Below are 51,898 nucleotides of genomic sequence, written 5' to 3'. Positions count from 1 at the left end.
AATCGTCATATGCGTCCGACAATTCGGCCAAATGGTGCCAAGCGGAATGCAGAATTTCGTCATTGGCGTCAAGCGTCATCAACGCGTGATGTGCTCGCACCGACGCTTCCGCCAGCCTGTCGATGACCGAACCGACCGTTTCGGTGTGTAGAGTCGCACCCAGCCGATGTTGGGGCAGATTGCGCACGACCCAGTCGTCGATCGCCATGACCAATTCGATTCGGCGTCGTTTGTTCTCGACGATGGAGGTTGGGTCCGTATCCGGCCCGGTGCCGCCCCGCCCGACCAGGCGCTTCTCATGCAATACGGCCAGGTCATGGGCGAACCACAGCAGTGACCCGCCGATGACGCGGTGGCCGCGGCATGCACGCAGGAGTAGGTCCGAGGGCGGCAATAGGCCCGCCGTCAGGGGCTGCGACTCGGCGTCCGAATAACCCGGAACGTCGGGAAGGGCCACTACGACCGTATTGGATGTCTCCGAAACTGCCACGTTGCCTCGCGTTCATCGCTGACCAACACGCATTCAGGACGTTCATTACAATAAACCGAGAAATGCGTGTGTCAAGCCTCACACGGCGGTTCGTGGGGCGGAGTAGACTTCGATGCCTTGAAGCAACAACCGAGGAGCGAGATGGCGGACGGTCCGAGGTATCAACGGATCGCAGACCTCCTCCGCGAGGAGATCCGAGGCGGCAAGTGGAAGCCCGGTGATCGACTACCGAGCCACAACGAGCTGGCCGAGCAGATGCAGGTGTCGATCACGACCGCCCGCAACGCCATCCAGGTCCTCGTCGCCGAAAACCTGGTCTACACGGCTACTTCCCGCGGCACCATCGTGCGCAGCCAGGAAGTGCTGGAATCGGTTGTCACCAACCACATCCGCCCGAACCGCCCGCGGGCGGCGCACGACATCTTCGAGGAGATCGCGCGCGCCGCCGGGCGTGAGCCATCCAAGCAGTTCACCGCCCGTATGGAGCCGGCGAGCGCGGAGGTGGCGCATTGGCTGGGGATCGCGAAGGACTCGTGGGTGGTGGCGCGTACAGTCGTGCAATACCTGGACAACGAACCGTGGTCCTGGGAGGTGAGCTTCTATCCCAGAGACCTGGCCGAGGCCACCGGCATCGACTGTCCCTACGACATACCGGAGGGCACCACGCGCAGACTCGCCGACCGCGGACACGCCGAGACGGCGCACCGCGACAGCATCGTCGCCCGCCCGGCGACCTCCGAGGAGGCCGCCGTACTCGGCGTCGGCCCCGGCACCTTCCTGCTCGACCATCTGCGCATCGGCGCCAATCACGACCGCGTCACCCGAGTGACCAGGCATCGTTCCACTGCGGCACGCAATCGCCTCACCTATGAACTCGGCGACGACAGTGGCACCGAGATGATCCGCCGCGTCCTCGGCGTCCCCTCGGCACCCGCCAACTCCCACTCCTTCGGCAACTCCCTGCTACCCGGCTCACCATGACGCTTCGCATCCGCCCAGCCCGCCTCGATGATCTCGGGACCATCTGTAGGCTCCGACTCCAACGAACGGTATGGCTGGCGGCCCGCGGCAGTGATCAGTGGACCCGCGAGGGTCGCGGCCTACCCATCGAGACCTTCGCCGGTTCGGTCGCGCAAGCGATCAGCAATGGCGAAACCTGGATGGCGGAGGTCGACGGCGAACGCGCGGGAACCATCACGGTCAACGACCGCGCCGACGAAGGACTCTGGAGCCCAGGGGAATTGGCCGACGCGGTCATCGTGCACTACATGATCGTGGATCTGCGCTTCGCGGGACAGCGGGTCGGGGAAGCGCTGCTGGCCCACGCGGCACGGATCGCCCGGGACCGACATCGCGGCTGGGTTCGTCTGGATGCCTGGTCCGCCAATGCCGACCTGCACGCCTACTACCGGCGGGCCGGCTTCCACCTGGCCCGTTTCGCGGGCCCGGAGGCGACGGGCCCGTCCGGTGCGCTGTTCGAACGCCGCACCGAGAGCTGGGCGCACCGGCCGGTGCGGTCGCTGGCCGACAGCCTGTACCCCCTGCTGACCACGGCGACCCCGGACCGGGATGCCCCGGCGGCTCGGTAGCCAGCCGGGGCGCCGCCCGGTCACTCCGGCGGCAGGTCGATGATCTGCACCATGCGTTGTCCGGAGCGCGTCCACAGCACGCCGCGCCCGGGAGGCAGCTTCGAGGGCCGGATATCGCCGATGATCTTTCCCTCGTCCCGGGGGCCGCTCATGATCAGAGCGGGCACCGACATGTTCTTCATGGCCCCGAGCAGACCGCCGTAGAGAGCGCGGGATACGCCACCGGTATTGCGGGTGACGACGATGTGCAGGCCGATATCCCGTGCCTGCGGCAGCAATTCGATCAGCGGAGCGAGCGGATCCTGCATGCCGCCCGTGGAGACCATGTCGTAATCGTCGATGACGACGTAGATCTCGGGGCCGCTCCACCAACTGCGGTCCCGCAGCTGCTGCGGGGTGATGTCGGAGCCGGGGATCCGCTTGGTCATGAACCCCACCACCTCCTTGATCATGGGTCCGCAGGTCTGCGAGGACGTCGAATACCCGGCCAGCTGATCACCTTCCAGCGTGCCGAGCAGGGTGCGGCGGTAATCGATGAGGATGATCCGCGCGGTCTCGGCGGTGGAATTCTCGGCGATGCCGCGAATCAGCGTGCGCAGCAGGGTCGTCTTGCCGGACTCCACGTCCGCGAAGGCCATGAAGTGCGGATCGGAACCGAAATCCAGTGCCAACGGCTGCAGTTCGGCCTCGTCGATACCCACGACCACCCGGGTGGGGCTCTGTTCGACACCCCGGGCCTGGGCCAGTCGCAGCACCTGTTCGCGCGGCAGATGCTCCGGCAGCATCCGCACCTCCGGTGCCCGGAGTTCGCCGTAGAGCTGGGCCATCTGCTCCCGGGAGGTCGATACCCCCTCGGCGAGGGTCTGCGCGTTGGTGTCGGAGTCCAACCGCGGCAGCGCGATGAGCATGTGCAGCTGGTCGGGGGTCAGGCCGCGGCCCGGCCGGTTCTGCGGCACATTGGCGGCCACCCGCCGCCCCAGCTCCGAGTCGGAGGGGTCACCGAGTCGCAGCTCGATCCGAGTTCCGATCTGGTCCTTGATATTCGCGCGGATCTCACGCCACGCGTTCGCACCCAGGATGAGGTGGATGCCGTAGGACAGGCCCTGCTGGGCCAGCGCGGTGATCTGCCCGACAAGACTGTCGAAATCGTCGCGGATGACCATCCAGTTGTCGATGACGAGGAAGACGTCACCGAACCGGTCGGCGAGAATCGGATCGTCGGTCCGGCCCTGCGCCTTCGCGGCATCCTTGCGCCGTCGGTAGTCGGCCATGGATTCGATGCCGAGCTGGGTGAAGTTCTCCTCGCGCTGTCGCAGCAGGGTGGTCATCTCGGCGACCGTGCGACGAACCCGGTCCACGTCCATGGCCCGCGCGATCGAGCCGACGTGCGGCAACCCGTTGAGACCGACCATGCTGCCGCCGCCGAAGTCGAGGCAGTAGAACTGCACCTGTTCGGGCGTGTGGGTGGCAGCGGCGGCCATGATGATGGTGCGCAGCGTGGTGGACTTGCCGGACTGCGGACCGCCGACCACCGCCACATGGCCCTGCGCGCCGGACAGATTCACGGTCAATACGTCGCGACGCTGCTCGTAGGGCTTGTCGATGATGCCGATCGGCATCCACAGCTGGCCGTGCCGGTTGACCGGCGAACGCCAGTCCGGATCCGGCAGCAGCATGTCCACGGTGGGCGATTCCTCCAGCGGCGGCAGCCACACCTCGTGGGCGGGCCGGCCGTGACCGGTCAGCCGCTTCACCACGACCTGGAGCAGACTGTCGGGCACGCCCTCGTCGCCCGCGGGCGGGGGTGGCGGCAGCAGGTCCAGCGGATCCAACGGGTTCTCCGGTTCGGGTGCCTCCAGCACCTCGACCGGGGACGCGGTGAACACCCGCGGCGGCGCCTCGATGACGGCACGCCCGTCGGCCTGCCGGGTGGCGCGGGGCGCGACGTAGGGTCCGGACACATAGGTCGCGTTGAATCGCAGCGGGTCGGAGGCGTCGCTCTTCAGGTAGCCCGCACCGGGGACGGACGGCAGGTGGTAGGCGTCGGTGATACCCAGCACCGCACGGGATTCATTGGCGGAGAAGGTGCGCAGACCGATCCGGTAGGACAGGTGCGAGTCCAGTCCGCGCAGTTTGTTCTCTTCGAGCCGCTGTGAGGCCAACAGCAGATGGACGTGCAGCGACCGGCCCAGTCGGCCGATCATGACGAACAGATCGGCGAAATCCGGCTTCTGCGCGAGCAGTTCGGAGAACTCGTCGACCACGATGAACAGCGCGGGCAGCGGATCGAGGGCGACACCGGCGGCCCGGGCCTTCTCGTAGTCGTTGACATTGGCGAAATTGCCCGCCTCGCGCAGCAATTCCTGCCGCCGGTTCATCTCACCGGCCAGCGCGTCCCGCATACGGTCGACCAGCTCGATCTCGTCCTCGAGGTTGGTGATCACCGCCGCCACATGCGGCAGCGGGTCCAGGCCGAGGAAGGTGGCGCCACCCTTGAAGTCGACGAGCACCAGGTTGAGCTGATCCGGCGAATGCGTGGCGACCAGGGAAAGCACCAGGGTGCGCAGGAATTCGGACTTGCCGGAACCGGTCGCGCCGATGCACAGGCCGTGGGGACCCATGCCGTTCTCGGCGGATTCCTTGATGTCGATCTCGACGGGCGCCCCGTCGGGGGTGATGCCGATCGGCACCCGCAGCCGTTCGCGTCCGGCGCGTGGCCGCCACACCTTGGCGGGATCGATCTGCGCGGCATCCGGAATCTTCAGCAGCGCCATGAGACCCGGATCGGCGGTGGTGCTGGAACTGTCGCCGAGGCTGACGATCTGCGCCGCGGTGGCGAGCCGGTAGCGGGCCAGGCCGCGGGCGAAGGACTCCGCCTCGGCGAGCGACACCCGGTCCGCGGTGGCGAACTTCTCCGCGCCCACAGCGCTTTTGGCGAGGATGTCGCCACCGGTGGCGACCAATTGCAGACCGCGGCGCACGGCGAGGCCGTTCTCGGGTGCGGTGAGGTCGATGACCGTCACCGAGTCCAGGCCGGATTCGCTGACGAGGCGCTCGGTTCCGTTGACGTAGCCGTCGTCGATGACGACCACCAGATGCAGTCGCCCCTGGGTCGGCTGGGGATTGCGCATGAAGCGCCCGCGCTCGAGCAGATCGTCGGCGAGCCCGGTTTCCAGCTCGCCGAGCGATCCGTACATCATGCGCACCGCGCCCATGCCGTCGCGTTCGGTCCGGTGCTGCAGGTGCGGCAGCCACTTCGCCCACGCCCAGGTCTCCGAATCCGGGTCCGAGCAGACGATGGCGACCGCCACGTGGTCGGGGCCGTGGAACGCGCAGAGCTCCATCAGCATGGCCCGCACCAGCCCCCGGCTGTCTTCTTCCGGCCCTTCGATATTGATGGCGGGGAAGGCCCGCAGGGAGACCGCGGTGGGCAGGTGGTGCACCACGGAGTGGGTGCGCACGAACCGGCGCAGCGCCACGGTCGACACCGGCTCGAGGTCCTCCAGCGGACCGGTTTCCGGGCGGGCGAGCTTGGCGGCCAGGCGGTGGGTGCCGATGCCGACGCGAACATGGCCGAAATCGGGATCGTTGGGTCGGCGTTCCCACATCCGCCGCGTGCCGATGATGGAGAGCAGGTGGTCCGGTGCGGGGTGGCTCCACACCAGCGTCTCCAGCTGCTTGGCCGCCGTGCGCCGCACCTCGCGCCGGGTCTGGTCCAGATACCGGAAGTAGTCCTTGCGTTCCTCGTTGAGTTCGCCGGCGCTCTTGTTGCCGCTGCGCTGCCCCATCATCATGCCGGCCATCGACATGATCATCATCATGGGGAACATCATCATCATGGGGTTGGTGAGGATGGACCGCCCCATCATGGCGAACATGGCGAGCATGCCGATCACGGCGACGACCATCACCACGGGCATGAGCTTGCTCAGCAGCGGAGCCGGAACGGCCCGCGGGATCTCCGGCGGCGCGGTGAGCGCCATTTCTCCGCCCGGCGCGCGGGGTGGCGCAATGCGGGGCCTGCGCACGAAACCTTCGGTAGCCATGGGTATTTCTCCGGTCGTTACGAATCGAGGTCGGGCAGCTCGTCGTCGCGGCGGGCACGGCGGAACGGAATCGAGATGGCGAGTCCGATGGCCAGCGCGGCGAGGCAGACGATGGATCCGACGGTGGCGACGAGCCGCGGCAGCGAGTCGGGGCCCTGGGGCCGGCCGGGTTCGGGGAACGCGCGGGGCTGATCGGCGCCGACGCTCACCGGCTCGGCGGGCAGTTGCGCGGTGAGCGCGGCCAGGGGGTCGATGAGTCCGGCGCCGATGCGGTCGTCGCGGCCCGGTCCGGGTCCGTGCGCGGTGCGGGTGATGCGGTCCATGACCTGCTGCGCGGAGAGTTCCGGGAAGCGCGCCCGCACCAGCGCCGCCAATCCGGCCACGTACGGTGCCGCGAAGCTGGTGCCGTCGATGGGTTGCAGGCCGTTCTGCCCCTGCACCGCGTTCACCAGTCCGGTGCCGCCCGGCTTGCTGTCGAGTGAGACGACATTGCGGCCGATGGCGGCGGCCCCGACCCAGGGGCCGTACAGCGTGAGCGCCGAGGGGTCGCCATTGGGGTCCACCGAGCCCACCGACAAAACGTACGGACTGAACCAGGCCGGGGTGGCCACGGTCCGCACCTGACCCCAGCCGGTGCCCTCGTTCTGGTTCTCACAGCCGGAGCCGAGATTCCCGGCGGCGGCGACCACGACCACATTGCGGTCGTAGGCGTATCGGACCGCGGCCCCCAGTGGCGCGTCGGAGGTGTCGGATCCGGCCGGGACGCACGCGACCTCGGAGATATTGATGACCGTCGCCCCCATGTCCACCGCGCGCACCACGGCTCCGGCGAGGGTGAGCATATTGCCGTATCCGGACGAGTCGATGGCGCCCGGTTGCGGATTGCTGCGGCTGTCCTTGGCCCGGTAGGCGAGGCTGAGCTGGCGAATCGTGAGGATCTCCGCCTCCGGTGCGACCCCGACGAAGGCATCGTCCGGGCTGGGCCGCGCGGCGATGATGCCGGCCACCAGGGTGCCGTGCCCATCGCAGTCGACCGTGCCGTCGCTGTCGGAGACATAGTCGCCGCCGGCTTGCAGGGCGGGCAGCCGCGGATGCGGGTTCACCCCGGTATCGATGACGGCCACCTTCTGGCCCGCGCCCCGGCTGAACTGCCAGGCCGCCGGGAGGTCGAGCACCTTCTGGGCGAGCGGTTCGTCGCGAGGGGCCTCGCCGCGCAGCGTCGGTTCCGCGCAGATGGCGTGCTGTTCGGTCTCCTGTAGGGGGGCCGGGTTACCGCTGAGCGCCTGCGCTTCCCCGAGCCGACCGAGGTCGATCTCCGGCGGATTGACCGTCCGTACCGGCGCGGCCGCGGCCGGAGTGGACGGTCCCAGCAGCGCGGCACCGAGTAGCGATGCGGCGCACAGTGTCCGTGCCCAGGCCCCGGACCACCGACTCATATGTTCCGAGCCATCGAGTAGACGTCCATGATCCACAGCACCAACGGGACTATCGACACGATCAGGGCGTACTCGAACAGCTCGTTGCGCCGCCGGGTCACCGGCGTCACCTCGATGTGCGGACCGATCACGCCGAAGCCGATGGCGCCCACCGCGAAGGCGAGCAGCAGTGCGGCGGAGAGCAGCAGCCGGTCCGGATCGTCCATGGCCAGCAGCACCAGCAGTGTGGTGAAGGTGAGGCAGCCACCGGCGATCAGGATGGTGGCCTGCGCGAGGTCGGCGAACGAGCGACCGCGCAGGCACAGAATGACGGATATGACGACGGCCAGGGTGATGCCCTGCCAGCGGGCCTGGCCGAATACATCGGCCGCGCCGATCGCACCGAACCCGGCTCCCAGCGTCGCGCCGAACACGATGCCGGTCTGGAACTGATTGGCCGCGCGGGCGCGCTGCCCCAGGCCCTGCGCGGACGGCAGCACCGTGGCGCCGATCGCGCCGATGCCCTCGATATTCGGGCGGGGTTCGTGGTCGGCGGGGTCGATGGCCGCACCGGCGGTCGGCACCGGCGGCACCGGCAACCGGGCCAGCAGGGCGGCCAACCGCGGCACCATGGAGAGCAGAATCATCGACGAGATCAGGATTCCGGCGGCCAGTTTCGGCAGGTCGGTATCCCAGATCATGTGCACGGCCGCGGCGACCCCGGCGAAGACGACGAGCGTGACGACGGCGGAGACGATGGCCGCGCCGACGCCGATGAGGCGGTATCCCACGACAGCGAACAGCAGGGTGGCCGAACCACCCAGCAGTGCGTGCGGGCTGCCGATGGCTCCGGGCACCGCCAGTCCCGCTCCCCCGAAGACGAGTAGCAGCATGCAGAGCATGAGTACGGTCGCGGTGAGCTCGTCACCGTACTTGCGGGCGGCGATGACGGCGGCCACCAGCGCGGCGATGGCAGCGCCGAGCAGCATGGCGGGTGCGACGAAGGTGTCGCCGTGGCCACGCGCGACCGCGCCGAGCAGTAGTGCGAGCACGGTGGCGAGCACGCCGACCACCAGGCCGGTCCAGCGCGCGGAGGCCGCCGACCAGCCGCGGAAATCGTCGGCGGTGAGTCGGGACACCGCGTCGATGACATCATCGAACAGCGCCGGCGACTCCTTCGCCGCGACGGAACGCAGCACCAGCAATTCACCGTCGTGGATCTCGGCGTCATTGAGCGTCTGGTTGGGCGGGATCATGTCGCGGCCGAGTTTGGCCAGCGTCCAGTTCTCCACCTGTCCCGGGTTCGAGTCCTCCTTCTCGACCGGATCCGGATTGCGTGATTGGATGAGCTGCACCAGATCGCCCATGAAGGCAGCGATGGGTACGTTGGCCGGCAGACCGACGTCGAGCTGGGTGTTCCCCCCGATGACGGACACTCGGCACAATTCGGGCTCAGTGGCGCGGACGCCGCTGGTCGACTGTGCGGTCACTTCCTGAACTGCTCCTAGCTTCTCCCTCAGTTGCCCATTCAGGGCGGTTAACCATAATGTATCCGACAGTCCGCAGCAGTGCGACGGCACTGGGTTGGTGGGGATTGTGAACGAAAGTTAAACCAGGCTCAACGAATTCGGGGTTCGACCAATATGATCGACACTCGCCAGGCACAACGCGCATTCGACGCCGGGGTGCTGTCACTGGGATTGAGCATCGACGGACAGGAGTCGACCCGCGATCTCGAGTACGCGAAACTGGCCTTCCAGCGCGCCACCGAGTGGGATCCGACCATGTGTGACGCGTGGCTGGGACGGGCCGCCGCGGGCGAGGTCACCAAGGACGTTCTGTACAACCTCCACAAGACCAGCACCACCACCCTGTACCGCGAGCAGCGCCGTCTCGGTCTGCCGGCGCGGGTGTTCGCCGGACGTTTTCTCCCCGGCCTCTATATCGACTACCCGCTCGCGAGCTTCACCGAGATCTGGCTCGCGTACGCGGCGCAGCTGATCTCGGAAAAGCAGTACGACGAGGCCGAACGCATTCTCGACGACCTGGAGAAGCACCGGCGCGAACGCACGTCGGACCCGGACCGCGAACTCGACAACCGGATTGCCGCCTATGTGCGGGCGGTGCTGCACTACAACACCCAGCGCTGGCCGGATGTGATGACCATTCTGGCCGGTTCGGCGGAGTGGGAGGACCCCTATATCGCCGCGGGCGCCCATGTGATGGTGGGCACCGCGTGCGCGCAGCTGGGCCTGTTCGGCGAGGCCGTGCAGCGCATGGAGAAGGCGGAGGCGGGGCCGATTCCGGCCGCCCGCACCGCCGCCATGTTCTGCCGCGGCCTGTGCCTGCGCGAGATGGGCAAGGCCGACGAGGCGCAGTCGCTGTTCGAGAAGGTGTACTCGCAGGCCCCGGACTTCGATGCCAACACCGCCGCCATGCGCGACCGGACCTACCGCATCACGGTGACCAACAAGGAGGTCATCGAGGCGCGCACCGACAAGTGGGATCCCGCCTCCGCGCCCTCGCTGGAGGAGAAGGAAAAGGCCGAGTTCGCCGACCGCGCCAAGAAGATCCTCGACGAGGCGCGGGCGGAGCTCGACAAGCAGATCGGCCTGGCCGCGGTGAAGACACAGGTGGCTAAGTTGCAGTCGAGTGCGCAGCTGGCCAAGATCCGTGCCGAGAAGGGGCTGTCGAGTTCGGCGCGCGGCCAGCACCTGGCCTTCACGGGCCCGCCCGGTACCGGTAAGACCACGATCGCCCGGGTGGTCGCCAAGATCTATTGCGGACTCGGCATTCTCAAGACCGACAAGGTGGTGGAGGCCAAGCGGTCCGATTTCGTGGGCCAGCATCTCGGCTCCACGGCCATCAAGTCCGAGGCGCTCATCGACAGCGCTTTGGACGGCGTGCTCTTCATCGACGAGGCGTACACGCTGATCCAGACCGGCCTCTCCGGCGGCGACGCCTTCGGCCGCGAAGCCGTGGACACGCTGCTGGCGCGCATGGAGAACGACCGCGACCGCCTGGTGGTGATCATCGCCGGATACGACGGCGAGATCGATCGCTTCCTGGCCGCCAACGACGGTCTGGCCTCTCGCTTCGCCAAGCGCCTGCAATTCCCGTCCTACACCGCGCCGGAACTGGGCCAGATCGGTCAGGTCATCGCGGGCAAGCGGGATTCGGAGCTGTCGGAGGGCGCGCTGGAGCTGCTGGTGCAGACCTGTCAGCGACTCTACGAGATGGAGAGCACCGATCAGAGCGGCCAGCCGCGTCGAGGCGTGGACCTGGCCGGTAACGGCCGGTTCATCCGCAACCTGATCGAGGCCGCGGAGGAGGAGCGGGAATTCCGGCTCGCCAACGACGATTCGCTCGACCTGAGCGCGGTCGACGAAACGGTGCTGATGCGGATCGAAGCTCCCGATATGAAGGCGGCGCTCACGACCGTTCTCACCTCGCTCGGCCTGGCGTCGGCCACGGCCTGATCGTCGGGGACAGGGTGGGCACAACGACAGACGCTGCCGGGGACGGAACTCGGCTGTACACAAGGCATTTCGGGGGTGGGCTGTGAACGGCTCGGTGAACGACCAAGCGAATGCGATGGAGCGCACCGCTCGCATCCCCCGCCCGGGGGGCGGACCGCCCCGGCATGAGCGGCGTGGAGCACCCCAGCATGAGCAATTCGGTGCGCCCCAGCACGAGCAGCGCGACCCGGCCCGACACGCGCAGGACCGTCCTCCGCGCCGGCCGGATCAGCCGCCGAGGCCGGATTCGCCCGCGCCGCAACGTGACTCCCGGTCCACCGGATCGGGCCGCCACCATCGCGCACCGGAACCTCAGCCCCCGCAGCTGCATTCGGACGAGATGTGGCTGTTCCGGAATCTGCCGCTGCGGCTGGTGATTCCCGTGGCGCTGCTCGCCGTGGCGGCATCCCTGATCGCCATCGCGTTCGACGCGCCGTGGTGGGGTACGGCCATCGCGACCGCCGTCCCCACCCTCATCGGCCTGGCACCGGTCGGCGGCACTCCGTTGGGGCTGCGGCTGGGCAGCTGGGTCGCCTACCGCTGGCGGCAGTCTCGCCGCCGCGCCGCCGAGGACGAGGAGGCGCTCACCGATCTGCCACTGCCCGAGGGCGGCAGCTACGGCATGCGCTGGGACGGCACGCTCGTCACCACGATGCTCCGCATCGACCCGCCGCCGGACACCCTCACCCGGCTCCGTCGTGGTTCGCTGAGCACCGATCAGGTGCTGCCGCTCACCGAGATCGCCGACTGCCTGCGGCAATACGATGTCGAGCTGGATTCCGCCGATGTGGTCAGCACCGGCACCCGCACCGCCGGCACCGACGCCGTGCTCTCCGGCTACGCCGCGAGCGTCGCGCATCTGGGCCGCATGTACGACGAGATCCTCGGCCCGCTGCCCGCCATCGCGCATCGCACCGTCTGGATCATGCTGCGGTTCAACCCATTGGCCAATGCCAAGGCGGTGCAGAACCGCGGCGGGGGTTCGGAGGGAGCGCTGCGCTCCGCCATCACCGCCACCCGCCGCGTCGCCAACCGCCTCGCCGCCCGCGGCATCACCGCGTCGGTGCTCACCAGTTCCGAGATGACCGCCGCCATCCGCGAGATCACCCGCGGCATTCCGGTGCACGAGTTCACCGAGACACCGAAATCGCTTGCGCACGATGGCATTCACCTGACCACCTACCGCATCGGCCGCGATCTGTTCACCTCCGACGGTCTCGCCAAGATCTGGGCGGTCCGCAGCCTCGCCACCACGGTGACCGTCCGCCTGCGCCCCGTCACCGACCCCACCGCCCGCCCCGGCACCAAGGCCACCACCATCGAGGTGGATGCCCGCGTCCGCTACGACACCCGCCACGAGCCCGAGGTCCCGCCGGTGGACGGCCTGCACGAACTCCCCCGCCGCCAACTGTGGGCGCTGGTGGACACGCTGGCCTTCGATTCCCAGAACGCCCGGGAGAAGGGCTACCGCGGTCCGGTCACGGCCCTGTCCGGCATCGCCATCCCCACCGCGGGCTGCGGCCAGCTCATCGGCGCCGACGCCTCCGGCAGCGGTGTCGCCGTCCCGCTGATCGGTTCCGGCTCCCGCCGCATCGACATCATCGCCAGCCTGCACCTGGCCCAGCAGACCATCCTCCGCGCCATCGCGCTCGGCGCGGGCGCGGTGGTGCACACCTCCCGCCCCGCCGCCTGGCAGGGCATGATCGCCAATGTGGCCGCCCCCCACGCCCTTTCCCTGGCGTCCTCGGTCACCCACAGCACCCGCCACCAGATCATGAGCCCCAACGCCCCCCACCCGGCGGCCACCGTCATCGTCTTCGACGGTGTCCCCGCCAGCACTCCCCCGGGCTCGGCCTCGGTGATCACCGTGCTCGACCGCATCCCCGAGCACTACCAGCCGAACGCGGACGTCACCATCGTCCAGCACCCGAACGAACCGCAGACGGTCACGGTGCACACCCCGGCGACCCGCACCACGGCACAACTGGTGACGACGCCGACGGAACAGCAGCTGATCGGGGCGATGCCCGTGCGGCGCTAGACCCCCGCGCGACCGTGTCCGATCAGAGCCCGAATCCGATCAGAGCCCGAATACGACGAAAACCACAGCGGTCCCGATGATCAGCAGCGCGCCGAGCAGGCAGAACAGCCACTCCGAACCGCTGCTGTAGCCCTCGATGGCCATCCGGTCGGGATCGGCCGGATCATAGTGCACCAGCACCTGCCGACCGGGCCGGAAATTGACGATCCACGTCTTGCCGATCGACGCCGCACGCTCCACAACCCGCCCATCGGCCGCCACCCACCGAACCACCGGATGGTAGAGCGTGCCATTGTTCGCCGAACTCGTCGCCAACCGCACCACTTCCCCATACGCCTTGGCCCCGTTCCGGCGCAACGCGCGGGTGCGCAGCACGAAGTTGACGCCGACGGCGAAGAACACCGATCCCAGTCCGAGCGGGATGAGGGCGAGCAACCAATCCTTGCTCATCCGGTCCCTTCTGTGGCCCGCCACCCCGCGCGGGGCAGCTTCCGGCATCATCCAGGTTGCCGCGGCAGTCTGTCGATAGCCGTTCGAGCCACGGATTCCGCTGTGGCGCAGATCTGTTCGTTCATGCCCGCACCACCGTGCACCCTTACGTTCACGACCTCGGAGTCCGCGCCATCCTGTCGGAATACGTACGTGCGGTCGCATATCGCATCCACGGTCGAGATCGGCGCGAGCAGCTGCCGCCCGTCCCCGAGCTCGATCACCGGGGCGTCATCCAGGTCAGCGCTGCGGCTGGTCGTGATCACGACGGATTCCGAGCCTTGCCATTCGCAGGAACGTGCCGAGGCCACGGACGGGGTATCGGGGACCGGACCGATGAGCGGGAGCAGGGAGGCTGGGTCGGCGAGGCCGCACGGATCGACCGATGCCAGCGAACCCGCGATGCTTGCCAGACGTGGAACCTCCTCGACCGCCAGTACCCGCAGCAGGATGTGCTCGAGCAGGTCGCAGGATTCGGTGCCGCCACTCACGGTCAAACCCCATGTCGTGCCGTCGGAGACTCTGGCCGAGCGTTCGCAGCCGTACCCGTCGGAATCGCCCACGATCGGCTGGCCTGCCGCGAAGGAACCCGCGGGGACCTCGACGTCAGTCCTCTCCGAGCGGTGCACTACGTCCCCTGCATTGAAGATCAGCTGGCGGTCGCCCAGACGAACCGCCGAATGACAGCCCCATTGGGAGAAGGGGACCAGTTGCCAGGCGGAAACCTCAGCGGGCACGTTCTGGGCGAGACCGGCTGGAACCGACGCTCCCAACGCCTCTTTCAACCACGAGCAGGTATCCGCCTCGCGTACCTGGGGCAACGTCAACTCTCTGGCCGCCAGCCGTGGTGCGGCGTCACTCGCCCGCACCCATGCCACGGTGGCGGTTACCCCCATCGCGACGGCCAGCACCACCGCGACGGCGATTGCCGCCCCGACGCGTCCCCTCCGCCTACGCGTCGGGTATGGCTGCTCGCGGCGGTCGCGCACCCGGCGGACGCCAGGCAATACGGAGGTGGCATCGGGGTCGGCCGCCAAGGCGGCCAATTCCGTACGCTGCCGCTCGATTTCGTGGTGGACCGGTGCCGGCCACGGCAGCCCGTGCTGTACCGGCTGGCCCAGGTAGTCCAGGATCTGTGCCGGTGTCGGACGTGCGGCCGGGTCCTTGCGCAGACAAGGTTCGATGAGATCGCGAAGTTCCGACGGCAGCGCCTCCAGGTTGGGTTGGGTGTGGGCGATGTTGAACAGCGTGTACGCCAAGGAAGCGGCCTCGAAGGGACTGGATCCGGTCGCCGCCGCCATCAGCACCGAACCAAGCGAGAACACGTCACTGGCGGGTGTAAGACGTTGTGCCAGTGTCTGTTCCGGTGACATGTACGCGGGAGAACCGAGCACCGAACCGGTCTCGGTGAGTCCACCCGGATTCTCGCTCATGGACGCGATGCCGAAATCGATGACGCGGGGACCGTCGTCGGCGAGCAATACGTTCGCGGGCTTGAGATCCCGATGAACGAGACCAGCCTGGTGGATGGCATGCAATGCCGCCGCCAATCCGACGGTCAGCCTGCGTACCGCCTGCGGGGGCAGCGGCCCGTACTGGGATACGGCCTTGTCCAGGGGCATTCCGATGACGAATACCGAGGCCAGCCACGGTATGCCCGAATCGATGTCGAAGTCGATCACCGGCGCGGTGAAGGCACCCGACACCCTGGTGGTGGCGGCGACCTCTCGGCGGAAACGGGCGCGGTACTCCGCCTCGTCGAGCAGATGCGGATGTACCTGCTTGATCGCGACCAGCCGTCCGTCGGCTCCGACGCCGAGCAGCACCCGGCCCATACCACCGGCGCCGAGTTCGCCGAGGATCCGATACCGACCGACATGCTGAGGGTCATCGGCCTGGAGCGGCTGGATCTTCATGTCGTCAGCCGGGGAAGCACCGTGGAGAACAGGCGCGCAGCCCGATCGCAGGTATCGGGAGCCGAATGCCAGCTGCCGATGGTGATTTTCACTATCTCGGCCCTATCGTCGCGAGTGGGTCGAGCCAGATAGGTCAGCTCACATTTCGCGGTACCGTGCGCTGCCTGAATGTCATCGACATAGACCGTTTCACCGTCGATCTGCCTCGGTTCGGTGCTGCGGCTGCCGCTGGAACGATCGGGCCGGGCGCCCTCGGTCAGCTCGAGCGACACGTAGTAGTCGTCGCCGGACCAGTAGCAATTGGTCGGAGCGCTGCGCTGCCGAACGGAGTTCCCGGTCAGCTCCGTGACCTTGGGCCGATCGACCAGATCGCAGGGATCGAGTGTCCGAATAGTCCCCGCGGGCAGGGCAAGTCGTGGCGGATTGACCGCCAGCCGGGTCACCACTGCTTGTATTCCGCGTTCGGCCGCCGGACATCCGTCGGTCCCGCTGCCGGACTCCCGCGCGGTGAATCTGACCGCGACACTCGGCCGTCCCTGCGACATGACCCACCGGTCACACGATGCGCCCTGGTCGAGCAGACCGTAGATCGGCATCCAGCCGGCCACTGCTCCGGTGGGCCGCATTCGATTTCGGCTCGTCGCGATGCCGACGCCGATCGACACGTCGAAGGTTCGTTCGGTTCCGACGGAGTCGGTGAACTCGGCGCGGCATTGGCCTGCGGAGTTGGTCGAGGGATCACCCGTACGGGCTCCGAATTCATCCCGCAGCGAGCCCTCCAGCAGCGCGCAGGGGTCGATGCTTCGCCACTGCTCGCCGGTGAGCGTCACCGCGAGATCGCTGGCGGGCGCCGCGTGCCCCGGCTGCTCGGCCCACCGATGTCCGGCATAGGCGGTGGCGATGAACAGCAGCAGCGCACCGAGCGCCGCACCGGCGAAGCGAACGGTGCGCCGCCGCCGCTCCTTCAAACCGGCCAGCTGGGATTCGTATCTAGCATGTTTGGCGGTGGTCTCGACCCACCAGTCCGAGTCGGAACGGTGCTCCGAGATGGCGTCCTGGACCGCCCCGGACCACACGGGCTCGGCCGCGATCGAACCGGCGGCTTCCAACAACTGTTCCGGTGTCGGACGCTGCCCGGGATCCTTCGACAGACAGCGCTCCACGATGGCGCGCAGCGGCTCGGGCACCCGAGATGTCTCGGGCGGGGTGTGTATGACGTTGTAGAGAACCTGAGGGGTCGCGGTACCGGCGAAGGGTCCCGCGCCGGTGGCGGCCATGACCAGAATGGCTCCCACCGAGAAGACGTCGGCGGCGGGTGTCAACGGCTGCCCCTGTGCCTGTTCCGGTGACATGTACGCGGGCGAGCCGATGACGGACCCGGTCGCGGTGAGCTCCGCGTCGCCCTCCATCGCTCGGGCGATACCGAAGTCGATCACGCGTGGCCCGTCCGCGGCCAAGAGCACATTCGCGGGTTTGAGGTCTCGGTGCACCAGCCCCGCCCGGTGTATCTCGATCAACGCCGAGGCCAAACCCGCTGCCAGCAAACGCAATCCGCCCAGGGACATCGGGCCGGTTGCTTCGATCACCGTCTTCAGGGACGGACCGGGGATGTATTCGGTCGCCAGCCACGGGGTAGCCGATTCGGTGTCACTGTCCACCACAGCGGCGGTGTACGCACCGGTCACCCGCCGGCTCGCCGCCACCTCCCGACGAAACCGTTCCCGGAACTCGGCGTTCTTCGAGAGGTGACGGTGCACTTGCTTGACCGCCACCAGCCGCCCGGACACGGACTGGCCGAGGAGCACCCGGCCCATGCCGCCCTGGCCGATCACGGCCACGATTCGATTTCGCCCGAGCTGGCGCGGGTCGTTGGAACCCAGCCCCTTCATACGTCTACCTCCGTGCCCCCGCGGTATCGAGGCCGTCTTGTGATGGCCCTCATTCGCCGTCTTTCAGCAGGGCGTATTGGGCGGCTGCCAACTGCCGGACATCGGACTCCCGATCGCTGAAAACCTCGGCTACGACATTTCGATGCGGGATGACGCAGCGAAAGCGGCGCGCCTGCGCCTCCGTCGGATTCGGCACGCTGGCCTGGAAACAGTTGATCTCGTCCGTACCCGAAACGCCGTCCATCCGTACGTATTCCGAAACGGTCGGCGTCTCCGACAGGTAGCCCGCGAAGTTCACGGCGGCCCCGGGATCTGTCAGGGCGTACAGATACTTGTTGTCCGACACCGCGATCGACGTAACCCCCCGTTGCTCGAACTCGCGCACCAGGTCGGCGGGATCCTGACTGGAAAGCACGGCATAAGTGCGCAGACCGTAAACCGCGAAATCGCGCGCGTCCGGGAGATTGTCACCGGTGCCGACCAGTCGGGTCAGCAGTCCGTCGTGATCCATCGGCAGGGCCTCGAGCCCGTCGGGTGCTCCGGCCGCGTACCCTTCCAACCGCCGTGCCTGTTCGCGATAGGTCTTGGTCAACAGAGCGGTGAGTTGGTCGAGTCGAGGTTCCTGAAGCTGGGCGATGACATGGACGACAACCGATCCGACCGCCATCCAACTGCCGACATTGGCGTATGAGGGAATCCAGTGCGTCAGTGCCGCGGGGTAGTCAGGCAGGGACACCGGGGTATTGGAGGCGTTCAGTCCGAAATCGGCGGCGGCCATGGCTCCTGCGGCCGCGCCGGCCGACTGTTCGTCCGGAAACGCCATGAGGGTGACGCTCACCAGCGGCTGCTTCGAATGCTCACCGAGATAGGGCGAGTCCGCCGCCTCCGCGGTGAAGCCCGCGTACGGATTGAACGGCTGGGCCGCTACCACCTGGTGCATCTGGATTCCCGACCACGCCCCACGCTCTCCGAGGGTCACCGCGGCGTAGCGCTGCACCGCGACTTCAGGCGCGATCTCACTGCCGAACACGATGTGCTCGCCCAATCGCAGTGACTCCACGAGCATTCCGCGCGCCCGGTCCGGGCGGACGTCGAAATCGCCTTCGGGAGGTTGCGCGGAGTACGTTCCGAAATCGGTCGTCGAAATCGTTCCCGGCGGCGCATCCGCGGTGCCCCCGCATCCGGCGACAACGCCGGACAATGCGGCGATGACACCGGTCGCCGCCGCACGGTGAATCCGGAATCGCACGATCCCCCCCATTTCGATCCGCTACCTTCGCGGACGCTGTCCAGACGTACTTTCGAATTGCGCGGTCAGCCGCTTGCCGACACGGAATCGTGACTGACCAGGGCGTCCTGTTTGCTCAGGGTGGGTCCGGGCACGAGTTGGCCGATGATGGCCCACGGTGCGAGATTCGGAGTATTGCCGAGGCCGAGTACGGACGCGGTATCGAGATCGGGCACACCGTAGCGGATCCCGTTGTCCGCGACGTAGAACAGGCTGTCCCGCCGCTGGCTGCCCGGCTCGACTCCGGTGACCCGCACGAATTCCCCTGTGGTCGGCGGGATATAGACACTGTCGATGCGATCGCCGGTGCCATCGGACGTCGCCAGAGTCACGGGCTTCGCGGAATCCGAGAGCGGCAGCCGCGTCCCCGAGAGCAGCGTGACAGTCGCGCGGTCGGCAGGGCCTTCGGTCGCATCGGCTTGCAGCAGCCCGGCGCCGCCCGACTTCGACCACGTGATGCAGGCCACCGGATGGTCCTCGGCCGCGATCACGGTCGGAGTGTCCTCGGGGAAGTCGTCGACCGGGAGCGTGTGCACCGTATTGATTCCGCTGAGCAGGTCCGGCGGTATCGACGGGATATCGCTCATACCGCGAGAATCGGTATTCCGGATCACCTGGGCGGTGAATTCGGAAACGCGCTGCACACCGTCCTGGAGCACGACGTACAGGTCGGATGCGTCGGCATCGCTGAGTCCGGTCACTCGGATGACGCCACCGATCGGAATATCGGCGAGCCGTCCGGGGCCGGGCTCACCGCCGCGCTCGATCACCGGCGGCGTCAAGGACGGAACCTCGGTCGCCGCACCGAGCAGGCCCGCGGTAATCGGCCGCGGCTGTTGATCGGCCAACCGCAGCGATCGCTGCATAACCGCATTCGCCGTATCGATTTCGGCGCGTTTGCCGTCGTAGATCAGGTACGTCTTGTCGCCCGCACGCACCAGCAGCGCATCATTGTCGGCGACATTGTTCATCCGGTCGCTGAGCTCCAACTTCCCGGCGATCGCGGTGGTCGTCGCACCCTGCGAGGCGGCAGCCCCACCGGACGCGGACAGCTGAACCGTATCGCACAGCGTCCACTGCGACCGGTCACCTTGACCGGAACCAGGCAGCGCCGCGGGCGCGCCGGGTATCCCGAGCAGCGGCCCACGTGGCAGCGAATTGAGCTTGTTGTCCTTGACCGACGTGGGAGACTCGTTGCTTCCCATAATCAGTCGCGCCGAGGCCAGATTCAGCACCGGATGCAAAGTCTTGGCATTCTCGTCGTTCTCATCCGGCACGACGACATACAACGCGCCACTTTCCTTGCCCATCACGATATTCGCGTCCCCGATCGACCCCTGCGGCCGAATGAACGACATGATCACCGCACCGGCGACAACCAACAATGCCAGCACCGCACCGACCACCAGGGAACGGAACTGCGCCCGCATCGGATCATGCAACATCCGCACGTCGCGACGGATCAGGGCATGATCGAGCCGACGAAGAAGAAAACGGTACCCGTTGACTTGGGCACGGGTGGTCAACTGTGCTGGCACGAATCCTCCATCAGGCCAACGAGCAGGGCGGCCAGGTCCTCGGGGCAACGATAGTAGGCCCGCGTCGGGACACAGCGACATGGCACCCCTCCGAAGAGGGGTGCCATGTGTGAGCGCTCAACTCGATTCAGATCGCGCCGAAGCCGTCCGCGATCCTGGCGTCGGCACCGAAGGCATTGCCCATCGCGGTCTCGAGCGCGACAGCGATGTTGTTCAGGACACTCAGGGTGTCGGCGAACTCGGCGTCCCACGCGTTCTTCACCGGCTCATAACCGGAGGTGTACGCCGCATTGATGTTGCCCTTGTCGTCCGACCATGCCATCCGAAGCTTCTCGGACGCGGCCTGCATGTCGTCGACACCAGCCTGCGACAGCTGACCGTAAAGCCGGTGCAGCTCGTTGTACATGTTGGTGATAGTCGCTTTGTCGTATACGGTGATATCCGACACTTTCGCTCCTTCTGCTTACTTATGTGGTTGCGGAGAACTCGGTTCTCACGCCAAATTCGTCAGACCGCCGGTAACCGCTGCAAAACCTTCTTCGTTTTCCAGCTCCATGTTGTTGTACTGGGTCTGGCCTTCACCAACCTGCGCCTCGAGCCGCATCAGCACGCCCTTCAGACGAAGGCCCTCCTGATCCCACCTGTCCGCGGCCTTCTCGTATTCCATTGCTGCTGCGCCCTTGAAACCGGACCGACCTTCCTGCACCAGGTCCTGCACGGCGGCGAGAATCGTCTGGATCCGGTCGACAACCGTAGCAACCTCGTCCTTCGCGTTCTGGACTGCTACCGCATCTGTTGCAACCATCGTATGTACCTCAATCTCTGTGTATTCCGAGGAACGCCAGGTGATGTGGCACCACATCACCCATCTCTGCATGGGTCAACTGTCTGTTCACATCTGGATTACGACAGCCACCTCCCCCCAGGCAGCCAGTCGAACAGACCCGAAATCGCTTGCGCGATCCGGTGATCGGTGCCTGGTGTCAGCGTGGACCAGATCTGCTGGTCCGGGGCGACCCCGGGGGCGGACACGATGCGGCCACGCGCGGTGTCGTACACCACGGCCGCTCCCGGCGATCGGTCTGTCACGCCGTCGGCGTGGGCATAGGCCACCACCTCGGCGTAAGCCATGCAGGATGCGAGTGCGAGACCATAAGCCGTGGCTTCGGTCTCCTCCAGGCCGTAGCTGTAAACAGCACCCGCGTAATCCTCCGATGTCGTTGCGGCATCGAAGCGTTCAAGTAGTTCGGTGGAGGGCGCGCTGAGGTTGACCACGTCCGCGGGCGGGCATTCGCCGAGCGCGTCGATGATCGGGCGCGCCAGTGATTCGGCGGAGCCGTCGGACCACAGCGTTCGGAGTTCGAGGCTGTCCCCGCGGCGCACGGCCATGGCCTGGCTCGCACCACGCCGCGCCACGCACACTCGCGTCTGCCCCTCGTCGGAGAAGACGCGCATGGCCAGCTCCCGTTCGGGCTGGGCGAGTACGAACATGGCCTCGGCCGTGTCGGATTCGACATCGCCGCGACCGTCGATCACCCGACCGGAGATCAGTTCGGCCCGAGCCCGCTCTTGCGCGAGCGCCCATTCGCGATGTGATTCCTGTTGCGGCCCAACGGAAAGCACGAGCGGCAGGGTCTGCACATTGAGGTGAGCGGCGAGTGCGAGCACACCGTCATTGGTGAGAGTCGTCATGACGACGCCTCCTCACTTCTGCCCGACTCGGTGGGCTTGGCGCTCTCCGCGCCCGAGCTGCCCGCGTTGAACGCGATATCCGGAACCGCCCGCTGCGCATTCGGATCCAGGCCGCCGAGCACCGCCGGGGCGACCTGCACCCCGGCGTTCAGACCGAGGTCGGTGTCGCCGGCCGGCATGCCCGCCAGATCCGAACGCGTGGTGTGCTCCTCCTCGGACTGCCCGGCGCCGGCCGCCATGGCGGCGGGAGCCAGCGGCATGGCCGTGCTGTGCTGGATCGTCGAGACCGGCTGCACCTGCGTCCGTTCGGTCTGCGTAACCGTGACCGGGGTGGTGGCGCGACCACGGTAATCGGTCTTCACGGGCGCGATGCTGATCGGCGCGATGGGGTAGCCCGGGACTGCACCCGGCGACTGCGGCATCGACTGTCCAGCCTCCGTCGCTCCGGATTCCGTACCGCCCGCGGCCACTTCCGGTACCACGACCGGCGGCGCTTCGTGCTCCCACGGGGTCGCCAGCGTCTCGGTGGCCGCCTCGTAGGTGCGCATGACCCGCGCCGCAACGGCTTTCGCCGCGTCGGCGTCGCCTTCAACCTGTGAGATCTTGGCGAGCATCGGCGCTCCGAGCGCGGTACCGACCTGTTCCATCAGCTTCTGTAGGTCGCGCAGCGCTTCCGTCTCCTGCGCGTCGGGCATGGCCAGGCGCGCGATCTCGTAAGCGACAGCATGTGATTCGGCCTGCGTGGCATTGCCTGCGGCCGCCGCGGCCGAGGATGTCAGCCAGTCCCGCAGCAGGCGGAATCGCTCGATGGCCGGTCCGCTGTTGCTGGATTCCCAGGCCGTGCCGAGTGTGGTGAGGATCCGGTCGTACTCGACCGCCGCCGCCGCGAAGCTCGCGCCCAACCGCGCCCACGCGAGCCCGGCCTCGGCCGCGGGCACCGCGCCCGCACCCGTCACCAGGTCTCGGGCCAGCTGCTCCGGCGGCCTGGCTTCCCAAACCGTCCCGGTGAAGCCGGGGTTCTGTGGTTCCAGCATCGGCGGCGGTTCCGATCAGACCGCGAAGCCGAGCGCGCTCTGGCTCTCGACCTGTCCGAAGTTGGTGGTCTGCGCGCGCAGCGCGGTGGCGAGCCGGCGCAGCTCGCTCACGCCGTTGTCGGCGCTCTGCTGGAACGACGCGGCGACCGCGTTGAGGGTCTGCGTCGCACGCACCGAGACCTCGTCGGAACCGGCGGAAACCAGAGTGAGCTTGGGCTGTTCGTCCCGCACACCCCCGGCGAGGCGGTCCGCGAGGGCGTCGAGCTGGGCGGCGGCGAGCAGAGCTGATTCGGGATCGAAACGAAGGCCGGCGAATTCGGTGGTAGCCATGGTGGTTTCTCCTGTTGCCCTTGGCGTTTCAGAGGGTTAGCGCTTTGTCCGGCGGCTCTTCGATCGGGGCCACGCCACCGATCACGGGGGTGGACACGCCTTCGACGACGCCGACCACTTCGTCGCCGTTCACGCCGGTGACGAGGTTGGAGCGGTCGTTCGAAGCGGTCTCGTCGGCGGCACCGGCACGATTCGCCGCACCCGCGCCGCCGCCCATGCCGGACATCATCGGCGAGGTCGACATGCGGCCGGTCTGTGTCGTGGTGCCCGTGGAGGTGCGAGCCGGAGCGCCGGATCCGGTCGGCTCCCCGAACGATGTCCTGGTCAACGGGGTATTGCTGGGCGAGGTCGGGCTCATGGGCACGCCGCCGCCACCGATGATGGAGCCGCCGGGAGTCGAATCGTCGCCGTCGATCTTGCCGCTCGGGTCATCGCCCAGCCCATCCGTGGTGGGACTGTCGGTGGTCTTGGACGGGTTGGTCGGCGTGGTCGTCGGCGTCAGCCCGCTGAGCAGCTGCTGACCGGTATCGGTCGCCTTGCTGATCACCTGCGCACCGCTGCTGACCACCTCGCCGCCCTTCTCGGCGACCTTGGTCGCGAGTTGCGCGGCGGGCTGCGCCAGCGGCTGCACCGACTGCGCGACCATGTTCGCCAATTGCACCGCATCGGCGACGGTGGGCGCGCCGGTGACCGGAATCTTCATTCCCGCACCGACGATCTGAGCGGTCTTGACACTCAGCTCGCCACGGGTCTTGGCGGCGATGATGGTCGCCTCGCCGACGACCTGGGACGCCAGGCCGAGCAGCACCGGGAAACCCGGCGGTGTCACGAAGAACGGCGCACCGGCGATCACCTCGGCGACGAATTTCGCGATGACACCGCTGAGTTCCGCGTATCCCTGGGCGACGACCCGCTCGGCGTCGAGCAGGATCGCCTTCTGCTGAAAGCCCTGTGCCTGCACCCGCCCGGTATCGTCGACGACGCTCAGGCTCTTCTGCTTGGCCTTGACCGCCGCCTCGCTCTGCCACCCGGCCGAGACCTGGTTCAGCGCCTGCATGGTCGTATCGTTCGCGCTGCCCAGCGCATTCGTGACCAGCGAGAATAGATCGGTGGGATCGAATCCGCCGCCGCCCAGACTGCCGCTGCCGAATCCCGACAGCAGCTCCACCACAGGTTGGATCAGCACCGTCGGATCAATGGACGGCAGGGTGATCTCCGGCATGGCAGGCAATTGTGGAAGCTGCGGCAGCTGGGGAATACCCAGATCGCGCAGCACATCGGCGACCGGACGATCCAGCATCGAACCCACGGGGCTGGTACGCAGTACGTCCAGCACCGTCGGGTTCAGCGTGGCGTCACTCACAGCGAGTTGACTGCGAAGCTGATCGCCGACGCGAGTTCGGTGCTCTCGTACAGCGCGACGCCCGAGTACGCGGCGGCCGCGGTCTGTCCGTGCACGGCGGCGATCTCGGCCGTCGACAGCAGATAGTTGGCCTGCGCCTGCGCGAAGGCGATGAGGAAGTCCTGACCGATCAGCCCGAACACCGGTACCGCCGATGCCAGTGCCGCCGCCGAATCGGCTGCGGCAGCACCGGCGACCTGCGCCGCCGTCGCGGCCTCGGTGCTACCGAAAGCTGTGATCTCCGCGAACTCGGCCTTCACCAGGTCGCCCATTGTGTTCCCTCCCTGACGATCGATCTTGGGTGAAGAGTACTGGCACGAAAATGGTTGCGCCAGTTGGTTAACAATTTCAAAAGGTCCGCTTAACCTGGCGGCTAACCAGCGAACTCCTCGTTGAAGCGAGTCATAAGCTCTGCCCGCTTCGTGAACGCGTTCCGCGCCGCCGCATTCGCGGTGTCGACAACAGCGCGCTCGAACTCGTCGGGCGACATCCGCGCAATCTCGCCGGAAAACTCCAGATCCCGCAGTGCGCCATTGCCGTCGACCTCGACGGTCACCGCACCGTTCTCGGACGTCTCTCGCCCGCGCACGGCGGCGAGCTCGTCCCCGAACTCCTGGAACCGATACATCTGCTGGCGAACGCGCGTCTCCAGCTCATCCCACGACCCGACCACGTACCCCTCCCCTACACGGTCCCGAGCCAGCTCTGTGGCTCGGTCTCGTACTCCTGTTCCTCGACCAGTTCCAGACGTGCGACGTCGGCCTCGGTGGGGAGTCCGGAACGCTGCAGCGTCTCTGCGCTCACGCCCGCCTCCTCCAACTGCTTGCGGCGCTCGACACCCGCGCGAGCCGCGCTGCGCTGACACAGCCGCAAGACCTCGGCCGCGAGTTGTGACGGATCACGATGCAATTCGGAAGGATTGACACGAATGGCCACGGGCAGGCCCTGCTCAGTGGTTCGCACCTTGATCGAGCCGCTGAACGTGGCCGCGGAGAACGTCAGAACCGTCCGTTCTGCCGCGCTGGGCTCATCGCCGCCCATACTGGTACTCCCTCCCGCGTATCCCAGTGTGTATACCTACCATACGACAAGCAGGCCGCACCACATGGCTCTGGCGTGAACGGTCAGGTTGACATGAACAGTCAGCCATCTGCTGTTCAGATCGACGGGCACCACATGAGATACACTGCCGCCAAATCGCGACGTGGACTTGCTCCATCTAAAGAGGGGGATAATGGCATGACGTTCGAGGCATTCGGCCCGATGCGCCCTTTGGATTTCGCCGAACCATCACAGATTCAGACGCCTGACACTTGCAATACGTAATGCGAGGGCTAGATTTACAGGGAAACCTCATCATGTCGCAGGCCTAGGTCACGGCTTAGCTCCCGTGCACTCTGCGCGCATTAAGGTCTCGAGTAGCAGGGCTCTTTTGCACCGCCGACGAAATAACTAGGAAACGCGATTGAAATGAACATACGCTATGTTAATTACGGTTCCGATGATGAGCAAGAAGAAGAACCCTCGGTTCAGTCGGCAGAGATCAGAACCACTGAGACTGAGCACGCAGCAGGCTCTCCGTGGATCAAAATGCATCTTGATTCCGGGCTTCTGCCAATTCGGCTCGAGTTTAGTAGTAGCTGGGCTTTCGAGATCTCATCACATGAAGTAGATCGAGAGCTAATGAAGGCATACGAAGGCGCGGTTCTAAACATACTGATTCGCACTTTCAAAGCACATGGCGGTCGGCCGAACCGGCCACTCGCTCATGCGAATCGTATTCCCACTTTGCGAGAGCAGATCTGCCTTCTATTGCAGACGGAAACATGGGAACAGTACCAACAGACCGCAAAGTCTTTGCGAACATTTGGAAAATATACTGCACACGGACCCACAATGATCCAGGACGAACCGGTCTTCTCGATGACAGCCGATCGAATGCAGGTAAAATCATTTCGAACATGGCCGATATGGCAGGGCAGTCTCGACTCATTATCCCTTGAACGAGAGGTGCTCGCATGCACACAACAAATCCGACAATTACGTCCAAAAGTAGATCCGAACAGCAACTTCTCGCGGTACTCCGACCGACACCTCGATGAGATGCACCAACAGCATCGAATTCGCCTATCGAGATATTGATCACCCAAGGCTGCACCCAGAATCTTACCACCGCGCACCGAGAACCTCGCGACACAAACAGCCCTATTCGAAGCTAGCCAATCTATGAAGGATTTGACACTATGACCGAAAAGGTTTACATCGACGCCCTCAAGAGGTTGAAAGACACCGCCCCCGAGTGGGAGGATGCCGCGAGATTCCTCGGATCTGCAGGCAAGCTGATTGAGCAGGTCAGCATCAACGAGAACGATGCAGGCCCCTTCTTTAGCAAGGTATATACGCAATACATGAAGCCTGGGTCAGAAGAGCCGAGCTTGCCCGCTTTCGTTGATGGGATACTTAGGGATGGAGCAAAACACTGCCTTCAGATCGCAGCAACGTTGCGTCAAGCCCACGATGACTACACTGGAGTCGAAGAACTCGGATCGCGGACATTTACCAATCTCAATAATTAGAAAATTTCATAACACCGCCCGTCAAGAATGATGTGATTCATGAGTGAAGATGAACCAGCAACCGTAGGTAGCAATATTCAGGCGTCCATCACCGCCATCGATGGAAAGCAGCCCGAGTTTGACAGCCTTTCAACGAAAGTGGAAGACTCCTACAATTCTGCAATAAAATGGGCTTCAGCAGGTGCTGCAGCAGGCGGAACGCTATTACTCGGACCATTCGGTGGCCTAATTTCGGGGGCAGTCGCGTACGACTACCTGGAAACCGATCGTGACAGAATCGTCAAGCTAATAAAATTAGCTCTTGATGGCGATCCCGAGAAGGGCATACCAGGACTGGTTTCCTTTATGAACTGGTACAATTTCCCGGTCAAACTTATAGAAATTGGGGACACCTGGCGCAGCATTGCGGGCGAGGTAGTAAAAGGGTACAACGAGAGCAACGATCAAACAAAACTTTCCGCCCACTGGCAGAGTCCGGGTGCACGCGAGTACGGTGATGCTCGTGAACGTCAACACGCAGGGTTTGTCGCGGTGGAAAAGGTGTGCATCGACATAGCCGAACAGCTTGAGCAGATTGCTCGGGATGTCAGGAACTACTACACTGAGCTGTCTGAGAATGTACTTGAGCTTGTGGAAGCAGTTACAGTGACGATAGCCAGCTGCAATCCTGCTACACTTATCGCCAGCACCGATTCATTTGTTAATGGCATCGCAGGTATACAGCAATCAATAAACAGCGCCATTCAGTCAATAAAGACTGCCTCGGAATCTGTCCAGATCTCATTGAACATCATGAATCAAACGACGGTACAACGTGGCCTTCCGTCACAACAGTGGCCGACTGCTGATACTGACCGATACGACGACGCCTCTGGGTGGTCGATAATCGCCTTGGATGGAGGCTACAGATGAGGAAAACGATCCTACTCGCCGGCGTTGCTCTCCTTGGTGTGACAGCATGCGGTGACCGAGTCGAGTTGAGCACTAGACACAACTCCGAAGCTCATGCGTCAGCATATACTGTCGGCGACCTCTGTCAGGGATTTCTAGAGTTTATACAGAATGAACTCCAGGTGATGGATGCCACATGGAGCCCCCCTGAAGGCCACCAAGAAGACTCATCAATTGGATTCTCCGGAATCTGTAAGATTGGTACAACGAATTACGGTGCATCAGTAGCCAACCTCCAGGCTTGGAATCCACAGCTGAAAACTGTAAGAGAACCCGACAGTGAAGGATACCAACGCCAGGAAGGTTATGATGATTCTCATGTGTGGATTAGCGATGATAACGAATTCTACGTCCAGGTTGACGAATGGATAATGGACCTCTATTTCCGCAAGAACGGACCGATAGAGACAGCAAGTGGCGACCTCATCTTCGACGAGAACACGAAGGGCAAAATAGTTCAGTATCTGGATCGTACTGCCCGAGACATTGGCGCCCGTCGTAAGTGACAAGGTGGAGGACTACACAAACCGGTAGCACTGTCACCCAGAAGCTTGTGAACCCAGCTGTCATACTAGGTAGCTGGGTCAGGTTCTATTCGCAATCTGAATAGTCCTTTGTGCGGGAGAGCCTAAGCCCTCTCATCCTTAATCGTTTGTACGATATCCGCTACGCGAATATTGATGATCGCCTTCAGTCTGGCCGCGTCGCTCGTCATCGCCGTCCACGGCGCGGAGTGCCCGATGACATAGCGACCATCGTCCGATAGGTCCCGAAATTCGATGCGGTGCGCGTTGATTCCACGTGGACCGAATTTCGACTCGCCTTGGCTGATCTCGATAATGCCGATCCGATCGTGGCGAGCGCGAAGAAATGCGCGGACGTGCTCCTCGGCATCATCACCCGGCGCAGCTACCGGCGATATCCCGAAGGAGTGGTCGTGGTTCTCGACTGCCGCCGACAGTGGAATATCGCCCCGCCCGCCAGGTTTCGCCTCGGGCAATGCTGCGACCACGGCGTCCGCCAGCGCCAGGGCATGACACTCGATGATCGTGAACCCACCGCTGTGCCTCGGGGTCTCACCGGGCAGTTGCGCGACGAGACAACCACGGTCGCCTCGACGTCCGGCCAAGAGTCGGATCCAGCCGTCCGCTCGCTCCGGAGCCTGCGCGTCCCAACTCTGTACCGCCACCCGAATGTCAGGGTGCGCCAGTGACTCGAACACACGGACCAGCGCAGCGTCCACTTCGTCTCGCACCCGGAGCGACGTCTCGTATCTCTCGCGTTGAAAGTCGTCATACAGTGGCGTACGGCTGGTGAAAGTGAAGGGGTGTGGGAGGAAATCTCCGGTCAGTTTCTCCCACAGCACAACGAATTCCAGATCCCCGAAGTGCCAACTGCGGTTCACGTGTCGGCGACCGGCTTCACTGCGGTCGGCAGTTCACCGAGAGCTTCGGCGAGATGTGAGCGGTCTTCGAGGAAACTCGCTCGCTTGTATTCCTTCTCCTGGCTTTGCCCCGCACCAGCGGCACCGGCCGCGCCCATCGGCATCATGCCGGGTGCGGCGTAGGGCGAATTCGATGATGGTGTGCCCGCGGTTCTCGCTGTCGAGACTTCTTCCGCGATATTCGCTCGGGGATAGAGGTTCGAGGTGGGAGTGTCCGAGAGCGTGGTTTGCGGGGTGGCCGATGGACCACCACCGCTACCGGTGGGCACGGCGGATTCCGGTGTGCCGTTCGCGGGATCGTCCTGGGCGAGTTGTGGTTCCTCGAGTTGGTCTTCCTCGTCGGATCGGTCGTCGAGTTGCTGAATCTGTTCCTGCACGGACTGGATCGCCTGTTGCACTGTTTGCGCCACCTGCTGTGCTACCTGCCCAGCCATTTGCAGAGCTCCCTGTGCCAGTTGCGTCAACTGCTGGGCGGGGTCTTCGGTCGACGGAGCCGGTGTATCCGTAGCCGGGCTGGGCTCGGGAGCCTGGTCCTCCGGCTGCTGTGGGTCCTGTGGGTCGACTTCGGTGGTCGGCGCGGTGGGGGTCTGCTGTGCGGGACTGCCGCCGTCGGTGACCGGAGACGTGTCGGCTCCGGTCGGGCTCTGCGGCACCGTGGCGGGGTTCACGGGGTTGGTCGGCGGATGTAGTTTCGGGGTCGCCGTGTTGTAGTCCGCGATTCCCGCCACGTATGTCCGGCGGTAATTCTCGCGAAACTCGTTGGTGCGATCCGGGACGGCTTCGGCGGGGACAGCCAGTCCTTGTTGACCGGACGACGTCGAATAGGCGGGATTGCGTTGCTCAGTCGGCATGCTGTTCTTGCAGGCTTGCAGCCAACCGGAGATGCGGCCGAGCCCCTCGCCGATCGTCTTGATGCTCGCGACGAACGCGACGAGATTGTCGGCGTACGAACTGGCCGCCGATCTCGCGGTGTCCCCGGAACCGCCCGCCCATTTGTCGTTCGAACCGACAATCTTGGTGCTGAGCTCCGGAACCGCACCGCTCAGCTCGGTGGCGATGAATCCCCAGACCGACCCGATATAGGCGACAGCCGGGGCGTCGATGCTCTCGCGCAGTTGGTAGAGGTCCTCCCAGGACTTCGACTCGGGGTTCTCGGCGCTGATCGCATTCGCGCCGGACGGTGACGTCGCGGCCGGTTCCTTGGGCTCGAAAGCGGGGGCCTCGCCCCCGCCGCCCAGTGCCGGGTGCGGTGTGGTGAAGCTGCCGCCGAGTGGGCGCTGAATGCTCTCGAATGCCCTGACGGATTCGTCCTCCGCACCGGCGAAAGCCTTACCTGCCGCCTTGTACGTTGCGACCAGGTCATCGAGCGTCGTGATATGAGTCTCGAAGTAGGCAGCGAGGTCGGCACCGGCACTGGAGTACGCCCGTGCGAGATGGGTTCCGGACTCGAAGAGTTCGGGCGGACCCGCGAATGCCGCCAGCGTACTCACCTGGTCGGCGAAAGTTCGCAGCGCGAGCAGCTGACCGAGCACGCCATTGCAGGCATTGACCATATCCGCGACGACACTCGCGTCGAAGAGAAGCTGACCCCCGCCGTTTTCGGCCTGCGACTTCAGACCGCCGAACCGAGTTCCACCATCAGTCATTGATCCGGTTCCCCATCACCCGCGAACGCCCCCGGTGTGTCGCCATGGGTCCGACCGTATCACGGTGTATTCCGGTCGGCTCGCCGTCGATACCGCGCCTACTGCTCCCCCGTCATCTCGCGGATGAGAGCGGAAACATGCTCGTCGGACGCACGGAACTGCCGGACCACGCGGATGGGAATGATGCCGTCCTCAGGTAACGCACGACGCAACAGATCACCCCTCCGTTTCATCGCGACACTGAGGATATGCGAGGCGTTAGCCAGTGCTTCCGCACTCGTCGCGCCAGTGCTCGCCGATGGCCGCTCTCGGTGCGCGGCTTCGGCGGCTTTCAGCGCGGCGCGCGCCTTGTCGACGGCTGTGACAGCCGCTTCGATCTCGGCGGCGGGAATCGGACAGCGCCACTCCGGTATCGGCGTGACCAACGGGTCGAGGGCCTCGCGGGCCCGCTGCTTGGGACGGCACCACGCGGTGACGCAGTCGCCGTGGATGCGTTCGAGGAGCCGGGCGACCGCCGCACTGTTGCGTGTGTTCACAGGCAGGGGGCCGGGATCGACGCGGCACTCGTAGATGGGGTAGAGCGTTTCGGCCACCTGGTATGTACGGCTCTCCACGTGCTCGAACTTCGCGGTGTTCATCGCGACCCTTCTCCGCCTACCGGGGCATGGGTGAGTTTCGATGATGGGGACGGTGCAGACCCGTTGTCACACGTCGCGCGCTCGGCCTGAACTCGCGAGATGATCGCGGCGGCAGTCCATTTCGTGGCATTCGTGTGGCCGCTGCGGTGAGACGGCCGTGCAATACAGACGAATCCGACATGCAGGATCGCGAGCAGGCTGTACATCACCAGCAGAACCTGTAGTGCAGCAAGAGACATGATCACTCCTCGGGTAGTCATCGAGAGGCGAGAACAGTTGCGCGACAGCTGATCCAGTTGTCTGGACCGCTTCAGCTCACACCCGTGGGATTCAGATCGCAACGTTCCAAGAGAAAAGTTTCAGAAAATCTGCGCGCGGTTTCCGTGGAGCCGTCATCCTGGTTTCTACTGAAACCGCACCGTGGAGGTCATCGCATGGCCGCACCGTCGACACTCCCACGCATACTTCTCGGTCTCGAACTCAAGGCTCTACGCGAGGGCACCGACATCCGGATGGATGAGGCCGCGATCGCGAGCGGCATGAGCAAGCCGACTCTCTGGCGGATCGAGACCGGTCAGGATGTTCGGCTCAACCACGTGCTGATCGAGAAGCTCTGCCAGGTGTACGACGCCACACCCAAACAGACCGAGGCGGTGCTCGAACTGGTCAGGGAGGCTGCCGGAGACAAGGGCTGGTGGCACGAGTTCAGCGATGCCATACCGAAGGACTTCAACCTGTTCTTCAGTCTGGAGAACGCGGCCAGCAGGCTCATCTCCTACCAGACCACCTTCGTACCCGGTCTGCTGCACACTCTCGAGTATCGGCGCGCCATCAGTTGGATCGAGTTCCCCGACAAACCGCCGCGCGAGACCGAGCGGATGCTTCAGGCGGGGATGATGCGCCAGGAACGTCTGACCAGTTCCGCCAATCCGCTCGAATTGACGGCTCTGATAGACGAGACCGTACTGCGTCGCGTGACCGGCAGCGCGGCTGTGATGACCGCCCAACTCCAGCATCTCGCGGACATGGCAGCACTGCCCAACGTGTCGATTCGCGTGGTTCCGTCATCGGCGGGAACCTATCGTGGCCTGGTCGCCGGAACCTTCGTACTATTCGAGTTCCCCCGGCATCCCAAGGACGACTTGTCCCGTCCCCCAATCGTTTACGTGCAGGGCTTTGCGGGGAGCCTCTACCTGAAGACACCGGACAAGGTCGCCGAGTATCGTGCGGTGTGTACCGATATCGAGCGGCTGGCACTGGATGAGGACGACAGTCGTCAGGTCATCCGCGAGATCGCAGAGGAGTTCGCGATATGAAAGGCGACCTAGCGGGCGCTCGGTGGTTCAAGAGCAGACATAGCACTGCCTCGCAGGATTGCGTGGAAGTCGCCCTCTTGGATAGCGATCAAGTTGCCGTTCGTGATTCGAAGCACCCCTCCGGACCTACACTGCGGTTCAGCGACGCAGCGTGGGCCGCGTTCACCGCCGCGTTGGCGGGCAGCGAATTCGACCTGTCGTAGAGGGAACTTACGCGGGCAGGTTGGCGACAGCCAGCCGTATAGCAGACTCCGCTGTTGCGCAGGATATTTCCGTTTCCTTGTAGCCTCCTGATGCGTAGACCTCCAGAATCTCGGTGCGGGCACCGACCTCCCGATAGGCATAGATACGACTGCAACCGTATGAAGACTTCTGCGAGGGATCCACTACCGAGAGTCCGTCGCCCAGGTCGATTGGATGACCGGACATGTCCTCGGGGTCGTACTGTCGTAGCTTCACACTGAGATCCGCCCGGCCGGACCACTGGCAGGAATGACCGTCAAACGAGGCGGGAGACGCCGGCAGCGGCCCGATGAGCGGGTTCAAGTCGTCGGGCGACAGCAGAGCGCATGGGTCCATGCCAGCAAGAGATCGATCCGCGTCCTGCAGGCGAGGGATTGCGTCGCCGACCTCCATCATGCGCGTGAGCACGAATTCGACTAGTGCACAGGAGTCAGCGTCGGATGAGGTGATCTGCATTCCCCAACCCTGCTCGGTAGTACCCACCTCGAGACCACGTTTGCAGCTTCGGTCGCCATCGAATGCCGTGATCGGCTTGCCGTTGATCTCCGAACCGGTAGGTTCCGAATAGATGAGATCGAGCGACGTAGCGGGCTCGATCCCCAAGGTCCGCTTGCCATCCCTTGCTCGGCATCCCCACGTGGACGTCGGCTCCCAAGACCACTCGGCGGTGTTGACCGGCCACCCGGCCGCCGCCGCTGCGGGAAGCTCCGGCCCCAGCGCCAGCTGGACCCAGCGACAGGTGTCGGCTTCGCGGAACCGAGTCAGCAGATCCGGAGCTTCCGCTTCGACAGTCCGACCCGCCCAGACCACCGTGGCAGCCGCCAGCATCGCAACGACCAGCCCCGATAGCGCGGCTACCACTATCGTGTATCGCCGACGATTCTCGAGCGGCGGTGCGGAGTGCACGCTACGCTGTCGACCCGATGCCGAGATAACCTGTGTCGCATCCGGGTCCGTCGCGATTTCCTCCAATTGCGTTGCTAGACGATCGATTTCCGCGTGTATAGATTCCGACCACGGGTGGCTCTGACTCCCCGAGTGCCCAAGGTAGTCGAGTATTTGTGTCGGCGTGGGACGGGACCGTGGCTCCTTGTGCAGGCAGGCCGCGATCAGCTCACGCAGTTCCGGTGGCACCCGCTCCAAGTCGGGTTCGGCATGCGCGATATTGAACAGAGTGTAGGCCAACGAAGGGGCTTGGAACGGACTGGCTCCGGTCACCGCCATGGCGAGTAGGGAACCGAGCGAGAAGATGTCACTGGCAGGCGTGATCTGTTGGGACAGCGCCTGCTCGGGCGACATGTATGCCGGTGATCCCAGCACCGAACCAGCTTCGGTCAGTTCACTCGTGGTTTCGGTCGGTTGGGCGATCCCGAAGTCGATGACGCGGGGACCGTCAGCGGCCAGCATCACATTGGCGGGCTTCAGATCTCGGTGGATCACTCCGGTCCGATGAATGACTTCCAGTGCCGATGCCAGCCCAACCGCGAGTACTCGCACGGCCTGAACCGGCAGCGGGCCGTACCGGGTGACGACTTTGTCCAACGGCAGACCGACCACGAAAACCGAGGCCAACCATGGTGTCGGGCAATCGACGTCAAAATCGAGGACGGGGGCTGTGTATGCGCCGGACACCTGTGCTGTCGCCGCGACTTCGCGGCGGAATCTGGACCGATACTCCGGCTCGTCCAAGAGGTGCGCGTGTACCTGTTTTATCGCGACGAAGCGGCCGTCCGGCCCCATACCAAGGAGCACTCTTCCCATGCCGCCGGAACCCAGCACTCCGTGGAGCCGGTACCGGCCGATGTGGTTCGGGTCGTCGGCGGCTAGTGGCTGAAGCTTCATTTCGAGAGCCTCGGTATGACGGCGGCCATAAACCTCTTGCCGCTCTCGCATGCCCCCGGCCGACCGTCTCGCCTGACGATATTGACCTTCGCCACCTCGGCCTTAATACCCTCGAGCAGGCGCACCATGTACTCGAGTTCACACGAGCCATACTCCTCACGATCTTTTATGTACACCGTGGCGTCGCCCACCTGAATGGGCGGGCGGCTTCCTCGATCGGGACGCCCCTCTTCGAGCAGGTCGAGTTCTATGATGTAGTCACTGCCACTCACCCAGCAGTCGTGCGGGTCGTTCGATGTCTTCTGCCCGGGGTCACCGGCGATGGTACGAGCAAGCTGCGGATCGATTACTCCGCAGGGATCGATCCGATACACCGACTCGGCGGGGAGCTTTCGGAGTGGCGGGTTGACGGTGAGGCGCTTGACGATCTCGATCAGTGCCCGCTCAGCCATTTCCTGGCACGAGCCATCTCCGCTCACCAGCTGACCATCCACGGTGATCACTACGGGTGCGCCGCTTTGCGCGGCAACCGAGCGATAACACGAATTCTCCTGTCCCGACCTGAAGATCGGCATCCAGGCAACTGTGCTGCCGGTTGGAGAAGCCGCCGACTCTCCCCAGGGCCAGTCGAAATACAGACTCAACCAGATCTCCCCGCCCTCACCATCCGTGATGGCGGTCTTGCACAGCTCAGGATTATCCGGCGCCTTGTCCTCCAGTGTGCCGAGCGCACCGAGCACCGGCTCTTCCAGCAACGCACACCGGTCGAGCAGCCGCCACTCCTCCGCACTCAGCGCCAATGACGGCTCGGTCATGGGCACCGCCTGCCCGGGCTGACGCGCCAGTTCTTGCGCGGCAGCAGCGGTACCGGCCACTACCAGCAGGCCCGCAGCTGCTGCGGCAGCGGCGCGGATAATGCCGCGCCGACGGCGGCGCACCCGCGCGAGCTGTTCCCGGTGACGAATTTCCCGCGCGGCCTTCTCCACCCACCAGTCGGTATCGGCCTGATGCTCGGCGATACGCTCGCGGACCGCGGGCGGCCACGCCGGTTCAGCGGCGATCCGCCCGGCGGCCTCGAGCAGTTGCTCCGCCGTGGGGCGCTGCGCCGGATCCTTGGCCAGACACGCCTCGACAAGCGCGCGCATATCCGGCGGAACACCGGTGGTGTCGGGCTCGGAATGCATGACGTTGTAGAGGATCTGGGGGGTGGAGGTTCCGGAGAAGGGGCTGCTGCCGCGCGCCGCCATGGCCAGGATCGCGCCGACCGAGAACACGTCGGCGGCCGGGGTGAGGCTGCGGCCTTCCGCCTGCTCGGGTGACATGAAGGCGGGTGAGCCGATGACCGAGCCGGTCGCGGTCAGCTGCTGATCGGCTTCCATCGCGCGGGCTATGCCGAAGTCGATGACGCGGGGGCCATCCGCCGCCAGCAGCACATTGGCCGGTTTCAGATCGCGGTGCACCAAACCGGCTCGGTGGATCTCCACCAGGGCCGAGGCCAATCCCGTGGCCAGGAGCCGCAGACCGCCCAGGGTGAACGGCCCGCATTCGTCCACCACCGTCTTGAGTGCGGGACCCGGGATGTATTCGGTTGCCAGCCAAGGGCTCTCGGAGCCAGTGTCGCTGTCGACGACAGCAGCGGTGTACGCACCGGCGACCCGGCGACTCGCCTGTACCTCCCGATCGAACCGGGCGCGGAACTCGGTATCTCCTGCCAGGTGCCGGTGGATCTGCTTGACGGCCACCAATCTGCCCGTCGGCGCGCGGCCGAGCAGCACCCGTCCCATGCCACCTTGTCCGATGACGGCTATCAGCTGATTGCGCCCCAGCTGGCGCGGGTCCTTGGGACCCAGCGGTTTCATGCGATTCCCTCCGCGAAATGGCAGGCGACGCTCACCGTTCATCTCCCAGTGCCGCGTACTGCGCCGCCGCCAGCTGACGGACGTCGCTCTCCTGGTTGCTGAAGACCCGCGCCACGGCATCACCGCGCGCGATCAAGCAGCGGAATCGCCTGGCCTCCTTCAGTATTGTGGACGGCTGCTGTGCCCGATAACAGGTCACACCCGCGAGGCCGGAGACACCGGACATGGGGACGTACTCCAATTGCTCGTCCCCCGACGCCAGATACTCGACCGCCTCGTCCGCTCTCGCCGGGTCGGCGAGGCGGAACAGAAACTTGTTGTGCGATACCGCGATCGCGGTGATCCCGTGGGCCGAGTACTCGGCGAGCGCGTCGGTGGGTTTGCCGACCAGCAGCGCGAATGTACGCGGGCTGTAGACCGCGAAGTCCCGCTCGTCCGGTATGTAATCACCGGTCTTCACGAGCCGGGGCAACAGCTTGTCCGGGTCCAGCCGCAGCGTGGGCAGCTCGGCCTCCGGGGTGGGGGTGAAGGTCTCGAGGTTCGCGAGCTGCGCGCGGTAGGCCTGAGTCGTCATCTCGACGAGCCGCTCCAGGTTCGGCTCGGGCATGCGCGCGTAGATGCGGATGACCACCGATTTCCAGGTCAGCCAGCTGCCGATGGTCGGTACTCCGGGCCGCCAGTGGCTCAGCGCCGTCGGGTAGGCGTCTACCGCGACCGGCACATTGTCGGCGTTGGTCTCGAAATCGGCCCTGGCCATGGCGGCTGCCGCGGCCGCCGCGGTCTGTTCGTCCGGCAGGGCGATGAGGGAGATCGAGAGCATGGTCTCGGTCTGCTCGCCGCCGTAGTCCCGATCAGCGGCAATGGCTCCGAACGCGCCCAGCACCGGGTAATCGCCCAAGGCTGAGCGCTGCGGCCCCGAGATCATGCTCACCACTCCGGTGTGGTTGGCGATGACCCCGCCCCCTCGACCCACCGTCAGCGCGGGGTCGATCTCATCGGCGTACACCAGGTGCTCACCGAGGCGCAGCGACTCCACCAGAATCCCGCGCGCCCGGCTGGGACGGTCGTCGTAGTCATCGTCGATCCGCTCGCTCGAGTAGGGACCGAAATCCCGGGCCGGATCCTTGCTTCCGTCCGAACACCCGGCCGAAACAATGGCCGTGGCGGCGAGCGCCACGGCGGCAAGCCGGTGGTACCGCAACCGCATCTCCCCCTAGGTCCGCCGCCGTGCCAGCGACCGGACTTCCTACCTTTGATCCCCGCCGGAATGCCGACCGGTCCGCGTCAATCTAACAGCAGTCCGCGCGCCGCCCCACTCCAGCGGAACGCCCCCGGACCGAGAGTTCCACGCTTCGCACCGCATTCGTCGGATCGCCGCGTTGCCCCCGTCCGAGATGTGCCGCTCGGACGTTCGGAGCGTCACCCTCCGTTCATATTGTGGTCACCAACCGGCTGTGGCACAGTCGATCTCACTGTGTTGTCGCGCGCAGCGGACGGCTGCCGGAACCTCGGAGGGGATCCATGGCTGAGCGGGTTGAGGTCGATCCGGACCGGGTCGACGGGGTCGCGGATATCGCGGGGGATATTCGGGATCGGTTGTCCGGGATTGCCGGGCGGGCGCGGGCGGCGGTGTCGGCGGGGCAGGCCGCGTGGGGGGATGACGAGTTCGGGAGCAAGTTCGCGGACGGGGATGAGGGGTTCGTGGCGGGGAGTCGGAATATGGCTACCGGGACGGATAACCTGTCCAGCTCGTTCGGGAATCTGGTGCAGGGGCTCACCGAGGCCGCGCAGAATCTGCGGCTGATGGAACAGCGCAATACCGGCCGGTTCTAGGAGGAGGCGTGTACGGCGAAGGCGATGCGGCGACCCTGCTGGAGGGTTTCTCCGAGCAGATGCGGGCCATCGGGGCGGCGGCGCAGGAGCGAGCCAGGCTCACCGCCGCCGCGACGGCCGGTGGCGGACGGGTCACCGTGACCGTCAATGCCGATGGTGCGGTGATCGCTACCCGATTCGCCGATGATGTCGGCGAGTTGTCGTATGCCGAGATCGCCAAGGCGGTCACGAGTGCGGCGCAGAAGGCGGCGGCGGAGGCGGCGCGCAAGACCGAGGAGTTGATGCGGCCGCTGGCGGATCGGCGGGCCAGGATGCCGAAGCTGTCGGAACTGCTCGAGGAACTGCCCGATCTGGAAGATCAGCGGCCCGCCATCCCCGACGCGTCCATGGCACCGCCGGACGCTCGGGAACGGCTCGACCGGGAAGCCGACGCCCCGACATACGCCGATGCCGAGGAATACGAGGAGTGGCGTTCCCGAGGAAATCCCGGTGCGACCGACCGGTCCTGGTGACGATCACGCGGAACGTCGATCGACGCGGCGGCGGTCGAGCGACCCGCGCAGCGCGCCGCGAGCCACGGCGGGCCGGGCACGATCCAGTGTGAAGTTCAGCTGTAGCTCGACCACCGCTACGTCTCTCGATCCGGCTGCCGCGCATGATCGCCACGGCTGCGTCGCTTGATCGCCGCCCGGCCAGCGGCGGACGAGCGGCGCTCCCGCGTAGAAGGCAGCGACGCTACCAGCGCACCAGCGTCGCGGCGTACTGATCGCGGACGGCCGTCAGCCGCTCCCTGGTGAAGCGTCCGGGCTCCCGGTCGTATACCGCTCGGCCATCCGCGGAGAAGAAGGCCGTCGCGGGCACCCGGTTCTCATTCGGCGGCAGGAATTTCAGCACCTCGTCGACCGCCGCCAGCGCTGTCGCCAGGGTGTGCCGGGCGGTGCGGCGCGCCCGACCGTCCAATCCCGCGCCATCGGCCGGGGCCCGGCGGGCACACATATCCGAGTACCACAGCCACACACCGGGGTCCAGCAGCTGCGAAGGATCCTCCGCACCGAATCGCACCGAATCGGCGGGCGGCGGCAGCACCACGTCGGGCAGCCGGAATTCGTACACCCGATGCGCACCGCACTGTCCGCAGTCGCCGGAATAGCGGCTGGCCAGCACACCGTCCACGGTCACCACCGCGCTGCGGAAGACGCAGCTGCCCGCACCGCATTCCGGGCAGGGTTGCAGATCCAGGAACAGCCGTGCCTCGGCATTGGTCCGCGCCAACGGCAAGACATCCGGCACGGGCACTCCCCTCCTCTGACGACCAGGCACCGGGCAGCCTACTGCGGCTCGTCGCGCAGCTCCGCGTAGCGTGCGCGCTCCTCCGGTCGCAGGTCGGTGATGTACAGCTGTCCCGCGCCGCGGCAGATGGGGCAGACCCGCTGCCGCAGGCACTCCGGGCACGGCTGCTGGTCGCCGTCGGCGCCGGTGATCCAGCCCTGCCCACCGCAGGTCGGGCACCAGCCCAGACCGTCGCATTCATAGCACAGCACATAGCCGGGTGTGACCGTATCCGGTGTGCGGACCGGCTCGGGCGCTTCCGGTGGTTCCGGCGTGTAGAGCGCGACGGCGGGAGTGTGCGCGCTGTACAGCACGCCGGGAGCGTCCGCCCAGACGCGAATCTCGATCGTCATGCCGTCACGGCTGCCCGTGAGCACCATGGCGCCGCGCCCGTCGGAGTCCTCCGGTCCGGAAACGCGCCACGCGGCGGCGGTCAGCAGCTCGCTCGCGCGGTCGAGCACGCTCCCGGGATCCGCCGAGCGCGTCCCACGCACGATCGCCGAGTATCGGTACCCTTCCGGCTCGCGCCAGTCGGCGACCTTGGGTTCGGCGGGCATGAAGAGATCATCGGCCGCCTCGGGGGTCAGCCGGGCGACGAGCTCGGTGAGCTGCGCACGCAGGGCCTGACCCAGGCGGTCGAGCTCCTGTCGCGCTCCCGGAATCTCGCCCATGCCATCTCCTCCGTCGGGAGGCTATCACTAACGGTGTTCATGTTGAGTTCACCTACCCGTTGTGGCACAGTCGATCTCGCCGAGATCAACACGACACCGTCCGAGGATATGTGTGGCACTTCAGTTTCCGTCATGGCTGGAGTGGCTGGAATGGCTGGTCGGAGCGGACTGGCCGCACGGTAACGAAGACCTCATGTGGCAGATGGGCCGCGACTTGCAGGCCGTCGCGGATGAGGTCGACGCCCTCCTGAACGATCTGGACGATCTCGTTCGCGGTGTCGGTGACGCCTACCCCGACGGTACCGGCGGCGACAAGATCCTGGAATGGCTGAAACCACTGCGCGAGGGTGAGGGGTCCGAGGAGCACGGGTCCATCGGACAACTCGCCGAGCACTACCGTTCGCTCGCCGCGGCGGCCGACGGCATGGGCGACGAACTCCAGGCCGCCAAACTCAGTTTCTACATCGCGGGCGGCTGGCTGCTGGCGGAACTGGCCTGGGCCGCTGCCGCCGGGCCCGCCGCGCCACTGCTGCACGGCACCATCTTCGCCATGGCTCGGATTACGTTCCGCAAGCTCGCGGAACGGCTGGCCCTGCGCATCACGACCACCCTGGGCAGGCACATCACCAAGCCGGTGCTGCAGCGTGTTCTCCCCAAACTGGTCTACGAGATCGGCCAGGAGGCGCTGGTCGAGACCGTGCAGGGCGTCAGCGAAGAGCTGCTGGTGCAGGCCATTCAGAACCAGACCGGCAGTATCGACGGCTACGACTGGAACAAGGTCGGCATCAACGCCCTCGTCTCCGCCTTCGCCGGTGGGGTGGGCGGCGGCGTCGGTTTCGGTGCTGGTCATCTTCTCCCCACCGATATGGGCGGTTGGAAGGGTGCGTTGAACGGCGCTCTCACCGGCGCCACCGCCGGCACGGCCGGGGCCGGGGCCGCGTGGCTGGGTGGCGGCGCCCTCACCGGCAACTGGGATTTCGATCCGCGCTCGCTCACCGGCGGTGCGCTGTCGGGGGCTGGGCCGAGCGCCCTCTACGGGTTCAGCGGAAAGTCCGATTTCTCCGGCGCGCCCCTGGACTCCACCATCGGCGATGGCAGCAGCACCGGGCCGGTCCCCGGCGGCACGACGCCCGGCCCGACCGGTACCGACCCGACCACCAGCCCGACCGGCACCGACACGACGCCCGGCCCGACCGGCACCGACACGACGCCCGGCCCGACCGGCACCGACACGACGACCAGCCCGACCGGCACCGACGGCGAGCCCGGCACCACCGGCGGCACTACGCCGAACGTGGGGGCGAACTCCGGTAGCACCACATCGGGCGACGGTCCATCCCTGCGCCCGGCCGGGTCGAGTGAGAACGCCCCTACCGGCACCGATTCCGCATCCCGGTCCGGCCGTGATCAGACCTCGAGTTCGGGGGGCGAATCCCCCGGCGGTGGGCAGACCGGGCGATCGATCTCGGAGGCCGACGCGGATGCGGGCGGGCGGTCCGACCGCGCCGATTCGGAATCCTCGGACGACGGCACGCGGGCCGGGGACAAGTCCGCCGGCGAGCCGGGCGGATCGGACTCCGATTCGTCCTCGAATCGCGACGAATCGGACCGTCGCGAGGACTCGCAGCGCGGCGAGACCGACTCGGATCATGCGACGAGTGAACAGGACTCGACTCGCGACGGAACCGAGCCCTCGGGCGCTTCCGACGACCCCCATTCGAACTCGGATACCTCGGACAATTCGAAATCGCAGCCCGGCCAGCGCTCCGCCATCGACGCGCCCGCGACGAATGCGGGATCCACGTCCCCGACGGCCGACACGGGGGCGGCATCGACAGCACCCGTCGGCGCGGGTCCGGCCGCACCCCTCGGTGGCGCACCGACCGGTCTTGCCGGAAGCACGTCGGGCACCTCCGGCACCGCCGCGTCGGCACCGACGTCGACCACCGCATCCACATCCTCCCCGTCCGGTAGCGGCGCGCGCGGTGCGGACTCGACCGGCGCGAGCCGTGTCACCCCAGCGAACGCGGGTCCGACCACACCCCCGGGCACGACCCCGACTACACCGCCGAGCGCCAGCCCGACCGCGCTGCCGGGCACGACCCCGGACGTCAGTCCGACGACATCCCCGGGCACGACGTCGCCCACACCTTCCGACGCGACGCCGACCACACCCTCGGATGCCGCGTCGCCCACACCCTCCCACGCAAGCCCGACCACACCCTCGGATGCCACGTCGCCCACACCCTCCGACGCGAGCCCGACCACACCCTCGGATGCCACGTCGCCCACACCCTCCCACGCGAACCCGACCACACCCTCGGATGCCACGTCGACCGCACCCTCCGACGCGACGTCGGCCACACTCCCGGACAACGGCCCGACCGCGCCTCCGTTGGACGGAGGTAGCAGTGCGCCAAGCCAATTCGCACCGGCGACAGCCGATGCCGATCGGCCGTCGGCGGGTGTGGAGACCCGTGCGGGCGCGGATCGCGGCCCGTACCCGGGCACCACCGGACCGATGCAGGCTAGCCGCACCGGGGTCGAACCACCCGGCACGCTCGCGTCCGCCGATACCACCGTCGATCGCGAGCAGAGCTCACCGGATACCTCTGTCGACACCGCAGCGGTGGTGCCGATCGCGACGCCGATCCCCGGACCGAGCGGCTCCGACGCCACGCCGCAGGGCACCCGCGGCCCGAACCGCTCACCGGAGCACGGCACCGCGAGCCGGGTCGGCGACTTCGACGGCAGCGCACGCCCCGAGGGCCAGCCCGACCTGACGCCCGAGCGCCTGTCCGGGGAGATCGGCAACAATCTGGGCCTGATCACGCCCGAGGGCGTGGCGTGGAACCGGGACCAGGGCCACTTCGTGCTGCCCGACGGCCGGACCGTGACGGTCGCCGTCGGCCCCACCACCGACGGCGCGGTCGCGGAATTCACCTCGCGTCCCGATGATTCGGGCTACGAGGTGCACGTCTCGCTGCGGACACGCGATCAGGACGTCGTCCGGGCGGTCGCCCACGAGCTGGCCGAGATCCGGCTGTCGCAGGATCCGGTGATCGACATCGACCCGATCGCTGATCGCCCGTCCCAGCAGACGCCGCACCTCGACGGCCGCTTCGCGGAGCTGCGGGTGCTCACCGCGCAGATCGACCGCGCGACCTTCGATCCCGCGCGGTCGCGCGAACTCCCGGGGCTGCGAACCGATCTGAACGATCTGGTGAACCAGCTCGGCTTCCACCATCCGGAGCACGCCGGCACCGTGCGGCAACACCTGACCGACCGGCATCCCGAACTCGCGCGGCGCATCGACCTCGAATTGCGGGACGTGCTCGGCGCACGACCGACCATCGACCAGAACCTGCCGAATACCGACCTCGACCCGACCGCACACCTCGACCGCCTCCGGCACCTGCTCGGCGGCGACTTTGTCGACGATGTCGTGCGGGCGGAGCAGCGCGCGCTCGACGGGCGCATGCGCGAGGAACTCGCGCGGCGCGTCTTCGACCCCATCTTCAACGATCCCGCCGCCGCACCCGCGCGCAAGACCGTGAAGACGCCGGAGCTGTTGAGCGCACTCGATCCGATCAACGAGGCGATCAACAATCCGACCCTCAGCGGTCCGGATCGAGCCCAGGCCGTGCACCGGGCCATCGACGAATTCCACAACTCCATGCCCGACACCTTCCGCGACGCCCTCGGTCCGGCGGCGTTCCACCGCATGCACGAGGCCGCGGACGCCTTCGGGATCGGTCCGAGCCGCATCACCGGCGTCCTCGATCCGGCCACGGGCGAGCTCACCGTCGACGGTGCGCAGACCACGCTCGGCGACCTCCTCCGGCAGGTCGACCGGGCCAATCGCGGCGCCACCGAGAACGGGCTGAACCTCGAGTTCGCCGTGATCGTGCACGATCCGGCCGACGGCGCCGCCGCGGTCGAGATCCTGTCGCGGCCACGACCACAACATCGGCTTCCCTTGGCGCAGAACGTGTTCGGTCCGGACAACCAGCCGCTTCCGCATCAGCCTCGGCCGTCCGTGCCCGCGGCGGTCGCCGGTGCGCACACCATCGACGTCGGCGTCGGCCGCAGCGCCTTCGCCGTCGAGATGACACCGGTCGGCGACCGATCCGGTGCCGGACTGGTCATCAAGACCGAACTCGCCTCCGATTTCGCCGTGGCCGGGCAGCGCCGCCGCAATCTCGGCATTCTCGACCCGGGACCGCTCACCGAACCGGGCACCGTCATGGTGTTCGGTGACCTGCTGTTCAGCGGCCACGTACTCGGCGACGGCACCACCGGCGACGTGGCACGGATCTACATCAACAATGTCAGCGCCAAACTGCCCGATGCCGCCTACGATGCGCTGGCCGCCGGACTGGCGAACACACTCGCGCCCGGTGGCAGGATCGAGCTGCAATGGGATATGAAGCCGGAGAAGCCGATCGAGAACGGCGGCCGGCTCGGCGACCGCGGGCACATCGACGGCGACAAACTGTGGGAGGCGATTCAGCGCCGCTACGGCGACACCGGCGGCCCGTTCCAGCTGGCCGAACGCACCGAGTTCCCCCCTCCGGGCAATGACGACTACGACTACACCATCGACGCCGGAGCCAGCAATACGCTCGACGCCGGAAAGATGGCGCAGTTCGTGCCGCCGCGCCCCGACCACCGCATGGCGATCGTCTATCACCCCGATGGCACGCAGGCGACGGAATCGGTTGCCGACCAAGCGAATTCGCAAGACATCCGATCCACCGACGCGGATGCGATGCCCGCCGCCACGCGCTACGCCGAGCCGACTCCCGCCGGTGTCTCGCACCATCGCGGTGATCCGGTCCTCGGCGACCTGCCCCACCGGGTGCCGCCGGATCCGAATCGCTTCACCGCCGACGTCCACATCACCCCGGACGGGCACGCGCGCATCGGCGACGACCGCTACGCACCCGCACAGTACGGCGATCTGCTCCGCCGAACCGGTTGGGACGGAAGCACTCCCATCCGCCTCATCGGCTGCGACGCCGGTTCGAACACCTTCGCCACCCGACTGGCCGAGCATCTGGGTGTGGACGTGCTCGCGCCCACGGCACCGGCCTGGACCGACTCCGCGGGCCGCGTCTACACCGCCACTGCCGAGATCGGTCCGGACGGCAACCGGCGGCCCCGCATCCCACCGGACGGGCTATGGCAGACCCATCATCCGGACGGCACCACGACACCCGCCACCGCGGACGGTTTCGCACCCGGTACCCGACCGGAGGACCCCCGCGGCCTCGACCCCGACCAGGCGCGCGACCGCGCCCGCGATATCCCGGACACGACGCAGCGGCGCGAGGACTTCCGCGAATTGCGGGACGAGAACCGGGAGCGACGCCTCGAAGGCTTCGGATCCGTCCAGGAACTGACCCAGCGGAACCCCACCGTGGACGAGGTCCGCCGCCCCCTGGACCGCACCCTCACCACCGCTCGCTACCGTGACGCCGAAACCGGCACCGCCACCGATTTCTTCAACTACAGCGGCGTGACCCACGACTGGGCTCCCGCGTCGGACGCACCGCCCCGACCGCCCAAGGGCCAGCGCGTCTTCGAGACCTTCCACGCCACCTCCTACGATCCGGAAACCGGCGTGCCGCGCCCGGGCGAGGGCACCGACCGCGCCAACGACTCCGAACCGAAACTGTTCGAGGACCTGCTGCGGCACCAGTTGGAGCAGTACAGCGGCCTGCCCCGCGAGGATGTCGAGCGAGTGCTGAACGAGGCCGTCCAGGCGGTGGACACGGCCGCCAAGGCCGAATACGCCGAGGTGCGGAAGACGTGGCTGGAGATCAACCGGTTCCTCGTCGAGGACAACCGCGAGGCGGCCCGGGAAGCCGCCGCCAACGGCACCCCCTACACACCCCGGACCATCCGGGACGCCACGGTGCACGAGTTGGTGAACGACACCGATCTGCCCTGGGAGCTGGTGGACCAGGTCGTTCAGGACGCGCAGGAGGTGCACAAGTCGGCCGTTCCCGATATGCGGCCGGGCCGTGCGGCCGAGGAGCAGCGCACCCGACTGCGCATCGAGCTGGCCATCGACGAGCTCAATGCCCGCGCCGGGGCCGCGGCCACTCGGGAGGGCCGGGCCCATACCCCGTTCACCGCCGCGGATATCACCGGTGACCTGCGACTGGTCATCGACCTGCCGTCCGCTCGGACGCACGATATGCCCGAGCGGTTCCAGATCTGCTTTTCGTGCACCAACCTGCTCGAGGTGTATCAGCGCATGTTCCCCAATATCCGGTTGGAGGCGGTCAACCTCGCGCTCGATAGGTTGTATCCGTTATGACTCGATCACAGCAGGCAGCGCGCGAGCGGATCCGGTCCGCCTTCGAGGAGGTGCTCGCGCAGGGATTGCGTCGGGATTCGGTGCGGGGCGCCACCGCGGCGGAGATCACGCGATACGCCGACCGGCAGCAGGTCGCGCACGTTCCCGCCGCCGTGCACGAGGTGTTCCAGCTGATCGGCGGCGAGCCTGGATTATGGTTCGACGGAACCGATTTCGGCGTCGAGAGCGGTATCGACGACACGGTGAAGCGCGGTGTCGTCGGCCAGCTCCTCGACCGGACCGAGCAGCAGATGCGCGACCCGGCGGGCATGTTGGTGTTGTCGGCGCATCAGGGCTATCTGTTCCACGGGATCGACGGGGCGGACCTGGCATTGGACGACCCGCCGGTCTGGGAGATCGGCGAGGGCCGGGCGGTGCGCCGCTGGGACTCGACCACCGCGTGGTTCACCGAGATGGAGCCGCTCGTCGAAAGCCGGCGCCGGGAGCTGGAACGGTACGACCGCGAGGGGCGGCCGCGCCCGTCCTGGGCCCGGTTCATCCTGCCGCGCACCGCCGGCACACCCCCGGACCTGGATCCGGACCCCCGGATCGGCGAAATCGTCGAGCGGGTCTTCGCGGCGGGACTGCGCCGGGATTCGGTCGTCGGCGCGTCCGACGCGGCGATCGACCGCTTCGCCGCCGCACAGGGCGTGGAACGGGTGCCGACCGCGGTGCGCGCGATGCTGCGGCTGCTCGGGGAAAGCCCCGGATTCTGGCTGCACCCGATGACTTTCGGCGTCCACGGTATCGACGGACCGTTGAAACGCCATGTGCTCGAGGTGGTGGGCGGTATGGACCATGGGCTGCGCGATGCCGCCGGAATGCTCGTCCTGGCCGCGTATCCGGGTCAGACATACCACGTCGTCGACGGTGTCGATCTCGTCGACGAGGACCCACCGGTCTGGGAGATCGGCGAGGGTGAGCGGACCCGCCGGGTCCGTGCGATGTGGGGCAGCACCACCGGCTGGCTCGACGCCATGGCACCCGATGTGCCGCGCGCACGGCGCACGGTGCGCCGCGCGGTGGAGCAGGGACGTCCGCTGCCCGAATGGGCGCGGTTCATCGAGGAGGCAACGGACCGATGAGTCGGCAATCCAGCCCCCGCCTGGCGCGGGTGTACGACGGGCGCGACGGCGACGGCCGCCCGCACGCCGATCGGGTGGCGGTGGACCCCGGCGTCTTGGACGCCGTCCTCACCTATCTGGAGGCGGCTCCCGTGGTGCTGGCCGCGCGCGGCTTCGACGTGGACGAGTTCGCGCCGCGAGAACGCGACGTGCCGTTGAACTTCCGTACCGACGGCGAATGGGTCTGGGCCGGATCGGTTCCGCACTATCTGCGCAAATACGGGCTGCCACCGGAGCCGGACCTGCTGGCGCATATGGCGGACCGCGGATTCCGGATCGGCGAGGTGGCCGAGGCCGCCAAGGACCGCGCGGTGGAGCTCGTCATCGGCGGGTGAGCGGCGGCCCGCCCGACCGAGCGCACTCCCGCCGGTCGATGGGGGTGCGCTCGGTCGACGGCGAACCGTCCGGATTCGACACCGGCCGGATTCAGCCCAGCGTCGAGATGGCGGAGAAGTCGGCGACGGAGTCGGCCTCCACCCGGGTGAAGGTGCTCACCTGATCGCGCAATGCCGCGGCCAGTTTGCGCAGTTCCACGATGCCGAGGTCGGACTGGGTGGTGAAGGATGCGCCGACCGCGGTCAGGGTGTTGGCCGCCTGCACGGAGACCTCGTCGGCTCCGGCCGCCGCCACCGGCAGCACGGGAGCTTCCGCGCGCACAGCGGCCTCCAGGTTGTCCGCCAGCGTGTCCAGGGCAGCCGCCGCGGACAGTGCCGTGTCCTTGTCGAAACGTACAGCGCCCAAGTTGAATTCGCTCATTGTCCCTCCCTTCGACGGCATCCTACAGGGTCAGCGTTCGACGTGCGGAGTCTGCGTCCCCACCGCGCCGACCACCGGGGTCGCGGTGTTGCCCATATCACCCACCACGGCGTCACCGTGTTCGGAGGTGACCAGCTGGGTGCGTACCTCGTGATCGCCGGAGTCGGCGTCACCGGCCCGCGCGGCGAGTCCGGCGCCCGCACCCATCGGCACCATGCCCGTACCGCCCGTTCCCACCGTGCGGGTGGCCGGGGTGGTCGATTCGGTCACGGCAGCGGGCGCGCTGGGGGTCGTACCGGCGGCGGCGCGGGCCCCGGACCACTGGCTCAGCTGCGTTCCCGCGCCCGCTGCGCCGAGTCCGGCCACCGCCCCGACGGGTCCACCCATGGCCTCCGGGGTGGCGAGACCGACGGGCTCCGTCTCGGTGGTCCGCGGCTCGTCCTCGGGCTGCGTCGTGGGCTGGCTGATGTCATGCAACTGCTTGACCGTCTGCGCACCGGTCGTGGCCATCCCCATCAACGGCTGCACCAATCCGAGCAGCTGCGATACATGCTGCATCGGATCCACGCCCTGCGGGGCGTTGGTGACCTTCACCTTCTCACCCGCCGCGGTCATGGAGGCGCTGTGCCCGGTCAGCTCGGCCCTGGTCTTGGCGACCACGGCCGTCGCCTCCGCGGCCGTCTCGGTGGTCAGTGTCAGCACGAAGATCTGGCCCGGAGGTGTCACCAGGAAGGGCGCCGACGCCGCCAGCGCGGTGATGTACTTCGTGATGATGGCCGCCATGCTGGCCGCGCCGGTCGCGACCGTGCCCGCCGCACCGGCCAGCACGGTCTTCTGCTGCGCACCCTGTACCTGGAGTTCGGCCGCGTCCGAGGCAGCCGCTGTCCCCTTCTCGGCGGCGCCGGCCGCGCCGGCACCCTGCCACAGCGAAGACGCCAGCTGCATGATGCTGGTGGCGAGCGTCATCGCCTGCTGCAGGGCACTGGCGACCCCGGACAGCGCCTGTATCGGATCCTGTCCGCCGGTGTCGCCGAGCTGGCCGGTACCGAAGCTGGAAGCCAGATCGGTGAGCGGCCGAGTGAGCGCGGCCAGGTCGATCAGCGGCAGCGGGGGCAGTTCGGGCAGCGGCGGGGCCGGTGGCAGGTCGGGCAGCTGCGGCAGGCCCATATCCTGCAGGATCGAGTTGACCGGCCGGTCCAACAGCGGCCCGAGGGCCGTGCCGCGCAGCGCGTCCAACACGGTGGGGTCCAGCGGTCCCGGCGCGGAGGTCGGGACCGGGTTCATAGCTGCGCGCTGAGGTTGAGGAAATCGGTGCCGGACGCGGCGTCGACCGCCTCGTAGGTCCCGGCGGCCTCGTACGCGGCCACCGCGGTACCGGCGTGCACGGCCGCGAGCTCCGCGGCGGAGGAGAAGTGATTGGCCTGCGCATAGGCGAAAGCCGCCAGGAAATCCTGGCCGATCAAGCCGAAGACGGGCACGATCGCGGCAATGGTGGCGGCTTGGTCGGTGCTGGCGGCGCCGAGCACCGCACCGGCCATGGCGGCAGAAGCATCCCCGTAGCCGCGGATCGCGTCGGGCGTTGCAATGAGATTGCTCATAATGCTCCCGTCAACAAGTTACGTTCGAAATGTAGTCTACGAGAATAAGATTCGCCAGTTCGAGGTAATCTTCAACGAACTTCCGGCGAGCATGGTTAACAGCTGGCGGCCTAATGGTTATTTCCCGGTGGCCATTTCATCGTTGAAGTCCACCACCAGTCGCGACCGTTCCGCGAAGACCCGCCCCGCCGCCGTGGCGCAGGTATCCACCAGGACGCGCTCGAACTCCTCCGGCGACATCCGAGATACCGGGGTGCCGAGTTCCAGGTCGACCAATCCGCCGTTGCCGTCGACCTCGACGGTGATCGCGCCGTCCGGTGAGGTTTCCCGCATCCGCACCGCGACCATGGCGTCCTGCAAATCCAACAGCCGGTTCAGCTGGCCGTTCACCCGCGCCTGCAGCTCGTCCATCGACTCGATCACGCGAATCCCCTCTCATTCCCTGCCTTCTGGTGTATCGCGGAGATCAGACCGGGCGCAACCAACTATCCGGTTCGTCTTCGTAGTCCTGCTCGTCGGCGTACTCCTGGCGCGCCACCTCCTCGGCGGTGGGCAGCCTGGTCAGCGCCAGGTGTTCCGGGGCGAGCCCGGCGGCGCGCAAATGTTCGCGCCGTTCCATACCGGCGCGGCTGGCCGCCTGGCGGCACAGCAGTACGATCTCGCGGGCCAACGGCCCCAGATCGCCGCGCAGTCGGTCGCGGTCCACCTCGATGCCGAGCGGCAGGCCCTGTTCGGTGGTGGTGACCACCACCGAACCCGTCCGGGACGACGCCGTGAACTCGGTCGGGAAGGGTTCGGGGTCGTATCCCATTGGCTGGTCCAGCCTTTCACACGTGTTCGTCTTCGAGTACCAGCATGACCTCGGCCATCCGGTTGTGCAGGGTGGCCGTCAGTCGACCGCGGTCGGCGGCGACGGCTACTCGCGGGTACTCGTCGATGATCACATATCGGCCGTCGTCGGTCAGGTCTCGCCATTCCAGCCGGTATCTGGCGAGGCCACGCGGGCCGAAACGGGAGCGCCCCTGCAC

At 66.5% G+C, this 51,898-nt stretch carries 45 protein-coding genes and 1 pseudogene; 14 read left to right on the top strand and 32 right to left on the bottom strand.

Annotated elements, in window-relative coordinates; all coding sequences use genetic code 11:
- Window positions 1-457: DUF4254 domain-containing protein (locus QK444_RS00875; protein ID WP_282776070.1), on the bottom strand; the 457-nt coding region annotated here is incomplete at its 3' end.
- Between the two features lie 174 nt (window positions 458-631).
- On the opposite strand from QK444_RS00875, the gene QK444_RS00870 reads away from it, so the two are divergent.
- Window positions 632-1,471, top strand: coding sequence for a GntR family transcriptional regulator (locus QK444_RS00870; RefSeq protein WP_051036894.1), 840 nt, complete (start codon window positions 632-634; stop codon window positions 1,469-1,471).
- Entirely contained in the window at window positions 1,468-2,079 is a 612-nt protein-coding gene (locus tag QK444_RS00865) for a GNAT family N-acetyltransferase (RefSeq protein ID WP_282776067.1), read from the top strand. The genes QK444_RS00870 and QK444_RS00865 overlap by 4 nt, the downstream gene beginning before the upstream one ends.
- A 20-nt stretch (window positions 2,080-2,099) precedes the next feature.
- Here the strand turns inward: QK444_RS00865 and eccCa are convergent, their stop codons facing one another.
- Genes eccCa through eccD form a run of 3 tightly spaced genes read right to left on the bottom strand, consistent with a single transcriptional unit; the run spans window position 2,100 to window position 9,030 of the window.
- Complete coding sequence (eccCa, locus tag QK444_RS00860) at window positions 2,100-6,125, bottom strand: type VII secretion protein EccCa (protein ID WP_282776065.1); 4,026 nt, start codon at window positions 6,123-6,125, stop codon at window positions 2,100-2,102.
- 17 nt (window positions 6,126-6,142) lie between these two features.
- Window positions 6,143-7,561 carry a type VII secretion-associated serine protease mycosin gene (gene mycP / locus QK444_RS00855; RefSeq protein WP_282776064.1) on the bottom strand — a complete coding sequence of 473 codons (1,419 nt, stop codon included), beginning with the start codon at window positions 7,559-7,561 and terminating at the stop codon, window positions 6,143-6,145.
- Complete coding sequence (gene eccD, locus QK444_RS00850) at window positions 7,558-9,030, bottom strand: type VII secretion integral membrane protein EccD (RefSeq protein ID WP_282776062.1); 1,473 nt, start codon at window positions 9,028-9,030, stop codon at window positions 7,558-7,560. The genes mycP and eccD overlap by 4 nt, the downstream gene beginning before the upstream one ends.
- A gap of 153 nt (window positions 9,031-9,183) precedes the next feature.
- Here eccD and eccA point away from each other — a divergent pair, with 153 nt between their 5' ends.
- A complete protein-coding gene (gene eccA, locus QK444_RS00845) occupies window positions 9,184-11,019 on the top strand; it encodes a type VII secretion AAA-ATPase EccA (protein ID WP_282776060.1) in 1,836 nt (611 codons plus the stop codon).
- Window positions 11,020-11,398: 379 nt separating this feature from the next.
- On the top strand, window positions 11,399-13,099 hold the full coding sequence (gene eccE, locus QK444_RS00840; protein WP_282776059.1) for a type VII secretion protein EccE: 1,701 nt from the start codon (window positions 11,399-11,401) through the stop codon (window positions 13,097-13,099).
- A gap of 39 nt (window positions 13,100-13,138) precedes the next feature.
- Here the strand turns inward: eccE and QK444_RS00835 are convergent, their stop codons facing one another.
- From QK444_RS00835 to QK444_RS00770, 14 genes are all read right to left on the bottom strand, one after another.
- On the bottom strand, window positions 13,139-13,549 hold the full coding sequence (locus tag QK444_RS00835) for a DUF3592 domain-containing protein (protein WP_282776058.1): 411 nt from the start codon (window positions 13,547-13,549) through the stop codon (window positions 13,139-13,141).
- 47 nt (window positions 13,550-13,596) lie between these two features.
- A complete protein-coding gene (locus tag QK444_RS00830) occupies window positions 13,597-15,504 on the bottom strand; it encodes a serine/threonine-protein kinase (protein WP_282776057.1) in 1,908 nt (635 codons plus the stop codon).
- A complete protein-coding gene (locus QK444_RS00825) occupies window positions 15,501-17,393 on the bottom strand; it encodes a serine/threonine-protein kinase (RefSeq protein WP_282776056.1) in 1,893 nt (630 codons plus the stop codon). Before QK444_RS00825 ends, QK444_RS00830 begins: the two co-directional genes overlap by 4 nt.
- A 49-nt stretch (window positions 17,394-17,442) precedes the next feature.
- Complete coding sequence (locus tag QK444_RS00820) at window positions 17,443-18,654, bottom strand: hypothetical protein (protein WP_282776054.1); 1,212 nt, start codon at window positions 18,652-18,654, stop codon at window positions 17,443-17,445.
- Between the two features lie 53 nt (window positions 18,655-18,707).
- Window positions 18,708-20,219, bottom strand: a complete 1,512-nt coding sequence (eccB, locus tag QK444_RS00815; protein ID WP_282776053.1) for a type VII secretion protein EccB — start codon at window positions 20,217-20,219, stop codon at window positions 18,708-18,710.
- Window positions 20,220-20,346: 127 nt separating this feature from the next.
- Complete coding sequence (locus QK444_RS00810) at window positions 20,347-20,667, bottom strand: hypothetical protein (RefSeq protein ID WP_282776052.1); 321 nt, start codon at window positions 20,665-20,667, stop codon at window positions 20,347-20,349.
- A gap of 45 nt (window positions 20,668-20,712) precedes the next feature.
- The gene (locus tag QK444_RS00805; protein WP_282776050.1) at window positions 20,713-21,024 is read right to left on the bottom strand and encodes a WXG100 family type VII secretion target; all 312 of its coding nucleotides are present in this window, start codon (window positions 21,022-21,024) and stop codon (window positions 20,713-20,715) included.
- Window positions 21,025-21,122: 98 nt separating this feature from the next.
- Complete coding sequence (locus tag QK444_RS00800; RefSeq protein WP_282776049.1) at window positions 21,123-21,911, bottom strand: ESX secretion-associated protein EspG; 789 nt, start codon at window positions 21,909-21,911, stop codon at window positions 21,123-21,125.
- Entirely contained in the window at window positions 21,908-22,945 is a 1,038-nt protein-coding gene (locus tag QK444_RS00795; RefSeq protein ID WP_282776048.1) for a PPE domain-containing protein, read from the bottom strand. The genes QK444_RS00800 and QK444_RS00795 overlap by 4 nt, the downstream gene beginning before the upstream one ends.
- A 15-nt stretch (window positions 22,946-22,960) precedes the next feature.
- A complete protein-coding gene (locus tag QK444_RS00790; protein WP_029923697.1) occupies window positions 22,961-23,275 on the bottom strand; it encodes a PE family protein in 315 nt (104 codons plus the stop codon).
- A 28-nt stretch (window positions 23,276-23,303) separates the two neighbouring features.
- The gene (locus QK444_RS00785; protein ID WP_282776046.1) at window positions 23,304-24,638 is read right to left on the bottom strand and encodes a hypothetical protein; all 1,335 of its coding nucleotides are present in this window, start codon (window positions 24,636-24,638) and stop codon (window positions 23,304-23,306) included.
- The gene (locus tag QK444_RS00780) at window positions 24,635-24,949 is read right to left on the bottom strand and encodes a hypothetical protein (RefSeq protein ID WP_029923695.1); all 315 of its coding nucleotides are present in this window, start codon (window positions 24,947-24,949) and stop codon (window positions 24,635-24,637) included. The genes QK444_RS00785 and QK444_RS00780 overlap by 4 nt, the downstream gene beginning before the upstream one ends.
- 101 nt (window positions 24,950-25,050) lie before the next feature.
- On the bottom strand, window positions 25,051-25,350 hold the full coding sequence (locus QK444_RS00775; RefSeq protein ID WP_195119904.1) for a YbaB/EbfC family nucleoid-associated protein: 300 nt from the start codon (window positions 25,348-25,350) through the stop codon (window positions 25,051-25,053).
- A gap of 11 nt (window positions 25,351-25,361) precedes the next feature.
- Window positions 25,362-25,718, bottom strand: coding sequence for a hypothetical protein (locus QK444_RS00770; protein ID WP_282776041.1), 357 nt, complete (start codon window positions 25,716-25,718; stop codon window positions 25,362-25,364).
- A 1,202-nt stretch (window positions 25,719-26,920) separates the two neighbouring features.
- Here QK444_RS00770 and QK444_RS00765 point away from each other — a divergent pair.
- Genes QK444_RS00765 through QK444_RS00755 form a run of 3 tightly spaced genes read left to right on the top strand, consistent with a single transcriptional unit; the run spans window position 26,921 to window position 28,710 of the window.
- Window positions 26,921-27,253, top strand: coding sequence for a hypothetical protein (locus QK444_RS00765; protein WP_282776039.1), 333 nt, complete (start codon window positions 26,921-26,923; stop codon window positions 27,251-27,253).
- A gap of 39 nt (window positions 27,254-27,292) precedes the next feature.
- Complete coding sequence (locus QK444_RS00760; RefSeq protein WP_282776037.1) at window positions 27,293-28,165, top strand: hypothetical protein; 873 nt, start codon at window positions 27,293-27,295, stop codon at window positions 28,163-28,165.
- Entirely contained in the window at window positions 28,162-28,710 is a 549-nt protein-coding gene (locus QK444_RS00755) for a hypothetical protein (RefSeq protein WP_282776035.1), read from the top strand. The genes QK444_RS00760 and QK444_RS00755 overlap by 4 nt, the downstream gene beginning before the upstream one ends.
- 122 nt (window positions 28,711-28,832) lie before the next feature.
- Here QK444_RS00755 and QK444_RS00750 read toward each other — a convergent pair whose 3' ends face one another.
- The 3 genes from QK444_RS00750 to QK444_RS00740 all read right to left on the bottom strand — a co-directional run bounded on the left by QK444_RS00750 (window position 28,833) and on the right by QK444_RS00740 (window position 31,932).
- On the bottom strand, window positions 28,833-29,609 hold the full coding sequence (locus tag QK444_RS00750) for an ESX secretion-associated protein EspG (protein ID WP_282776033.1): 777 nt from the start codon (window positions 29,607-29,609) through the stop codon (window positions 28,833-28,835).
- Window positions 29,606-31,294 (bottom strand): hypothetical protein, encoded by a 1,689-nt coding sequence (locus QK444_RS00745; protein WP_282776031.1) that lies wholly within the window; start codon window positions 31,292-31,294, stop codon window positions 29,606-29,608. The genes QK444_RS00750 and QK444_RS00745 overlap by 4 nt, the downstream gene beginning before the upstream one ends.
- Before the next feature lie 98 nt (window positions 31,295-31,392).
- On the bottom strand, window positions 31,393-31,932 hold the full coding sequence (locus tag QK444_RS00740) for a hypothetical protein (protein ID WP_282776029.1): 540 nt from the start codon (window positions 31,930-31,932) through the stop codon (window positions 31,393-31,395).
- A gap of 434 nt (window positions 31,933-32,366) precedes the next feature.
- Between QK444_RS00740 and QK444_RS00735 the strand changes: the two genes are divergently transcribed.
- Together QK444_RS00735 and QK444_RS00730 are read left to right on the top strand one after the other, a co-directional pair.
- Window positions 32,367-33,248, top strand: coding sequence for a helix-turn-helix transcriptional regulator (locus QK444_RS00735; RefSeq protein WP_282776027.1), 882 nt, complete (start codon window positions 32,367-32,369; stop codon window positions 33,246-33,248).
- Window positions 33,245-33,451, top strand: a complete 207-nt coding sequence (locus QK444_RS00730; protein ID WP_282776026.1) for a DUF397 domain-containing protein — start codon at window positions 33,245-33,247, stop codon at window positions 33,449-33,451. The genes QK444_RS00735 and QK444_RS00730 overlap by 4 nt, the downstream gene beginning before the upstream one ends.
- A 7-nt stretch (window positions 33,452-33,458) precedes the next feature.
- On the opposite strand, the gene QK444_RS00725 is transcribed toward QK444_RS00730, so the two are convergent.
- The 3 genes from QK444_RS00725 to QK444_RS00715 are packed head-to-tail and all read right to left on the bottom strand — an operon-like array spanning window position 33,459 to window position 38,393.
- A complete protein-coding gene (locus QK444_RS00725; protein ID WP_282776024.1) occupies window positions 33,459-35,333 on the bottom strand; it encodes a serine/threonine-protein kinase in 1,875 nt (624 codons plus the stop codon).
- The gene (locus QK444_RS00720) at window positions 35,330-37,192 is read right to left on the bottom strand and encodes a serine/threonine-protein kinase (RefSeq protein ID WP_282776022.1); all 1,863 of its coding nucleotides are present in this window, start codon (window positions 37,190-37,192) and stop codon (window positions 35,330-35,332) included. The genes QK444_RS00725 and QK444_RS00720 overlap by 4 nt, the downstream gene beginning before the upstream one ends.
- A gap of 31 nt (window positions 37,193-37,223) precedes the next feature.
- Complete coding sequence (locus QK444_RS00715) at window positions 37,224-38,393, bottom strand: hypothetical protein (protein WP_282776020.1); 1,170 nt, start codon at window positions 38,391-38,393, stop codon at window positions 37,224-37,226.
- A gap of 320 nt (window positions 38,394-38,713) precedes the next feature.
- Between QK444_RS00715 and QK444_RS00710 the strand changes: the two genes are divergently transcribed.
- Together QK444_RS00710 and QK444_RS00705 are read left to right on the top strand one after the other, a co-directional pair.
- Window positions 38,714-39,025: a hypothetical protein gene (locus tag QK444_RS00710; RefSeq protein WP_143982774.1), complete on the top strand. Its 312-nt coding sequence runs from the start codon at window positions 38,714-38,716 to the stop codon at window positions 39,023-39,025.
- Window positions 39,026-39,033: 8 nt separating this feature from the next.
- Window positions 39,034-39,537: a YbaB/EbfC family nucleoid-associated protein gene (locus QK444_RS00705; protein WP_085996344.1), complete on the top strand. Its 504-nt coding sequence runs from the start codon at window positions 39,034-39,036 to the stop codon at window positions 39,535-39,537.
- Window positions 39,538-39,760: 223 nt separating this feature from the next.
- Here the strand turns inward: QK444_RS00705 and QK444_RS00700 are convergent, their stop codons facing one another.
- Window positions 39,761-40,315 carry a hypothetical protein gene (locus QK444_RS00700; protein ID WP_282776016.1) on the bottom strand — a complete coding sequence of 185 codons (555 nt, stop codon included), beginning with the start codon at window positions 40,313-40,315 and terminating at the stop codon, window positions 39,761-39,763.
- Window positions 40,316-40,353: 38 nt separating this feature from the next.
- On the bottom strand, window positions 40,354-41,025 hold the full coding sequence (locus QK444_RS00695) for a hypothetical protein (protein ID WP_282776014.1): 672 nt from the start codon (window positions 41,023-41,025) through the stop codon (window positions 40,354-40,356).
- A 112-nt stretch (window positions 41,026-41,137) separates the two neighbouring features.
- Between QK444_RS00695 and QK444_RS00690 the strand changes: the two genes are divergently transcribed.
- The 3 genes from QK444_RS00690 to QK444_RS00680 are packed head-to-tail and all read left to right on the top strand — an operon-like array spanning window position 41,138 to window position 48,851.
- A complete protein-coding gene (locus tag QK444_RS00690; RefSeq protein WP_282776012.1) occupies window positions 41,138-47,353 on the top strand; it encodes a hypothetical protein in 6,216 nt (2,071 codons plus the stop codon).
- Window positions 47,350-48,477 carry a hypothetical protein gene (locus tag QK444_RS00685; protein ID WP_282776010.1) on the top strand — a complete coding sequence of 376 codons (1,128 nt, stop codon included), beginning with the start codon at window positions 47,350-47,352 and terminating at the stop codon, window positions 48,475-48,477. Before QK444_RS00690 ends, QK444_RS00685 begins: the two co-directional genes overlap by 4 nt.
- Complete coding sequence (locus QK444_RS00680) at window positions 48,474-48,851, top strand: hypothetical protein (protein WP_282776008.1); 378 nt, start codon at window positions 48,474-48,476, stop codon at window positions 48,849-48,851. The genes QK444_RS00685 and QK444_RS00680 overlap by 4 nt, the downstream gene beginning before the upstream one ends.
- Before the next feature lie 91 nt (window positions 48,852-48,942).
- Here the strand turns inward: QK444_RS00680 and QK444_RS00675 are convergent, their stop codons facing one another.
- From QK444_RS00675 to QK444_RS00650, 6 genes and pseudogenes are all read right to left on the bottom strand, one after another.
- Entirely contained in the window at window positions 48,943-49,272 is a 330-nt protein-coding gene (locus tag QK444_RS00675; RefSeq protein ID WP_195119930.1) for a PE family protein, read from the bottom strand.
- A gap of 30 nt (window positions 49,273-49,302) precedes the next feature.
- Window positions 49,303-50,556, bottom strand: coding sequence for a hypothetical protein (locus QK444_RS00670; RefSeq protein ID WP_282776004.1), 1,254 nt, complete (start codon window positions 50,554-50,556; stop codon window positions 49,303-49,305).
- Window positions 50,553-50,870, bottom strand: coding sequence for a type VII secretion target (locus tag QK444_RS00665; protein ID WP_282776002.1), 318 nt, complete (start codon window positions 50,868-50,870; stop codon window positions 50,553-50,555). Before QK444_RS00665 ends, QK444_RS00670 begins: the two co-directional genes overlap by 4 nt.
- A 117-nt stretch (window positions 50,871-50,987) precedes the next feature.
- Window positions 50,988-51,293 carry a hypothetical protein gene (locus QK444_RS00660; RefSeq protein WP_029923674.1) on the bottom strand — a complete coding sequence of 102 codons (306 nt, stop codon included), beginning with the start codon at window positions 51,291-51,293 and terminating at the stop codon, window positions 50,988-50,990.
- 43 nt (window positions 51,294-51,336) lie between these two features.
- Entirely contained in the window at window positions 51,337-51,681 is a 345-nt protein-coding gene (locus QK444_RS00655; RefSeq protein ID WP_039809873.1) for a hypothetical protein, read from the bottom strand.
- Window positions 51,682-51,697: 16 nt separating this feature from the next.
- Window positions 51,698-51,898: pseudogene (locus tag QK444_RS00650) on the bottom strand (ESX secretion-associated protein EspG); the annotation flags it as partial.

It is taken from the genome of Nocardia sp. CC201C (assembly GCF_030010695.1).
Lineage (GTDB): Bacteria > Actinomycetota > Actinomycetes > Mycobacteriales > Mycobacteriaceae > Nocardia > Nocardia otitidiscaviarum.
The sequence above is the reverse complement of the archived record's forward strand: the minus strand, read 5'-3'. Positions and strand labels throughout refer to the sequence as shown.

Excerpts from the sequence above, each read along its gene's own strand:
- QK444_RS00870 (WP_051036894.1), top strand. The coding sequence starts at position 632 with ATGGCGGACGGTCCGAGGTATCAACGGATCGCAGACCTCCTCCGCGAG.
- QK444_RS00865 (WP_282776067.1), top strand. The coding sequence starts at position 1,468 with ATGACGCTTCGCATCCGCCCAGCCCGCCTCGATGATCTCGGGACCATC.
- eccCa (WP_282776065.1), bottom strand. The coding sequence starts at position 6,125 with ATGGCTACCGAAGGTTTCGTGCGCAGGCCCCGCATTGCGCCACCCCGC.
- mycP (WP_282776064.1), bottom strand. The coding sequence starts at position 7,561 with ATGAGTCGGTGGTCCGGGGCCTGGGCACGGACACTGTGCGCCGCATCG.
- eccA (WP_282776060.1), top strand. The coding sequence starts at position 9,184 with ATGATCGACACTCGCCAGGCACAACGCGCATTCGACGCCGGGGTGCTG.
- eccE (WP_282776059.1), top strand. The coding sequence starts at position 11,399 with ATGTGGCTGTTCCGGAATCTGCCGCTGCGGCTGGTGATTCCCGTGGCG.
- QK444_RS00835 (WP_282776058.1), bottom strand. The coding sequence starts at position 13,549 with ATGAGCAAGGATTGGTTGCTCGCCCTCATCCCGCTCGGACTGGGATCG.
- QK444_RS00830 (WP_282776057.1), bottom strand. The coding sequence starts at position 15,504 with ATGAAGATCCAGCCGCTCCAGGCCGATGACCCTCAGCATGTCGGTCGG.
- QK444_RS00825 (WP_282776056.1), bottom strand. The coding sequence starts at position 17,393 with ATGAAGGGGCTGGGTTCCAACGACCCGCGCCAGCTCGGGCGAAATCGA.
- QK444_RS00820 (WP_282776054.1), bottom strand. The coding sequence starts at position 18,654 with ATGGGGGGGATCGTGCGATTCCGGATTCACCGTGCGGCGGCGACCGGT.
- QK444_RS00805 (WP_282776050.1), bottom strand. The coding sequence starts at position 21,024 with ATGGTTGCAACAGATGCGGTAGCAGTCCAGAACGCGAAGGACGAGGTT.
- QK444_RS00800 (WP_282776049.1), bottom strand. The coding sequence starts at position 21,911 with ATGACGACTCTCACCAATGACGGTGTGCTCGCACTCGCCGCTCACCTC.
- QK444_RS00795 (WP_282776048.1), bottom strand. The coding sequence starts at position 22,945 with ATGCTGGAACCACAGAACCCCGGCTTCACCGGGACGGTTTGGGAAGCC.
- QK444_RS00790 (WP_029923697.1), bottom strand. The coding sequence starts at position 23,275 with ATGGCTACCACCGAATTCGCCGGCCTTCGTTTCGATCCCGAATCAGCT.
- QK444_RS00780 (WP_029923695.1), bottom strand. The coding sequence starts at position 24,949 with ATGGGCGACCTGGTGAAGGCCGAGTTCGCGGAGATCACAGCTTTCGGT.
- QK444_RS00770 (WP_282776041.1), bottom strand. The coding sequence starts at position 25,718 with ATGGGCGGCGATGAGCCCAGCGCGGCAGAACGGACGGTTCTGACGTTC.
- QK444_RS00765 (WP_282776039.1), top strand. The coding sequence starts at position 26,921 with ATGACCGAAAAGGTTTACATCGACGCCCTCAAGAGGTTGAAAGACACC.
- QK444_RS00760 (WP_282776037.1), top strand. The coding sequence starts at position 27,293 with ATGAGTGAAGATGAACCAGCAACCGTAGGTAGCAATATTCAGGCGTCC.
- QK444_RS00755 (WP_282776035.1), top strand. The coding sequence starts at position 28,162 with ATGAGGAAAACGATCCTACTCGCCGGCGTTGCTCTCCTTGGTGTGACA.
- QK444_RS00745 (WP_282776031.1), bottom strand. The coding sequence starts at position 31,294 with ATGACTGATGGTGGAACTCGGTTCGGCGGTCTGAAGTCGCAGGCCGAA.
- QK444_RS00740 (WP_282776029.1), bottom strand. The coding sequence starts at position 31,932 with ATGAACACCGCGAAGTTCGAGCACGTGGAGAGCCGTACATACCAGGTG.
- QK444_RS00735 (WP_282776027.1), top strand. The coding sequence starts at position 32,367 with ATGGCCGCACCGTCGACACTCCCACGCATACTTCTCGGTCTCGAACTC.
- QK444_RS00730 (WP_282776026.1), top strand. The coding sequence starts at position 33,245 with ATGAAAGGCGACCTAGCGGGCGCTCGGTGGTTCAAGAGCAGACATAGC.
- QK444_RS00725 (WP_282776024.1), bottom strand. The coding sequence starts at position 35,333 with ATGAAGCTTCAGCCACTAGCCGCCGACGACCCGAACCACATCGGCCGG.
- QK444_RS00720 (WP_282776022.1), bottom strand. The coding sequence starts at position 37,192 with ATGAAACCGCTGGGTCCCAAGGACCCGCGCCAGCTGGGGCGCAATCAG.
- QK444_RS00710 (WP_143982774.1), top strand. The coding sequence starts at position 38,714 with ATGGCTGAGCGGGTTGAGGTCGATCCGGACCGGGTCGACGGGGTCGCG.
- QK444_RS00695 (WP_282776014.1), bottom strand. The coding sequence starts at position 41,025 with ATGGGCGAGATTCCGGGAGCGCGACAGGAGCTCGACCGCCTGGGTCAG.
- QK444_RS00685 (WP_282776010.1), top strand. The coding sequence starts at position 47,350 with ATGACTCGATCACAGCAGGCAGCGCGCGAGCGGATCCGGTCCGCCTTC.
- QK444_RS00680 (WP_282776008.1), top strand. The coding sequence starts at position 48,474 with ATGAGTCGGCAATCCAGCCCCCGCCTGGCGCGGGTGTACGACGGGCGC.
- QK444_RS00675 (WP_195119930.1), bottom strand. The coding sequence starts at position 49,272 with ATGAGCGAATTCAACTTGGGCGCTGTACGTTTCGACAAGGACACGGCA.
- QK444_RS00670 (WP_282776004.1), bottom strand. The coding sequence starts at position 50,556 with ATGAACCCGGTCCCGACCTCCGCGCCGGGACCGCTGGACCCCACCGTG.
- QK444_RS00665 (WP_282776002.1), bottom strand. The coding sequence starts at position 50,870 with ATGAGCAATCTCATTGCAACGCCCGACGCGATCCGCGGCTACGGGGAT.
- QK444_RS00655 (WP_039809873.1), bottom strand. The coding sequence starts at position 51,681 with ATGGGATACGACCCCGAACCCTTCCCGACCGAGTTCACGGCGTCGTCC.